The sequence below is a fragment of the uncultured Shewanella sp. genome, assembly GCF_947497935.1.
Lineage (GTDB): Bacteria > Pseudomonadota > Gammaproteobacteria > Enterobacterales > Shewanellaceae > Shewanella.
The window spans coordinates 57672-98259 of the sequence record NZ_CANMIO010000016.1 but is presented as its reverse complement, the minus strand read 5'-3'; the positions used below and the strand labels follow the sequence as shown (position 1 = coordinate 98259).

35 protein-coding genes and 1 tRNA gene are annotated in these 40588 nt (G+C 45.2%); 23 read left to right on the top strand and 13 right to left on the bottom strand.

The window, feature by feature from the left end; genetic code table 11:
- Nucleotides 1-53: 53 nt before the first annotated feature.
- Both purD and purH read right to left on the bottom strand, forming a co-directional pair.
- Nucleotides 54-1355, bottom strand: a complete 1302-nt coding sequence (gene purD, locus Q1A86_RS16505; protein WP_299808826.1) for a phosphoribosylamine--glycine ligase — start codon at nt 1353-1355, stop codon at nt 54-56.
- Between the two features lie 281 nt (nt 1356-1636).
- Nucleotides 1637-3226 carry a bifunctional phosphoribosylaminoimidazolecarboxamide formyltransferase/IMP cyclohydrolase gene (gene purH, locus Q1A86_RS16500; RefSeq protein WP_299808823.1) on the bottom strand — a complete coding sequence of 530 codons (1590 nt, stop codon included), beginning with the start codon at nt 3224-3226 and terminating at the stop codon, nt 1637-1639.
- Nucleotides 3227-3590: 364 nt separating this feature from the next.
- Between purH and zntR the strand changes: the two genes are divergently transcribed.
- The 10 genes from zntR (at nt 3591) to selB (ending at nt 16628) form a co-directional block, all read left to right on the top strand.
- Nucleotides 3591-4112: a Zn(2+)-responsive transcriptional regulator gene (zntR, locus tag Q1A86_RS16495; protein ID WP_299808820.1), complete on the top strand. Its 522-nt coding sequence runs from the start codon at nt 3591-3593 to the stop codon at nt 4110-4112.
- 20 nt (nt 4113-4132) lie between these two features.
- Nucleotides 4133-5482, top strand: coding sequence for an SO_0444 family Cu/Zn efflux transporter (locus tag Q1A86_RS16490; protein WP_299808817.1), 1350 nt, complete (start codon nt 4133-4135; stop codon nt 5480-5482).
- A gap of 163 nt (nt 5483-5645) precedes the next feature.
- Complete coding sequence (locus tag Q1A86_RS16485) at nt 5646-6302, top strand: thiol:disulfide interchange protein DsbA/DsbL (protein WP_299808814.1); 657 nt, start codon at nt 5646-5648, stop codon at nt 6300-6302.
- 27 nt (nt 6303-6329) lie between these two features.
- The gene (locus tag Q1A86_RS16480; RefSeq protein WP_299808812.1) at nt 6330-6710 is read left to right on the top strand and encodes a thiol-disulfide oxidoreductase DCC family protein; all 381 of its coding nucleotides are present in this window, start codon (nt 6330-6332) and stop codon (nt 6708-6710) included.
- An 838-nt stretch (nt 6711-7548) separates the two neighbouring features.
- The gene (fdnG, locus tag Q1A86_RS16475; protein WP_299808809.1) at nt 7549-10569 is read left to right on the top strand and encodes a formate dehydrogenase-N subunit alpha; all 3021 of its coding nucleotides are present in this window, start codon (nt 7549-7551) and stop codon (nt 10567-10569) included.
- A gap of 2 nt (nt 10570-10571) precedes the next feature.
- Nucleotides 10572-11474 (top strand): formate dehydrogenase subunit beta, encoded by a 903-nt coding sequence (gene fdxH, locus Q1A86_RS16470; protein ID WP_248471418.1) that lies wholly within the window; start codon nt 10572-10574, stop codon nt 11472-11474.
- Between the two features lie 5 nt (nt 11475-11479).
- Complete coding sequence (locus Q1A86_RS16465) at nt 11480-12124, top strand: formate dehydrogenase subunit gamma (RefSeq protein ID WP_299808794.1); 645 nt, start codon at nt 11480-11482, stop codon at nt 12122-12124.
- Between the two features lie 2 nt (nt 12125-12126).
- Nucleotides 12127-13116, top strand: a complete 990-nt coding sequence (gene fdhE / locus Q1A86_RS16460) for a formate dehydrogenase accessory protein FdhE (protein ID WP_299808791.1) — start codon at nt 12127-12129, stop codon at nt 13114-13116.
- Between the two features lie 126 nt (nt 13117-13242).
- Complete coding sequence (selA, locus tag Q1A86_RS16455) at nt 13243-14712, top strand: L-seryl-tRNA(Sec) selenium transferase (protein ID WP_299808788.1); 1470 nt, start codon at nt 13243-13245, stop codon at nt 14710-14712.
- Nucleotides 14709-16628 (top strand): selenocysteine-specific translation elongation factor, encoded by a 1920-nt coding sequence (selB, locus tag Q1A86_RS16450; protein WP_299808785.1) that lies wholly within the window; start codon nt 14709-14711, stop codon nt 16626-16628. The genes selA and selB overlap by 4 nt, the downstream gene beginning before the upstream one ends.
- Here selB and Q1A86_RS16445 read toward each other — a convergent pair.
- Nucleotides 16606-16700 (bottom strand) — tRNA-Sec (locus Q1A86_RS16445). The two genes, selB and Q1A86_RS16445, sit on opposite strands and share 23 nt — an antisense overlap.
- A 288-nt stretch (nt 16701-16988) precedes the next feature.
- Here Q1A86_RS16445 and fdhD point away from each other — a divergent pair.
- The 3 genes from fdhD (at nt 16989) to yedF (ending at nt 19531) form a co-directional block, all read left to right on the top strand.
- Nucleotides 16989-17852 carry a formate dehydrogenase accessory sulfurtransferase FdhD gene (fdhD, locus tag Q1A86_RS16440; RefSeq protein WP_299808782.1) on the top strand — a complete coding sequence of 288 codons (864 nt, stop codon included), beginning with the start codon at nt 16989-16991 and terminating at the stop codon, nt 17850-17852.
- Nucleotides 17853-17919: 67 nt separating this feature from the next.
- Entirely contained in the window at nt 17920-19209 is a 1290-nt protein-coding gene (gene yedE / locus Q1A86_RS16435; RefSeq protein ID WP_299808779.1) for a selenium metabolism membrane protein YedE/FdhT, read from the top strand.
- 85 nt (nt 19210-19294) lie between these two features.
- Nucleotides 19295-19531, top strand: coding sequence for a sulfurtransferase-like selenium metabolism protein YedF (yedF, locus tag Q1A86_RS16430; protein WP_012153712.1), 237 nt, complete (start codon nt 19295-19297; stop codon nt 19529-19531).
- A 378-nt stretch (nt 19532-19909) separates the two neighbouring features.
- Here yedF and Q1A86_RS16425 read toward each other — a convergent pair whose 3' ends face one another.
- Complete coding sequence (locus Q1A86_RS16425; protein ID WP_299808761.1) at nt 19910-20638, bottom strand: YebC/PmpR family DNA-binding transcriptional regulator; 729 nt, start codon at nt 20636-20638, stop codon at nt 19910-19912.
- Nucleotides 20639-20820: 182 nt separating this feature from the next.
- Nucleotides 20821-21708, bottom strand: coding sequence for a LysR family transcriptional regulator (locus Q1A86_RS16420; RefSeq protein WP_299808758.1), 888 nt, complete (start codon nt 21706-21708; stop codon nt 20821-20823).
- Nucleotides 21709-21868: 160 nt separating this feature from the next.
- On the opposite strand from Q1A86_RS16420, the gene Q1A86_RS16415 reads away from it, so the two are divergent.
- The 3 genes from Q1A86_RS16415 (at nt 21869) to Q1A86_RS16405 (ending at nt 25221) form a co-directional block, all read left to right on the top strand.
- Nucleotides 21869-22234 carry an isochorismatase gene (locus Q1A86_RS16415; RefSeq protein ID WP_299808755.1) on the top strand — a complete coding sequence of 122 codons (366 nt, stop codon included), beginning with the start codon at nt 21869-21871 and terminating at the stop codon, nt 22232-22234.
- Between the two features lie 428 nt (nt 22235-22662).
- Complete coding sequence (locus Q1A86_RS16410) at nt 22663-24498, top strand: cytochrome c3 family protein (protein ID WP_299808752.1); 1836 nt, start codon at nt 22663-22665, stop codon at nt 24496-24498.
- 264 nt (nt 24499-24762) lie between these two features.
- Nucleotides 24763-25221 (top strand): GNAT family N-acetyltransferase, encoded by a 459-nt coding sequence (locus Q1A86_RS16405; RefSeq protein ID WP_299808749.1) that lies wholly within the window; start codon nt 24763-24765, stop codon nt 25219-25221.
- Between the two features lie 88 nt (nt 25222-25309).
- Here Q1A86_RS16405 and Q1A86_RS16400 read toward each other — a convergent pair whose 3' ends face one another.
- Nucleotides 25310-25555 carry a hypothetical protein gene (locus Q1A86_RS16400; protein WP_299808746.1) on the bottom strand — a complete coding sequence of 82 codons (246 nt, stop codon included), beginning with the start codon at nt 25553-25555 and terminating at the stop codon, nt 25310-25312.
- Between the two features lie 175 nt (nt 25556-25730).
- Here Q1A86_RS16400 and Q1A86_RS16395 point away from each other — a divergent pair, with 175 nt between their 5' ends.
- Nucleotides 25731-26615 carry a radical SAM protein gene (locus tag Q1A86_RS16395; RefSeq protein WP_299808743.1) on the top strand — a complete coding sequence of 295 codons (885 nt, stop codon included), beginning with the start codon at nt 25731-25733 and terminating at the stop codon, nt 26613-26615.
- A gap of 30 nt (nt 26616-26645) precedes the next feature.
- Here the strand turns inward: Q1A86_RS16395 and Q1A86_RS16390 are convergent, their stop codons facing one another.
- The 4 genes from Q1A86_RS16390 to Q1A86_RS16375 all read right to left on the bottom strand — a co-directional run bounded on the left by Q1A86_RS16390 (nt 26646) and on the right by Q1A86_RS16375 (nt 30953).
- Nucleotides 26646-27584 carry a LysR family transcriptional regulator gene (locus Q1A86_RS16390; RefSeq protein WP_299808740.1) on the bottom strand — a complete coding sequence of 313 codons (939 nt, stop codon included), beginning with the start codon at nt 27582-27584 and terminating at the stop codon, nt 26646-26648.
- A complete protein-coding gene (locus tag Q1A86_RS16385) occupies nt 27581-28513 on the bottom strand; it encodes a LysR family transcriptional regulator (protein ID WP_299808737.1) in 933 nt (310 codons plus the stop codon). The genes Q1A86_RS16390 and Q1A86_RS16385 overlap by 4 nt, the downstream gene beginning before the upstream one ends.
- Before the next feature lie 328 nt (nt 28514-28841).
- Nucleotides 28842-29876, bottom strand: a complete 1035-nt coding sequence (locus tag Q1A86_RS16380; protein ID WP_299808734.1) for an outer membrane beta-barrel protein — start codon at nt 29874-29876, stop codon at nt 28842-28844.
- A gap of 240 nt (nt 29877-30116) precedes the next feature.
- Entirely contained in the window at nt 30117-30953 is an 837-nt protein-coding gene (locus Q1A86_RS16375; RefSeq protein WP_299808730.1) for a mechanosensitive ion channel family protein, read from the bottom strand.
- 212 nt (nt 30954-31165) lie between these two features.
- Here Q1A86_RS16375 and Q1A86_RS16370 point away from each other — a divergent pair, with 212 nt between their 5' ends.
- Nucleotides 31166-31624, top strand: coding sequence for a hypothetical protein (locus Q1A86_RS16370; protein WP_299808727.1), 459 nt, complete (start codon nt 31166-31168; stop codon nt 31622-31624).
- 81 nt (nt 31625-31705) lie between these two features.
- Here Q1A86_RS16370 and Q1A86_RS16365 read toward each other — a convergent pair whose 3' ends face one another.
- Nucleotides 31706-31921: a DUF465 domain-containing protein gene (locus tag Q1A86_RS16365; protein ID WP_299808724.1), complete on the bottom strand. Its 216-nt coding sequence runs from the start codon at nt 31919-31921 to the stop codon at nt 31706-31708.
- Nucleotides 31922-32417: 496 nt separating this feature from the next.
- Between Q1A86_RS16365 and udp the strand changes: the two genes are divergently transcribed.
- Entirely contained in the window at nt 32418-33176 is a 759-nt protein-coding gene (udp, locus tag Q1A86_RS16360) for a uridine phosphorylase (RefSeq protein WP_367277928.1), read from the top strand.
- A 62-nt stretch (nt 33177-33238) separates the two neighbouring features.
- Here udp and Q1A86_RS16355 read toward each other — a convergent pair whose 3' ends face one another.
- A complete protein-coding gene (locus Q1A86_RS16355) occupies nt 33239-33991 on the bottom strand; it encodes an ion channel protein Tsx (RefSeq protein WP_299808718.1) in 753 nt (250 codons plus the stop codon).
- Between the two features lie 400 nt (nt 33992-34391).
- On the opposite strand from Q1A86_RS16355, the gene Q1A86_RS16350 reads away from it, so the two are divergent.
- The 4 genes from Q1A86_RS16350 to Q1A86_RS16335 all read left to right on the top strand — a co-directional run bounded on the left by Q1A86_RS16350 (nt 34392) and on the right by Q1A86_RS16335 (nt 37551).
- Nucleotides 34392-34871, top strand: a complete 480-nt coding sequence (locus Q1A86_RS16350; RefSeq protein WP_299808714.1) for an NfeD family protein — start codon at nt 34392-34394, stop codon at nt 34869-34871.
- Between the two features lie 25 nt (nt 34872-34896).
- The gene (locus tag Q1A86_RS16345; RefSeq protein WP_299808711.1) at nt 34897-35826 is read left to right on the top strand and encodes a slipin family protein; all 930 of its coding nucleotides are present in this window, start codon (nt 34897-34899) and stop codon (nt 35824-35826) included.
- Nucleotides 35826-36761 (top strand): SPFH domain-containing protein, encoded by a 936-nt coding sequence (locus tag Q1A86_RS16340; RefSeq protein ID WP_299808708.1) that lies wholly within the window; start codon nt 35826-35828, stop codon nt 36759-36761. Before Q1A86_RS16345 ends, Q1A86_RS16340 begins: the two co-directional genes overlap by 1 nt.
- Nucleotides 36762-37143: 382 nt before the next feature.
- On the top strand, nt 37144-37551 hold the full coding sequence (locus Q1A86_RS16335) for an NUDIX domain-containing protein (RefSeq protein ID WP_299808705.1): 408 nt from the start codon (nt 37144-37146) through the stop codon (nt 37549-37551).
- 897 nt (nt 37552-38448) lie between these two features.
- Here Q1A86_RS16335 and Q1A86_RS16330 read toward each other — a convergent pair.
- Entirely contained in the window at nt 38449-40317 is a 1869-nt protein-coding gene (locus tag Q1A86_RS16330) for a bifunctional diguanylate cyclase/phosphodiesterase (RefSeq protein WP_299808702.1), read from the bottom strand.
- Between the last annotated feature and the right edge of the window lie 271 nt (nt 40318-40588).

Genomic DNA, 40588 nt, shown 5'->3' with positions numbered 1-40588 from the left:
CAATGTCGGTTCGGTTAAGTTATAACAGGTGTCATTCCAGTGCTTTATGCTATTTAGCCTTCGCCGTTTTCACGAGCAATCGCGCGGTACGCAATATCAGTTCTAAAGTAGACATCATCCCAATGGATAGCATCAACTAGCTTGTAAGCTGCTTGCTGTGCTTCGGTTACTGTATTACCGAGTGCGGTTGCGCATAATACGCGGCCACCATTTGTGACAACGTGACCGTCCTTCATGCTAGTACCTGCATGGAATACTTTCGCGTTGTTATCACCAAGAGTTAGACCATCAATCACATCGTGCTTGCGATATGCATCTGGGTAACCACCTGCAGCTAGCACTACGCCTACAGCTGCACGTGCATCAAATTCAGCAGTGACTTGATCGAGCTCGCCGCGAGTCGATGCTAGGCAAAGCTCAACTAAATCAGATTTGAGGCGCATCATAATTGGTTGAGTCTCTGGGTCGCCAAAGCGGCAGTTGTACTCAAGTACTTTGGCGCTGCCATCCGGTGCAATCATCAAGCCTGCGTATAAGAAACCAGTGTAAACATTACCTTCAGCTGCCATGCCATCAACAGTTGGGCGAATAACATGCTCAATAGTCCAGTCGTGAACCGCTTGGGTAACAACTGGCGCTGGAGAGTACGCGCCCATGCCGCCAGTGTTTGGACCATGATCGCCGTTATCACGGGCTTTATGATCTTGGCTAGTGGCCATAGCAAGAATGTTCTTACCGTCTACCATGACAATGAAGCTGGCTTCTTCACCTTTTAGGAACTCTTCGATAACTACGCGAGAACCCGCTTCACCAAACTTATTGCCAGCTAGCATATCTTCAATCGCAGCATCGGCTTCATTTTGATCGGCGGCGATGATCACGCCTTTACCTGCCGCTAGGCCGTCGGCCTTAATCACGATAGGGAAACCAGTCAAACCAGTTACTTGTTTAACATAAGCTTTAGCTGGCTTGATCTCGGTAAAGTTTGAGTAAGCCGCAGTTGGAATGTTGTGGCGGGCCAAGAAGTCTTTAGTAAAGGCTTTGGAAGATTCTAGCTGCGCAGCACCTTTGGTTGGACCAAAGATTGGCAGACCAGCTTCATTAAAGGCATCAACCACACCTAGTGCCAACGGCACTTCAGGGCCAACAATAGTGATAGCAACTTTTCGCTCTGTCGCAAATGCCACTAACGCTGAGATCTCTTCAACGTTAATCGCTACGTTTTCAAGCTTTGGCTCTAGTGCTGTACCAGCGTTACCTGGAGCCACATAAACAGTTTCCACTTGCGCCGATTGCGCCGCCTTCCATGCCAATGCATGTTCGCGACCGCCGCCACCTATAATCAATACTTTCATTTTTTAATCCTTAATCGCTTCTTCATCGGTCCTTGAACTGCATCCAACATACTCATGTATTGGCACTTTTTGCCAACAAGAATTTCCGTGTGTTTTCTTTGTTCAATAACCGATGACTTTGCGCTAAACGTTAAAAATCAATTTTTTGAAGCTTTAAGCAAAGGCTCTAAGGTGCAGAACCTAGAACCTAGAACCTAGAACCTAGAACCTAGAACCTAGAACCTAGAACCTAGGACCTAGGACCTAGGACCTAGGACCTAAAACCTAAAGCTTCATACAAATTAATGACGGAAGTGACGCATACCGGTAAATACCATTGCCATGCCGTGCTCGTCTGCTGCTGCGATGATCTCTTCATCGCGGATTGAGCCGCCTGGCTGGATGATACAACTGATACCAGCTTCTGCTGCTGCGTCGATACCATCACGGAATGGGAAGAATGCATCTGATGCCATTACAGAGTCTTGTACTTCTAGACCTTCGTCAGCGGCTTTAATACCAGCAACTTTAGCACTGTAAACGCGGCTCATTTGGCCAGCGCCAACGCCGATAGTCATGCTGTTCTTGGCGTAAACAATCGCGTTTGATTTAACAAACTTAGCAACTTTCCAGCAGAACATTAAGTCTTTCATCTCGCTTGCAGTAGGCTGACGCTTAGAAACAACTTTTACGTCGTCTAGACCAACCATGCCTTGGTCGCGATCTTGCAGCAATAAGCCGCCATTTACGCGCTTGTAATCTAGGCTGGTGGTCTTAGCTGCCCACTCACCACATTCAAGTAAGCGTACGTTAGCTTTAGCGGCAACAATATCGCGTGCTGCTTGGCTAACTTTAGGGGCAATGATCACTTCAACAAACTGGCGCTCAACAATTGCGCTTGCAGTTTCAGCATCTAACTCGCCGTTAAAGGCGATGATGCCACCGAAAGCTGACGTTGGGTCAGTTTGGAATGCACGGTTATAAGCTTCAAGCAGGTTTTCACCAATCGCTACACCACATGGGTTAGCGTGCTTAACAATCACACAAGCTGGCTCGTCGAACTCTTTTACGCACTCTAATGCAGAGTCAGTATCGGCGATGTTGTTGTATGAAAGTGCTTTACCTTGCAGCTGAACAGCAGTGGCAACAGAGGCTTCATCAAGATTGGTGTCAACGTAGAAAGCGGCTGTCTGATGGCTGTTTTCGCCATAGCGCAAATCTTGCTTCTTCACTAGTTGAGTGTTGTAAGTGCGTGGGAACTTAGAGTCTGCATGACATTCGTCGGTGCTATGTGCAGGCACTTTAGTGCCGAAGTAGTTAGCAATCATGCCATCGTAAGCAGCTGTGTGCTCAAACGCGGCAATCGCTAAATCAAAGCGAGTTTCAAGGGTAGTGCTACCTTCGTTCGCTTGCATCTCGGCAATTACGCGGCCGTAGTCGTTAGCGTTAACGATGATAGTGGTGTCTTTGTGGTTTTTAGCGGTAGAGCGAACCATAGTTGGGCCGCCAATATCAATGTTCTCGATAGCGTCAGCAAGGGTACAACCTTCTTGAGCTACGGTAGCCGCAAACGGGTACAAGTTAACCGCTACCAAGTCGATAGGTTTGATATTGTTTTGTTCCATTACGATTTCGTCGATACCGCGACGCGCTAAAATACCGCCATGCACTTTAGGGTGCAGGGTTTTAACGCGGCCATCCATGATCTCTGGGTGACCAGTATAATCTGATACTTCAATGACAGGCACACCATTATCAGCCAGCAGGCGTGCGGTGCCACCAGTAGAAAGTAGTTCAACACCTTGAGCATGCAGTGCTTGTGCAAACTCTAAGATTCCGGTTTTATCTGAAACGCTTAACAGCGCGCGACGAATAGGTCTGGCATTATTCATTGTAGGTACAGGGTCCAGTAGTTATTTTTAAGGATCTTTCGGAAAACAGAACAGTCTCACGCCTTATAGGCCTACACTGCTTTCCAAAAGTCCCTCAATACTCTCCCGTCACGGCGCGCGTATTTTAACGTAAATTTACACTCGGCGGTGTTTTTTTCTGCGCGATTTCACAATACGTTCAGCAGAACAAGCTTTCTTGTTTATTTAAGCGCAGAATAACTCTTGACCTTGGATACAACTCCAAGGTTTATACTCTAGCTGTTACAGTGACAAAAACCTGTTTGTTAGTTGGTTTTATCACTGGTGAATGCTTGAGCTTGAAGCTGGATTGCAAACAGAATTTTAAATTGATTTGGAGCTAGGCATGTATCGAATTGGTGAGCTTGCACAGCAATGTGAAGTTAAAGCTGACACCCTGAGGTTTTATGAAAAACATGGTTTGTTGGCGCCGTCATCGCGCACCGATTCTGGTTACCGTATTTATACGGAAGCTGACGCCGAGCGCTTGCGCTTTATTCTGCGCGCTAAGGCTGTGGGGTTCACGCTTGCTGAGATCACCGAGCTTTTGTCGATTGAATTAGATAAATCCAATTGGGCCTGCGCCGATGTAAAAGGCATGGTCGATGATAAATTGGCAAATGTCGAAGCTAAAATCGCTGAGCTAAACCACTTTCAATTGTCTTTGCAGCGTTTGTCGCAAGCCTGTTGCGGTGGGCCTGAGAGTGCCGAGCACTGCTCCATACTCGAAGCGTTAGAGTCGAATACCGACAGCATCCGCTGTGAAAATGATAAGCATAGTCATGATAAGCAGCAGTTCACCAGAACTTGCACTGATAAATCGAGTGCTGAATCGAAAGCTAAATCGAAAGCTAAATCGAAAACTTAGAATACACGTGAGAAGTCGTTATGTTATTTGAAAACTTTATTGAGTTGTTTCTAGAGTCTGCCCCATGGCTATTACTAGGCTTAGTATTAGCAGGTATGCTGAAAATGTTTGTGCCAATGGCGTGGATGCAAAAGCAATTAGGCGGTCACGGCTTTAAAACTGTGGTTAAGGCGGCGGTACTAGGTGCACCTTTACCCTTGTGTTCTTGCGGTGTTATCCCTGCAGCTGTTGGACTGCGTCGTAACGGCGCATCTAAAGCTGCAACCACTTCATTTTTAGTCTCAACGCCTGAAACTGGCGTGGATTCGGTAACGGTTTCTTATGTATTGCTTGGTCCTTTTATGGCCATTGTTAGACCGATAGCTGCGGTAACCAGTGCAATTGTGGCGGGTCTATTGGTTGGGCGAGATGACGATGACGGCAAGCCTGTTGCTAGTGGAGCTGCTGACTCAAAAGCTGCGCCTGTGGCATCTTGCTGTAGCAGTAAAAAAGTAGAGCCAAAAGTTGAGCCTAAGCCTGAAAAGTCGTGCTGCTCAAGCAAAAAAACCACAGAAGTGAGCATGAAGCCGGCTGCAGATGCGAGCGTGATGGCGATGAAAGCACCAGAAGTAGCGACAAAGCCTGCATCTTCTTGTTGTTCGAGTAAGAAAGCACCGGTTGTTGCCCCTGAGACTGCAGATAAATCATCGTGCTGCAGCAGTAAAAATACTGAGCTTTCTAGCCTTAGCCATGCAAGCGGTGAAGCCGAAAGTTGCTGCGAGTCGACCAAAGATGTGGCCACTGAATTAAAAGGCACCTCAGTGATTAGCCGGATAGGTAAAGGCCTGCACTACGCGGCGACAGATCTAGTCCGCGATACGACTGTTTGGTTGTTGATCGGTTTGTTCTTCGCAGCATTAGTGCAGACATACGTACCTGCCGACTTTATGGCTAAGTGGGGTGATGGTATTTTGGCAATGTTAGTCATGGTGCTTATCTCTATCCCTATGTATATCTGCGCCACGGCCTCTACGCCAATTGCGGCAGGTTTGCTATTAGCGGGGGTTTCACCAGGTGCAGTATTAGTGTTTATGTTGGCAGGCCCTGCAACCAACATAGCGACCTTAGGTGTGGTCACTAAAGAGCTAGGTAAGCGTGCCTTATATGGCTATTTAGGTGGTGTATTAGGTGTAGCGTTAGTTTCGGGCATCTTGGTTAACTACCTGGTGGATACCTTTGGTTTTGTGGTGATGCCACAAATTGGTGAGCAACATGAGTTGTTACCAGCGAGTATCGTTTACACCTCAGGTGTGGTGCTGGCTATCTTAATGGCTAAGGTGTTTTTAGATAAACTACCTAAAAACTGGTGGCGTCGAGACTGTTGCTCTTAAGCACTAACTTGGCATACCCGATAAAGGCACTCATCTGAGTGCCTTTTTTATTTTGAGCATGTAATACTCTATAACTAAGTCAGTCTGAATCTATAAATTGAATGTGAGTAAGGCTGTCATTCGCATTCATTTACTTTGAAAATTATGTACAAAAGGACCTGTCATGAAAAAAGCCTTCGCCTTATTTTGTTTTGCGTTAGCCATTGCTGGTTGCTCTGAACCCTCTAATTTGGATGCTAATGGTAATTACGTAAAAGGCGTACATTATCGTGAGTTAGCTAATCCCATTCCCGCAAGCAGTAACGATATCACGGTAACTGAGTTCTTTTGGTATGGCTGCCCACATTGCGAGTTATTTGAAAAGCCACTGCACCAATGGCAACAAACTTTAGCTGATGGCGTGGTGCTGGTGCAGTCCCCGGCAGTGTGGAATGAAGCAATGAAGCTGCACGCTAAGGTATTTTTTATTGTGCAGCAGATGCCGGATAAGCAAAAAGTCCATGCCGCATTGTTTGAACAAATTATTGGGTTACGGGAAATAACCGACCTTAATATACAGCAAGCTAAACTGGCAGGATTTTTAGCGGGCTACGGCCTAAGCGAGCAAGAGTTTAACGATAAGCTTAACTCTGCAGATATTGTCTCTAAGCTTAAGCAGGCGATGCAGTTGATGTCTGCGGCAGAGCTCCAAGGTACACCGACTATTTTAGTTAATGGTCGCTATATCATTTTAAACGGGTCAGCAAATTCAGCAGAACAAGTCATGGATATTGCCAGTTACTTGGTTGAGCTTGAAAGGCAAAATTTGTTAGCCATGTAGACTCACATAACATTGGTTGTAAGCGTCATGTCTAGTGAAAAAGCTATAGTGATATTCGATGGTGCTTGCAACCTGTGTGATGGCGCAGTGTGTGTTATTACAAAGCATGATCCAAATAGTGTATTTGAGCTGGTAGCGTTGCAATCTATGCAAGGACGAGCACTTCTGAGCCAATATCAATTAACGGATGTGGCAATGGACAGTGTGATCTTGATAAAGCAGGGGCGCTACTATCTACGCAGTGACGCGATAATTGAAATTGCAAAGTCACTGAGCGGCGCACCAAGCCTAGCAAAGTACGTCGCTTTCTTTCCAAGGGGGTTGCGTAACGCTACATATAATTTTATTGCCAAACATCGTTATCGTCTATTTGGTCAAAAAGCGATTTGTCAGCTGCCTAAAAAGTAATTGCCTCAAGCTATCTCATAAAAAGCTTTGCTTAAGCCTCTCCTCTTAATCGCTCTATGCGATTACACGCACTAGCCCAGATTCTTACCCCGTCTCTTATATAACACCATTTGTACTGCAAACTTAGCGTGATGACTTGTTGAAAATAACCGCAAGAGACTGCGCCAAAATGGGACAAAACCGCTCTATCGATAAATCAGAGCTAAATTGTAGTAACGGCAAATTCACCTCTTTTTAGGCGTAAAACAATAATGCCGCATGCTTTGTAGGGTTTTAGTTGTGCCATATTGTCTAAAACTAAACTTAAAGCCTAAGGAATTGGTGTTGCGTTACGCTGGCGTTAATTCCTTCCATAGCCGCTTTATCCTTTGCTGTAGGTACTTTCACGTTCTTTTTGAGTAATGGTATGCCTCGAGTTGATTCATCTATTTAACATCTTAAACTTGTTGTCTGTGAGACATAATGTCTTTTTTGTGTTGGTCATAAAGTCCAGTCTTGGTGTTTTGCTTTATTTTGGCTTTTAATTCTGATGGTTGTTGTTGTTTTTGTCTTTTTTAGCTTTTAATTCTTCCATTGCAACCCTTTCTTTGTGTTTATTCTGTAGTGGTTTTTGTGTGATATTGATCGCGTGTAATAAATTGTTCGTATATCTGACTTTGGGGATAATCCTTTCGCGTTAATGAGTCGGGTTCGGCTTTATGGGCTTCAGTATTTTACGTAAGTAGAACTGCAGAGTGTCCACCCAATGTCGCAAGGCTCAGTTAACGAAAACCAAAACTACAGCACCGAGATGAGAAAGTCGGTTCTAAGTAGAAAATACTAATTGTGTGAGGGTGATATGGACAGACGACAGTTTTTTAAACTGTGTGCCTGCGGAGCGACCACATCGGCAATATCAGCGTTGGGATTAATGCCCGGCACTGCGATGGCTGCGCCTCGTGAGTATAAGTTGATGAAAGCAAAAGAAACCCGCAATAACTGCTGTTATTGCTCAGTGGGTTGTGGCTTGTTGATGTACAGCCATGGCAGCAACGGTAAAAACGCTGAGAAAGCGATTTTCCACATTGAAGGCGACGCTGACCATCCGGTTAACCGCGGCGCATTGTGTCCTAAAGGTGCTGGTCTAGTCGACTATGTAAATAGCCCTAACCGTAACCATTTCCCTGAAGTACGTGAGCCAGGCACTAACGAGTGGAAGCGTATCAGTTGGAACGACGCATTTAGTCGTATCGCCCGTCTGATGAAAGACGACCGCGATGAAAACTTGATTGAAAAGAATAGTGATGGCACCACAGTAAACCGTTGGTTGAGTACCGGCATGATGACTTCATCTGCACAACCAAACGAAGGTGGTTTTATTACTCACAAGTTTGCTCGTTCTCTTGGCCTAGTGGCCATCGATACTATTGCGCGTAACTGACACTCCCCAACGGTAGCAAGTCTTGCTCCAACATTTGGGCGCGGTGCCATGACCAACCACTGGATCGATATTAAGAACTCAAATGTCGTGGTGATCATGGGCGGTAATGCCGCTGAAGCACATCCTGTCGGTTTCGGTTGGGTAACGGAAGCTATGGAACACAATAACGCCAAGTTGGTAGTTGTGGATCCACGCTTTAACCGCAGTGCAGCATTAGCTGACTGCTATGCACCACTTCGTAGTGGTACTGATATCGCATTCCTTCTAGGTCTATGTCGATACCTCATTGAGACTAAACAAGTTAACTACGAGTATGTCAAAGCGTATACCAACGCTAGCTACATTATTCGTGAAGATTTCGAATTCAATGAAGGCCTATTTAGTGGTTTTGATGACAAGAGTCGTACATACGACAAAGACTCTTGGTACTACGAATTAGATGAAGATGGTTATGCCAAAGTCGATGAAACGTATGAGCACCCACGTTGTGTGTGGAACTTATTAAAGCATCACGTTGACCGTTACGACTTTGAAACCGTAAGCAATATTACCGGTACGCCAGTTGAAGATTATGAAAAAGTTTGTGCGCTAATTGGTAGCACCCACGTTCATGATAAAGCGGCGACCTTCATGTATGCATTGGGCTGGACCCACCACACTAAAGGCGCACAGAACATCCGTTCTATGGCATTAGTGCAGTTGCTACTGGGTAATATCGGCGTATTGGGTGGTGGTGTTAACGCACTACGTGGTCACTCAAACGTACAGGGCGCAACCGACATGGGTCTGCTATGTCAGAACCTGCCAGGTTACTTAAAGCTACCAAATGATAACGACACAGATTTAAGCACATATTTAGAAAACTATACGCCTAAGGCGCTGCGTCCAGGCCAAACAAACTATTGGTCTAACTATCCTAAGTTCTTTATCTCACAGATGAAGAGTTTCTGGGGTGAGAACGCGACTGCGGCTAATAACTTTGGTTATGACTGGTTACCTAAGTGGGACTTACAGTACGACTTCACCAAGCACATCGACATGATGTACAAGGGCCAAGTTAACGGTTACTTCGTGCAAGGGGTTAACGCGATTAACTCTATGCCAAACCGTAACAAGACTTTAGCGGCATTATGCAAGCTGAAGTACCTAGTGGTGATGGATCCGTTAGCGACAGAAACCTCAGTATTCTGGCAAAAAGCCGGTGAGTTTAACGACGTACAACCAAGCGAAATTCAAACAGAAGTGTTCCGCTTACCAACCACGTTATTTGCTGAAGAAGAAGGCTGTATCGTTAACTCAGGTCGCTGGATGCAGTGGCACTGGAAGGGCGCGAATCCGCCGGGTGAGTCTAAGCCTGATGCCGAAATTTTATCTGGCATCTTAATGAAGCTGCGTGAGCTGTATAAAGCTGAAGGCGGTGTATTGCCTGAGCCGATTGAAGCGGTTAACTGGGCTGGCTACCACAACCCATACTTCCCACACGGCGAAGAAGTGGCAAAAGAGCTTAACGGTATCGATCTTAAAACCGGCAAACAGCTTGATAGCTTTAGCCAGTTAAAAGATGACGGTAGTACGTCATGTGGTTGCTGGATCTACTCTGGTAGTTGGACCGAAGACGGCAACATGATGGCACGTCGTGATAACTCTGATACGTCAGGTAAAGGTATCACCCCTGGTTGGGCATTCTCGTGGCCACAAAACCGCCGCGTACTGTACAACCGCGCATCGTGTGACGTTAACGGTAAGCCATGGGATCCAAAACGTGTAATCGTTGAGTGGAACCACGGTAAGTGGCACGGCATCGATGTGGGTGACTTCAATATGACGTTACCACCAAAAGAGTCGGCGCATCCGTTCATTATGCAGCCTGAAGGTGTGGGTCGTTTCTTCTCGCTAAAACTACTGGCAGAAGGTCCGTTCCCTGAGCATTACGAGCCGATGGAGTCACCAATTGGTACTAACCCATTACACCCTAATGTGATTAGTAACCCTGCGGTACGTTTGTTAGAGGGCGTGGAAGAGACATTGGGTTCACATACTGAATTCCCATATGTGTGTACCACTTACTCGCTAACCGAACACTTTAACTTCTGGACGATTCACTGTCGTTTAGCGGCGATTTCTATGCCTGAAACTTTCGTTGAACTAGACGAAATCTTAGCGGCGAAGAAAGGCATTGCTAATGGCGATTGGGTCAAGGTGAGCTCTAAGCGCGGTAGCTTGTTAACTAAGGCTTTAGTCACTAAGCGTCTGCAGCCACTGAAAGTTCACGGCCAGATGGTACACACAGTGGGCTTACCACGTCACGGTGGCCATAACGGTCTTACACGTAGAAGTTATAGCTGTAACGTACTGACCACGGAAGTGGGTGATGCGAATACCCAGGTACCTGAATTTAAGGCGTTCCTAGTGGATATCGCTAAGGCTGAGGGAGTTTAATCATGTCTGCTCAAGATATCATTTTAAGCTCTGGCACATCAGAGCTCACTCCTGCAGCGCAGGTACGACGTAAGTTAAGTAAGGTGGCTAAGTTATTCGACGCCACTAAGTGTAATGGCTGTAAAGCGTGTCAGGTTTCGTGTTCTGAATGGAACGATCTGCGTGCACCAGTGGGGAGCTTCCAAGGTTCTTACCAGAACCCAATGGACCTGTCTTCTGAGTGTTGGACGCTGATGAAGTACCAAGAAGTTGAGCGAGATAACAAGCTAAATTGGCGTTTCGCCCACAGCGCATGTATGCACTGTGACGATCCAGCTTGTTTAACCGCTTGTTCGACTAAAGGTGCCATTGTGCAGCGTGCAAACGGTGTGGTGGATTTTGATTCTGATAAGTGTACTGGTTGTGGCTACTGCGTGTCGGCTTGTCCGTTCGATGTACCAAGACTCGACCCTATCGATCAAAAGGCCTACAAGTGCACCATGTGTTCAGACCGGATCCAAGTAGGCCAAGAGCCAGCTTGTGTGAAGTCTTGTATCACAGGCGCACTGAAGTACGGCACCCGTGAAGACATGCTGTTTATTGCCGACTTACGAATTAAAGAACTGCGTAAGCGTGGCTATGTTAATGCCGGCCTATACAACCCAGAAGGTGTGGGTGGTACAGGCATGATCATGATTTTGCATGACATCAATAAGCCGCAAGACTATGGCTTACCAGCGGATCCGAAAACGAGTGTGCCAGTTAAGTTATGGCAAGACGTGGTTAAACCATTGGGTGCGGCGGGCATCATGGCAACAGTTGCTGTTGCGTGTTTGCACCGCATTACAGTGGGTCGTAACCTTGTTGAAGAGGACGAGCCAGCAGCGTTCGACCACACTCACTCAGATAAGTCAGATAAGGAGTAACGCTCATGCATAAGCAGAATATGATTTTGCGCCATAAGTTGTTCGACCGCATCTGTCACTGGTTTGTGGTTGCAGCAGGTTTGGTGACATTCCTAACCGGCTTTGCTTTCTTCTTCCCATCATTTCAATGGTTGGGATCGATTGCAGGTACGCCACAGATGGCGCGCTTTGTTCACCCAATTGCCGGCTTGCTGATGTGCCTGCCGTTAATGGTGATGTTGGTGCGCTATTACCACCATAACAAGTGGGAAAAGAACGACCTGACATGGATGTTAGCTATCAAGGACGTGATGTTCGAAAACGAGGACAAGATCCCTGCTATCGGCCATTACAACCCAGGTCAAAAAGTGCTGTTCCGTACCTTCGTGGTGACCTCAATCGCGTTGACGATTACCGGCATCATGATGTGGCAGCCTTACTTTGCCCCTTACTTTGAAGCAATTGCTATTCAGTGGGCGATTTTGATCCACGCAATCTGCGCCGTGATCATGTTGATCTTCGTGATTGTGCACTTTTGGATGGCAACGTGGGTAGAAGGATCGGTTGCTGGCATGTTGTACGGCTATGTGTCGCGGGCTTGGTGCAAGAAGCATCACCCTAACATGTTAAACGATCCTGAATTAAAGACTAATAAGCAGGAAAAACACTAATTATGAGCACAGCAATACTCGACGCTGAAAAGATCCCTGGTCAGTCATTGGACATTAAAACCGTGATCGCAGCTGACCCAAAAGCCGTTTATCAATTTCGCGCTAAGCGACTTGCAGAGCTCGCTGAAGAGTCTGAATTAACTGAGTACTTTGGCTTACTTGAGCAATTAGTGGGCGCCCAAGAAAAGGTAGCGGCACTTTATGGTGAGGCGGCAAAGAGCTGCTTTGGCCCTCTGCCAAAGTTAGATCTAAGCCAAAGTCAGCCGATGGCGCAGCAGCATTTTGAGTGGGGCAATTATTGGCAGTCGGTATTGCTGGAGCTGATTAGTGAGCTTATGCCTAAAGTCAGTACTGACTTGCATGTGGTACTAAAGGAACTGGCTAAAGTTAAGGCCGATGTACTGCAAGGTTATGCCCAGTCGATGCTTGGCGGCCGCTTTGCCGAAGTGCCAGCGCAGTACAGCCTGTTTATCTGGGCGGCGCTGTCAGTGTACTGGTCACATTGGGCGGTGAATGTTGCCCAAACCTTGGCAGATGAGGCTGAGGCGCATAAACGCTTATGCCCAGTGTGTGGTAGCCACCCAGTAGGTAGCGTTATCAAAGAAGAGCCGCGTGTTGGTCTGCGATACCTGCATTGCAGCTTGTGTGAAACCGAGTGGCATGAAGTGCGCGCCGAGTGCACATCATGCGGCGAAAGCAAGGGCGTGTTCTTGTGGGCTGAAACCGAAACTAATGCCGCTATTCGGGTAGAAAGCTGCGACACCTGTCAGGGTTATACCAAGATGTTCTTTACCGACATCAACCCAAGACTGGAAGTGGCAGCCGACGACTTGGCGACCTTAGTGATGGACAGCCATTTGGTTGAGCAAGGATACAGCGCAACCACGGTGAATCCGCTGCTGCTTGCTCATGAGCAAGAAGTAGAGCCTCAGCTAAGTAAAGAGCCTCAGCTAAGTAAAGAGCCTCAGCCTAAAGTCGGTGATATCCACTAGCCAGCTGTAATCAACAGGCAGTAAGCAACTTTTAAGTTTATTCGTAAGCAAGAGCCGCATTTCGCTGCGGCTCTTTTATTAAATCTAAATCGATTCAAAATCATTCAAATAATTAGACGAAGACCTATGACTCAAGCTATCAACTCCACTCAAGCCCTATACCGTTGTTTACCTGCAATGGACAGCTTGCTGCTGATACCTCAAGTGATAGGTTTTATCGACCAGCAGGGAAAGCCCTGGATTAAATCCTTATTGGCGCAAATGCTTGACGATGCACGTCAGCAAATCACCAGTAGCCAAAGCTTGCCAAGCTGGTGTTTAGATTCAGCTAATATTAGCGCAGAGTTAGCCTGTCGGATTGATAAAGCCCAGCGTCAAAGCATGAGCCCAGTCATTAACCTTACCGGCACCATATTGCACACCAACCTCGGGCGCTCGCAGATGTGTGAAGCGGCGATTGATGCGGTCACCCAAGTGATGCGCAGCCCAGTGCCACTAGAGTTTGATATGGGCCAAGGCAAGCGTGGTCACCGTGACAGCGCAGTATCGGCGCTTATTCATGAGCTAACGGACGCAGACAGTTGCTGCATCGTTAATAACAACGCAGCAGCGGTTTTATTGATGCTGGCCGCGACCGCCGCCGGTAAAGAGGTGATAGTGTCTCGCGGTGAGCTGGTGGAGATTGGCGGCGCGTTTCGTATCCCGGATATTATGGCGCAGGCGGGTTGCAAGCTGGTGGAAGTGGGTTGTACTAATCGCACTCACCTTAAAGATTACGCCGCAGCGATTACTGAAAACACCGCCGCAATTATGAAGGTGCACACCAGTAATTATCATATTAGTGGTTTTACAAAAGTCACCGAAGAAGCGGAGCTTGCGGCTTTATGTAAAGAGAAAGGTATCGCACTGATCTCCGACCTTGGTAGTGGTGCACTGACGGATCTGTCACGCTTTGGTTTATCAAAAGAGCCAATGCCGCAGCAGATGCTAAAAGACGGCGTTAATCTGGTGAGTTTTTCTGGTGACAAGCTCCTCGGCGGACCGCAAGCAGGTTTAGTGGTTGGTGATGCGGAGCTGATTGCTAAGCTGCAAGCGCACCCACTAAAGCGCGCACTGCGCTGCGATAAAATGACTTTGGCTGCGCTTGAAGCGACCTTAATGCAGTACCGCAATCCTCAGGCGCTAGATACGCAGTTACCTATCTTTAGAAAACTATCTCGTCCGTTGGTTGAACTAGAGCAGCTTGCACAAAAGCTTCAGCAGCAATTAGCCGATAGCGGCAACACCAGTTTGTTTGATGTGACGATTCAAGCTTGCCAAACCCAAGTGGGTAGCGGCTCACAGCCTGATGTGCTGCTTGATTCTGTCGCGCTGTGTTTTGCTGTTAATACTAACGCTAGCAAACAGAAACACTCGCCAAATGTGTTGCAGCTGGATAAGCATTTTAAAGCCGCCAGCTTGCCAATTATTGGCCGGATTACCGCTAATCAGTTGTGGTTAGACTTGCGCGGCGCTGACAGTGACAGCCAGCTTATCGAGGTGCTGACAACAAGCCTACTCAACTTTGAGGTGAAAACCGTGGAGGCCGCATCATGATTATTGTGACTGCAGGTCATGTTGACCACGGCAAAACCAGCCTCATTCAAGCACTAACAGGCACCGATGCCGACCGTTTACCGGAAGAGAAGCAGCGTGGCATGACCATCGAGCTGGGCTACGCCTTTATGGATTTATCTGATGGCGAGCGCTTAGCCTTTGTCGATGTGCCGGGCCACAGCAAGTTTATCAATACCATGCTAGCAGGAGTGAGCTGCGCCAAACATGCGCTCTTGATAATCAGTTGTGATGACGGCGTGATGCCGCAAACCCATGAGCATTTAGCCATTCTGCAGCTACTTAATCTTGAGCACTTAATCGTGGTGTTAACCAAGCAAGATAAAGTCGACAGCGAACGCGCCGAGATGGTCAAGCTTGAGGTGAGTGAGTTATTGGCAAAGTATCAAAGACAAAGTGATATTTACTTAGTGTCTGCGCAAACAGGCTTCGGTATCGATGAGCTAAGTCTGGCGATTACTCAGCTCGCCGAGGCGCAAATGGCAAGTCTTAAGCAGACTCGCGAGCAAGCCAGCTTTCGTATGGCAATCGACCGAGCCTTTAGCGTCAAAGGCGCGGGTCTTGTGGTAACCGGAACTGTGATTAGCGGTCAAGTGAGCCAAGGGCAAAACCTGTATCTATCGGGCCAGCGTAAAGCGGTGAAAGTCAGAACCCTGCACAGCCAAGGCCGAGTGAGTGATCGCGCTCATCATTGTCAGCGCGTGGCGCTGAATATTACTGGAGTCGATCAACACCGCGGTGCAGCACGAGGTGACTGGCTAACAGCTTTGGAACCAGTGGCTGAGCCTGTCATTGCTGAGCCAAAAGTCATTTGTGGCGTATTTGAATCTTGTCTGCCGTTTAAGCATTGGCAAAGTGTGCAAGTGCATCTTGGTAATCGCCACACTACGGCGCGTTTAGGCTTACTGCAAAATCTAGCAGACGGTAGCGCCTTGGTTGAGCTGCAATGTGAGCAGTCATTGGGCTCTGTCGAGCAAGATAGGATCGTCGTGCGCGACAGCGCCGCTAAAACCACTTTAGGCGCGCTGCGAGTATTAGACATTAACCCGCCAACGCGAGCTAAGCGCAGCATTGAGCGCTTAGCTTACTTAGAAAACCTTAAACAGTGCGGCTCGCTAACGGCCAGTTTACAGGTGCAAATAAACCATCATTGCGTGCAGAAGTCCGCTTTTATGTGGGCCAATCAGTTAACGGAGCAAGCTTGCTGTTTGGTTGGCGAGCAGGTGATTAGCCTCGATGGTTATCTGTTATCAAGCGGATTACAACAGCAGATAGAAGCTCAGTTACTGACGTTAATTGCCGATTATCATCAGCAGTCGCCTGAGCTATTAGGTTTGAGCATTAATCGCCTGCAGCGCATGACTCATAACCAATACCCACTGCCAGTGCTGTTGAAACTAACTGATGGACTTAGAGAGCAAAAACAGCTGCAAAGTACCCGCGGCTTACTGCATTTGCCACGGCATAACTTGGCGTTGTCGGATGCTGAGAAGCAGCTGTGGTCGCAGATAAAGCAGCAGATGCTTAGCGCTAACGGCCCGTTATGGTCATCAGACTTAGCTCAAGCGCTCAACCTTGAGTTGACGGTAGTGCGCGGCCTGTGCCGTAAGCTCATTCAGCTAGGGTATCTATCGGCGATTATTAAAGACCGCTTTATGCTCACCGAAAGCCTGTATTTCTACGCTGATGTGATCCGCAATCAAATCAAGGTTAGTGGTGAGATCAAGACTGCTGATTTCAATTCAATCATTAAGCTTGGCCGCAAAGCCAGTATTCAGTTGTTGGAGTTTTATGACCGCAGCGGGCTGACTTGGCGCAAGAAGAAAGATAATTCGAGAGTGATAAGAGATGGCAGCATATTTATCGCAAGTGATTTGGCGGAAGAACATAGGAGTTGAACCTACCCGGGACTGCTGGCAGCCCCACCTGGATTTGAAATCCAGACGTTTCACCGGAAACGACGTTCTTCCGTATCACTTGCGGCGAATAATAGGTAATTGTATTTGGCTAAACAATAGTGGCTAGCGACAAACTTTATTAACTGTGAGTGCCAATACTATTTATCGGTAATAGCCGTGAAGAGTGGGACATTATTTACCAAATAGTTAAAACATGGCTCAGCCAGAATCAGTGTTTTTATAAATGATATTAATCGACTTATATGTTTTCCAAATGTGAGTCCTATTTACATCTATCCATTTGGCAATATTTAACGCGCTTAGTGGGATCATATTTAATATAAGAAATGGAACAGCTTTATGACGGAACTTGTATGTGGCTTAAACAATATTACTGAGCACGCTTCTGTGACGTGTTTTCGTAATGATAGAGAGCAGTCATTAATAGAAACCGTGGCGAAAGAGGTGAGAGTCGCACTGATTTATAATGGTATTTCTCATGTGGTGATGATGGCTTGCCCAACCGCATTAAAAGAGTTTGCCATTGGTTTTAGCTTGTCAGAATCCATTATTGAAAGCGTACACGATATTCGTTCGGTTGAGATTGAAACCATCGCCTCCGGGGTGCTGGTGCATATCGAGGTTTCACAGCGCTGTTTTATGCAGCTCAAGCAACATCGCCGTAGTCTTGCTGGCCGCACAGGCTGTGGCCTTTGTGGTATCGAGCAGATAGAGCAAACCGTTAAGCCAATTGTAAAGGTCACAGACACTGCAAGATTCGATCTAAATAGTTTGAAGTTGGCCTTATCTAACCTACACAAGCATCAAAATGCATTTAATTTGACCGGAGCCACACATGCTGCTGCCATGTTGTCGGCAGAAGGTGATATTATGTGCTGCTTCGAAGATGTGGGGCGTCATGTCGCACTCGATAAGTTAATTGGTCATATCAGTATCGATAAGCAGACTCGTCATTCGGCCTTGTTATTAACCAGTCGAGCCAGTTTTGAAATGGTGCAAAAAGCAGCTATTTCAAATATTAGTATTATATTTGCAATTTCTTCAGCAACTTCGTTAGCGATTGATATCGCAAACAGATCGAATATTACCTTGGTTGGGTTTTGCCGTGAAAATCGGGTGACAATATATACCCATCCTGAAAGGTTGTATTTATGTAATGAAACACTCACTAATGTTGAAAATAATAACTTGGCAGTGATCTAGTTAAGTTTTTAATTTTACCTATTAGGGGGTGCTTTAAGTGTTTCATGTGAGTTGGTAAGTTTTAAATATGTGGTTAACCTTTAAAAATCAGTTTTTTATTAAATTCTGGTCGCCTTTTGCTGCCGTTATTGCGGCGGGAATATTGTCGACTTACTTCTTTGGTCTTACAGGCTCGCTTTGGGCGGTAACCGGCGAGTTTACCCGCTGGGGTGGCCATGTATTGCAATGGTTTGGTGCAGAGCCGGAGTCATGGCAGTACTTTAAAATCATCGGCCTTAATGGCACACCGCTGGATCGTGTTGGTGGCGTGATGATTATCGGTATGTTTGGCGGCTGTATGGCAGCGGTGCTGTGGGCAAACAACCTAAAGCTGCGTATGCCAAGCTCGAAAAAGCGTATTGCACAGGCACTGATTGGCGGCATGATTGCCGGCTTTGGTGCGCGTCTTGCCATGGGCTGTAATTTGGCGGCTTTCTTTACTGGTATTCCACAGTTTACCTTGCATGCGTGGATCTTTGCTTTCGCTGCCGCTGCAGGTACTTATATCGGCGCTAAGATCACCTTGTTACCGTTTTTCCGCTCAACTGCCACGCTAAAAGCAGGCGGCCTGAAGAAAATTGCCAAGGCAAATCCAACTCAAGTACAAAACCGTTTTCGCTTAGGTTGGCTAGTGTTTGCGGCCATGATTGGCTTGTCGCTGTATGTGATGCAAAGCTCGACTAAGCTTGGCATTGCCATGTTTATGGGCATGATGTTTGGTCTATTGATTGAGCGTGCGCAGATCTGCTTTACCTCAGCATTTCGAGATATGTGGATCACCGGCCGTACTCACATGGCTAAGGCGATTATCTTAGGTATGGCAGTCAGCGTTATCGGCATTTATAGCTATGTGCAGCTGGGCATGACGCCTAAAACCTTATGGGCAGGCCCTAATGCGGTGATTGGCGGCTTACTGTTTGGTATCGGTATCGTTATCGCTGGCGGCTGTGAAACGGGTTGGATGTACCGCGCATTAGAGGGCCAAGTGCACTTTTGGTGGGTTGGTATAGGTAACATTATTGGCGCAACCATATTGGCTTATTACTGGGACGCGATTGCCGAGCCTATGGCGACCAGTTGGGACAAGGTAAACTTACTGGATGTATTTGGGCCGCTTGGTGGCTTAGGTGTGACTTATCTATTGCTGGGCTTATCTTTTGTGCTGATTCTAATGTGGGAACAGCGATTCTTTAACAAGCAGAAAAGCCAGCAACAAGCGGTGACTGCAAAGCTTGCAGCGCTAGCGGCTAATAAAGAGCTAGCGACTAATAAAGAGTTAGCCGCTAATAAAGAATTAGCGACTAGCACAGAAGCTTAAAGAACCCGTTTCAAAATTAAACAATGATTTATGTTTTATATTCGGCTCAATTAACCTGAGCCGATTTTTTGCTGAGGAGCAATTTATGCCAGCATCTATCGTACCCGATTACAATTTAGAGATTTACGGTGAGCCTTGTCCATACCCAGCGGTTGCCACGCTTGAAGCGATGCAGTCACTAAAAGCGGGTGAAGTATTGGAAGTGATTACCGATTGCTCGCAGTCGATTAATAACATTCCTAATGATGCTAAGAACCATGGCTATGAAGTTCTCGATATCAGCCAGCAGGGTGTAATGCTGCGTTACTTGCTTAAGAAATAGCTTAAGAAATAACTTAAGGAATAGCTTAAGAAATAACTTAAGGAATAACTTAAGGAATAACTTAAGGAATAACTTAAGGAATAACTTAAGGAATACCTTAAGGAATAACTTAAGGAATAACTTAAGGAATAGCAGAAGAAGTAAGTTAAAAGCTAAACCCAAATGATGCCGCTATCATCAAGAGCGGCACGGCTATGAAGTATTAGACATTAGCCAGCAAGGGGTAATGCTGCGTTACTTGCTTAAGAAATAGCTTAAGAAATAGCTTAAGAAGTAGTTGAAGAAGTAAGCTCATAAATGAGCAATAAAAAAGGCACTCAATGAGTGCCTTTTTTCTGAGCCGCGATTAGCGAGTCAGTAGCGAATATAGAGTTTAATTTACTCTGGAAGCTCGGCGTTGTGGTAAACGTTCTGTACGTCATCACAATCTTCAAGTGCCGCAAGGAACTTCTCGAACTGCTCAATCTCTTCAGCGTCAGTCAAAGCTGTCATTGTCTGTGGTAAGAAAGTGATTTCTTCCATAACGTAGTCAGTGTCTTCTGGTAGCTCAGCTGCTAATGCTGTTTTCACTTTGAAGAACTCAGTGTGTGGAGCGTAAACGCTGATCATGCCATCTTCTAGTTCAACGTCAGATACATCAACGTCAGCCATCATTAGCATTTCTAGAATTGCATCTTCGTCATCGCCAGCGAATACGAATACTGCTTGGTGATCGAACATGTGGCCAACAGTACCTGGGCCGCCTAGCTTAGCATCGTTTTTAACGAATGCTTGACGAACTTCAGTGAAAGTACGCTTAACGTTGTCAGTTAGACAGTCGGCAATAACCATGCAGCCGCCAGGACCAAAACCTTCATAACGCGCAGTTTCGTAGTCTTCACCACCACCGCCTTTGGCTTTTTCAATTGCACGTTCAATAACGTGTGCTGGTACTTGGTCTTTCTTGGCTTTGGCAATCATGGTGCGCAGCGCAAGGTTGCCATCTGGATCGAAGCCACCGTTCTTGGCGCAAACGTACAACTCTTTCCCGTAACGAGAATAAAGTCTAGTTTTTTGCCCAGCAGTTTTCGCCATGGATTCTTTTTTGTTTTGGTATGCTCTACCCATCTTGATCTTTCTCACTAAGCTTAAAAAATTGCCAGCAATGTTAGCAGCTTTATCGAAACAAATCAGGTGCAGGCCTTTAAAAATGCTAATCGCAGCGATTAATTTTGTTTTATATCTGCAGCTAACGCCCTAAACCATAGCGAGTTAGGCTTTTTGTCAGCCATTTGCCTAACCGTTAGCGTCTACTGCTGAAAGGATTCCACTAGCGCATCGATGGTTTTTTTGATTAACAGCGGCGGCGTGCGGCCAAAATCATGCAAGGCATACACACTGTTTACTGGGCATTGATGAGTGGCGATGAGTTCAACGAGTGAGGGCTGCTGCTTAAATATAGAATCAGGTAGTAAGGCTACGCCTAAGCCTGCTTTTGCCAATGACAGCACTGCAGATGAAGTATCGGCAAAGCGATTAGCACTAAAACTTAGGGTGAGGGCAGCCCCAGCTGTATTGGCTTTAGCTTGTAGTTGGTGCTCGATATTTTGCCCCTGCCAAGAGTTAGCTATGTAATCTAATTCTTGCCATTGCTGGCTGGCTATTTGTTGTTGATGCCGCGCAATAAAAGTGGGGCTGGCACAGAGTACATCGCGAAACTCGCCGACTTTCCGCTGGATTAAACTGCTCGAGGTTAATTTGCCGACTCGCACTGCGAGATCGATATCTTGTCCAAGCAGATCGATACGGCGATCTTGCACCTGAATGCTTGGCCTAATCATTGGGTTGCCTTGGCATAGCTTGGCTATGGTCGGCGCAATAAAGTCGTCAACTAAAGCATGGGGTGAGCTGATTGTTATTGGCCCTGCGAGCTTGTCGGCGCTTTCTCTAGCTTGCTGCCAAGCTAGATTAGATATACTGGATAATTCACCGCAGCGCTGGTAAAAGTCTTTACCTGCGGGAGTCAGTTGTTGCCTGCGAGTGGTTCTATGCAATAGCTGCACACCCACCGCTAGCTCTAGTGATTTTAAATGATGGCTGACTACAGATTTAGACAGGCTGAGTTTATCAGCTGCAGCGCTTATCGAGCCGTTATCGACGATTTGTTTAAATATGGCCATATGCCGTAGGTGATCCATATTTCTTTCCTCTTATCTTATTAGCTTCTCTGAATCAGTCTAAGCGATTTTCTATTGTTCTATTTAATCGGACTGTGATCACTCTTTTCGCTAGGTTATCAAGGCTAATAATCACTGTAAACTGGTGACATAAATTGATAGTTAAATACAGGTACACACTATGTCACAGCAATTACTCGATGCCGTAAAGCTAGCCAGCGCCACTTGGATGCAAGGCTTTAATACTCAAAATGCAGCACAGTGCGCTGCACAATATGCTGCAGATGCGCCAATGTTAGCGCGCCCTTTTGGTGAGTTTGTGGGGACTGAAGCGATTCAAGCTTTTTGGCAAAACTTGATCGATCAAGGCTATGCGGATGTTGAATACACAAGCCCTGAGTTTAAAGTGCTAGATGAAAAGTCAGTGTTATTAACCACGGCCTGGAAAATGAATAAAGCCCACGGCGTAGTTCATAAAGAGATTTGGGTACTACAAGCTGATGGTACAGCCAAGCTTGTGGATGATGAGTTTGAGGTTTTAGGCTAAAATTAAACCAATCGTTATAGTAAGTGCAAAATATTGAATTTGTGTAAGTTTAAGCTGTTTCTTGGCTTGAATTTACACGATATTAATTGCCACTTTATCTATTGTGGGTTTAATGGTTTTTACCGTATGCGACTCGCTTAATTTTTTATTAATTTGTCATGTCAGCTTTCTGCTAAATAATCCTAGTTATTTTGTTTTTACTGATTTTAGTCATTGTTTTAAAAGTGATTTTTGGTATCTGTTTTTTAATGAGGATATTAATTGAATATTAAGGTTTTTATGCATTGTGTATGTTTGTTTATTTATGTGAACCATACCTCTTAAAAAGTATGCTGTTGAGTAATTAATCACAAAATTAAGCTGTTACTACTTATAAGGTATTTGCGGGGGAGTAAAGGTCACGACTTAATAAAAATTATGGAGTGATGATGAGAAAATTTAATAAATGCAGTGTGGCGTTAATCGTCGCCACCGCTTTCGGTCTAGCAGCCTGTAGCGATGGTAAAGATGGCAGTGATGGTGAAGATGGCACCAGCCCACTACCGCCAGTAGTCGAGGCAACTGAAATCACTAATGTTGAAATGCTCAGTCATACCTTGGAAGAGGGCGCGGTGCGTTTCGAATTTGAAGTGACTAACGAAGAAGGCTTGTTAGTTAGCGGCCTTGAAAAAGTGAATGCTGAAGTCGCGGCACTGACTGATAAAGGTATTGCCCGTAGCCGTCCAGATTTTGAAGGGACAATTGCAGGTGGTAGTGCCTCTGAGGCAACAGATGGCGCTAACCTCACCATGACCGAAGATGGCCGCTATGAATTTCTAGCGCCTATGCCTGCAATTAATGCGGGCACCGAAGGTATCATTAGGCTTGCAGTGGGGGGCGGCGAGAAAATTGCCAAGTCAAATTATATCCTGGTTGATAAGTCGGAAGGCTTGCATACGACGTCTACGGCAACCTGTCACGGTTGTCATGTCGATTACGCTGCATCTAATCTAAAGCATCCTAGCTATACCGCAATTAACACTGACGGTGAAACTGATCTCGTTGCAGGTTGTATGGTGTGCCACGGTAATGTTGTGCGTGATGAAGGTGGTTATGCCCGAAACTCAATGCAAAAGATTGGTCATATCAATCATCAGAAGTTTGAGAAAGATTTCGAGCCTGCTAACTGTTATACCTGTCACGCTGAGCCAATCACTAAAGTGAACAGCATGAGTACCTGTACTGACTGTCACGACGCTGCTGGTGTAGGCACAACGGCTGTAACTATGACATACAGTGGCTTTAGCGAGTCGGATGATGTGCGTCTATTCCATAAGAAAGTTGCTGAAAAAGCCACGGTACGCGATGAACATTCATCAACTGTATCTGCGCCTTATATGAGTACGGCTGCGGGTTACTGTACTGACATTGCGCTATTTAAAGGCGAAGAGCAGCTAAACCTTGAAACCTTATTAGCAGACGGCACGCTTTCTTACCTTGGCGCATACCTGCATGGTTACGACAATGGTTCGATTGTTGGCCGCGCAGCAAGAACCAGCACCACAACCTATGATGCGAATGGTACTGCTTCTGTTTGTTTCGCTAGCTTAGATGCGACATTCCCTGAGTTAATGGCAAGCTCACGCATTACCTTTAACTTTGGCGCAGATGCGGGTTATGACGGGGTAACGCTCCATGGTTATTCAGACATGATGTCGGGTGAACTGTATGAGCGTCGCCATAGTGTCACACTTGATAGCTGCAGCACTTGTCATAACAACGAAACCAACTACCACAAGAATGGTAGCTATAGTGATGGTGGTTTAGGTTGTGTGGCGTGTCATAACAATGGCCAAGACCGTAACTCTAAGGGCTCAGCACCAGGTTTTGGTCCTATGGTTCACAGTATGCACTGGGGCGTGGGTAGCTCAGCTGTAACTGGCGAGCCAAACTCTGCCACTAAGCTTAATGCTGAAAACTGTGTGGCTTGTCATGCCGAAGGTATCGACTTAAATGCCGTGCCTAATCAGTACATGTTATCGAAAGCCTTTAATGGTGGGCAATCAGGCGTAGCGTCAAGCCCGGTAACCGCTAACTGTTTTGCGTGTCATGACAGTGATCAGGCGCTGAACCACATGAAGTCAAATGGTGGTGAGATCAATACGCCTGTTGATAACACCGGCGACTGGTATAGCCAAGGCACCTCTGAGTCTTGCGCTACTTGTCATGCTGAAGGTCGTTCATACGGTATTGAAAAGTATCACGTGTTTGACCGTAAAGAATAAAAAGTAACGGCTAGCTTCTCCCTGCAAATAGCTAGCCCATCACTTTTTTAGGGCTCTTTTATAGAGCCCTTTTTTAATAGCTTAGCCAACATACCCTATCAACAAGCTGCTATCAGTAAACTTTCATTCACTAGAGGTTCCTTAGATTGAGCTCGGGATTTGAGGTATTCATTAGTCATGGATATTTCAGTTTTTTGTTTCTGCTTTTATTAAACTTAAATGCTAGACTGCGGCTCTATTAAGTTGTTTTTGGAGAGCTTGCTAATGCTTTGGAAATCGTTGTCTTTTTCTGAGCTTTCATTGAATGAGCTATATGACCTACTCAAGCTCAGGGTCGATGTTTTTGTTGTTGAGCAAAACTGTCCTTATCCGGAGCTCGATGATAAAGACCGCCAGAGCCAAACTCAGCACCTTCTTGGACTCAATGAACAAGGTGTGCTCCAGGCTTATGCTAGGGTACTGGCACCCGGAGTCAGTTACCCTGATGCGAGTATTGGCCGAGTGATTGTTGCAGAAGGAGCTCGAGGCGCTGGGGTGGCACATACCTTGATGCAAAAAGCGATAGCCATATCGACCAAGAAGTGGCCAGAACATAATATTCAGTTAGGCGGTCAAGAGCACCTAAAAGGCTTCTATCAGCAACTGGGTTTTGAGCCTGTATCTGAGATGTACCTCGAAGATGGGATCCCGCATGTGGATATGCTGCTAACTTTGGAAAAGTAGTGCTAGAAAAGATCGATTGAAAATAAAAAAGCGCACCGAAGTGCGCTTTTTTAATGTCTTATACTGATTGGTACTAAATCTCGTTAGCCTAAGCTCGCAGTTTGACGTCAGGCTTATAGTCCACATCCCCGTTGCGACTGATCACAGCAAGTGTCTTATTCTGCATAATAAATGCGAGGGGCCCGCTAAACAGATGGCGCACGAACAGTAATCGAAAGCCAAATTTATGCAGATCATATAGAGCAATTTTTTGCTCGGCGCTCATTGCATCCCAATGAGCATCGTGATTGAGTGGGGTCTTGCGCTTCTCTTTAGATTTTAATGCAATGAGCATGCTTTTCTCTCTATAGGTAGCGGTCAGTATCAGTAAGAAATAAGTATACAACGGCTCACTAATATAACTAGTTTTTCATCAAAAAATGATTAAGCAGATCAATAAATGTTTATTTTGAGTGAGAAAAATGTTCAACTTTTTTTAGTGCGTCCTACGAATGTATTAAGAGGTGGTTGTGCTCAACTATATTGAACCTGTATTTCGTCCTCCATCAGAGTGGAAATCTCTGATCCTTCAAGTGACCAATGGCTGTAGCTGGAACCAATGCAGCTTTTGTGACATGTATACCGAGCCGCAGAAGCGTTTTCGGGCTCAAAAGGCCGATAAGATAGAACAAGAGCTTATCGCGATCGCGAACTCTCAAGCTTACATCAGCCGTGTGTTTTTGGCCGATGGTGACGCCATGACACTCCCCTTTGCGCGCTTAGAAGTCATCTGCTTATTGATTAAAAAGTATTTGCCCAATGTGACGCGGATCAGCAGTTACTGTCTGCCACGTAATATCAATAATAAGACCCCTGAGCAATTGCAGCGCCTAAGGGAGCTTGGTCTAAGTCTGCTGTATATCGGTTGTGAAAGTGGCGATGATGAGGTGCTTGAGCGGATTAAGAAAGGTGAGACCTTTGACTCCTCTTTGGCGGCGCTGCAAAAAATAAAAGCGGCTGGGATTAAAGCTTCTGTGATGATTTTAAATGGTTTAGGCGGGGTTAAGTTATCAAAACAACACGCCGAAAACTCTGCCAAGTTGATGAATGCGGCACAGCCCGAGTACCTGTCGACTCTAGTCGTTACTTTGCCTCTAGGCACTGCGCGGATGGATGCGGCTTTTGATGGTCACTTTCAGCTGCCTGATCAGGCTCAACTTTTCGAAGAGATGCATATTCTATTAAGCAAGCTAGCACTTGAGAAAACTGTCTTTCGCTCGGATCATGCGTCTAATTACTTAGTGCTAAAAGGTGTGCTAGGTAAAGATAAGCAAGCATTAGTGGCGCAAGTAGAGGCCGCAATGAATACACCGGAGCACATTCAATTACGACAAGAGTGGCAAAGAGGGCTTTGATTGCAGGAAATAGCTTGTATATCGCAATCGCTAGCCAATGTAACCTTGCTGTTTTAGTGCGTTAGCCACACTTAGGCATTGGTTTTTAAACCATTGGACTAATGGATCTTTGTGAACTCTTGCATGCCAATACAGGGTGCTGTCTAACTGAGGCAGCTCATTCAATACGGTTCCCTTGAATTGCCCCTTCCACTTGTCTGAAGTCAGCACTCTTTGTGGTAAAAAACCAACATGTTTCGCGGCTAATAACCCTTGTAATAATACCTGAAACGAACCACTGGCAAAGGTGATTTTTCGTTGCAATTGATTTTGTAACGCTAGTTGGTTTACCTCGGTTTCGACTAGGTTAGAGGCTGAGTATTCGGCGGTATCATAAGCAAAAATTTGTTCTAGCGATGGTTGTTTGATTTTAGCTAGTGGGTGGTTAAGGCTATAGGCGGCACAATAATTATCAGTAGTGATATGGCGTCCATAAATATTAGCAGGAGGGGTATCTGTACCTGCTGCGGCAATATCAATTTCACCAGATTCTAGTAAGGAAAACACATCCCTAGGTTTTTGCACAAACTCCAGCTCAACGTTGGGGGCTGATGTGAGTATTTTATTTAGTATCATAGGGATCATGGTTTGGGTGAGATCGTCCATAAATGCAATGCGGATCACCCCGTGACTTTCCATTGGGTCGAAAGGGCTCTGGGAGATCAATTGGTCACTAAGCTGTAACCATTCAGTGAGTGGATTATAGAGACGTAATGCTTTGCTCGTCGCTTTAATGCCTTGTCCCTGCTTTATAAATAGTGGGTCATCAAAAATCGCACGGAGTTTTTTTAAGTTCTGACTCATCGCTGGTTGAGAAATATCCAACCTTTCTGCACTCTTAGAAACGCTTTGCTCCTCAATTAGAATAGCCAAACTGAGTAGCAAGTTAAGGTCGCATTGTTGGATCATTTTTAAGTCTGTTGGATTCATAAGCCAGTTTCTAAAGGTAGATGTTTATGACATAGCGCTATGATCTGACGTCTAAACCATTGTTGTAGTTCAGGAGCCCTTTGGTGGCGATCCCAGCAGACTTTCAGCTCAAGATTGATAAGCGAGCCTAACCATTGATAATTTTTAGCCTCATCATCAGGTAAAATTCCCATGGCAAAATGGGGTAACAAGGTGACGGTATTATTTGTTTGTAGCGCATAAAGCAGCGCACTTAACGAGTTGGACGTTAAAGCATAAGCCGCATCAAGCACATTTAAGTCTTCTAGCGCTTCGATGGAGTGTAATTGGTTATGTTCCTGAAATTGATAGCGTAATAGCTTAATTGCTCCTTTATCTGCGTAAAGGTTTTGCTGATTAGTCGTTCTGTGGGTGACCATTTGCCAAGGCGCTCGACCTATCGCTTCGCTAACAATCGGAGTCGGAACATTATCATAGAAGCCGATAACCATATCCGCTTGGCCGCGCCTGAGTAGCTGAAAACCATTGGCTTTTTGTGAGATATATTCTATCTCAATGCCAGGAGCCTTTTCGCTCATGAGTTCAATGAGTGGTGTGATAAGCAGCTGAGCGATGACATCGTTCATAATAAAGCGGATGCGCCCTTGAGCCGTTTTCGGGCTGAAGTGTTCTGCTTCTAAAATTCGCGCGGTTTTATCGAGCAATGGAGCCAATTCCAGCGCAATAGCTTGGGCTTTGTTGGTCAGTGTCATGCCGTTATTGCTTTTAAGCAGCAGGGGATCGGCAAACATTAGTCGTAAACGCTTTAGCATTTGGCTCATTGCAGATTGAGATAGACCTAGTTGCTTTGCGGCATTAGAAACATGCGCCTCATTGAGCAACACGGCTAAAGCGAGTAATAGATTTAAATCGCAATTTTTTAGGCGTTCAAGATTGAGCTGGGTCAGCATGATATTACCTAGTCCCTATTTAACAAATTGACTATAAACGATAAAGTTCTACTTGAATAGGCCATGTTGGTGTGAATGGGTATGGAGCTAATGAAGCCGTCCTTGGCTCATGTCTATCCCTGTGTTTGCGCTTAGATTAAGTGCAACGAGTCCCTGTATATTTCCTTGGTAAGCATTCACGTTAACTGTCCTATTTAACGTGAACCCTACATCCTTAAACCTTATGCCAAGGGGCCTGACATGGTTTATGGGATCCTAGCGTATCATTTCGCCATCCTAGCGCTGTCGGGTCCCTATTGGTGATACTAAATTGAATATCCGTTGATATCTAAGATGCAGAAGCCAATACTTTCTCTTGGCTTGTTAGTGTCACTATTACACGGCGCTCTAGAGCACGATCTTTACGTAAATTAGCGTGAGCATCTTGTTCGCCAACGGCTTGAGTATCAATCTTCTTCACCTCTACACCATGAGAAACTAGGTAGGCTTCTACATGCTGTACACGCTGTTCAGATAGTTTAAGGTTGTATTGACTATCACCTTGGTTATCAGATTGACCATTAAGTAAGATCACATCCTGTTCTTTGCTTTTTGAAAGCTGGATAACCTGATCTAGCTTAGCTTTAGCTGTGCTAGATAGCTCAGAAGAGTCGAAACCAAATAGTACGGCTACGCTGCTCTTTTCGGTATGAATTTCATACTTAGGCTCTGGACGAGGCATAGGTTTAGTCTGCTTTTCAATCACAGCTGGTAATACAACCGCTGTGGTTGTCGCAGGCTTCACACCAAAGCGGTAAGTTAGCTGTAAACCGACTGTTTGAGCATCCATGTTTGCTGTGTTCCATGCTGTTTCATCTATACCAGCAAAGCGGCGGTACTTAGCTGAAATGGCTAGAGAATCAGTGATGTTGTAACCCACGCCGGCACCAAAGTACGCAGCTGTATCCATAGCACTAACATATTTATTCGCATTCATTTGATGCTCTAGGTGATATTGATAAGCACCTGCTTCACCGGTTAAGAACCATTTTTCTGATAATGGCAAAGTACCTACAACACCAAGGGTAAAACCGTCGACATCAATAGATTGGCTGCCATCTAGGCCGCCCCACATGTGAGTGTCATCGTCGGTACCAAGATCTTGCCAGCCTGCTTCGAAGGCTAAGTATTTGTTGAGCTGATAACCCACTAGAGCATTCCACGCTAAATCACTGCCGTCACCTAGGTGGCTAGCGGCGTCAACTGACTCATAGTTGCTTTGACCTGCACCGGCACCTATGTACCAAGTGTTATCGATATCGGCTGCATTTGCGTAACCAAATGTACTCATTAATGCTAGTGCAATTAGTGTCTTGTTCATCATGCTATCTCCGTTAAGTTTTAATCTGTATTCGATTTCAATGGAGGCATTTTGCAGCAACTGTTGCATCAGAGCGATAGAGTATACTGAATAATGATTATTCGTTTTCCTTATCAATCTGGCGTAAAAAGAATCTAAAAGCCGCTAAAATGGCACTATGCGGGCTTTTCTTATAAGTAGTTTGGATGATTGGAAATGCCAATACTTAACGGCTCATGGTGACCCGTTAAGCATTGGTTAGATTTAAGACTCTTGAATATGGATTTGTTTAACTGGACAAGGGATCTCAATATTAGCCTGTTTTAGTGCTTTCAAGAGTGCGCCATTGGTTTGGTATTTGTCTTGATAATAACTGTCAGTAGCAACCCAATAACGAATGCCCACCTCGATGCCTATGCTATTAAAGTCATTGATTCCCACCTGAGCTTTATCACCTTGATATACCCTTGGGCTGTCGGCTAAAACTTTAGCAAGCAGCGCCACGACTTGATCTGGATTAGATTGATAGCTGATATTGAATTTGGTTTCGACCAGCTTATTGGCGAAAGAGTTATGTAAGATCTCACCCACAATATGCTTGTTGGGAATGTTGATCTCTTCTCCTTCTTCATTGGTTAGTACCGTCATGCCTAAGTGAATATCCTTTACTAGGCCGCCAACACCTTTAACCTCAATAGTGTTGCCCACAATGAAAGGGCGAGTCACTATGATGGTAATCCCTGCTGCATAGTTGGATAGCATACCTTGTAATGCTAAACCTGCACCGAGAGAGGCGGCACCTATCGCCGCAACCATAGGGGTGACGCTTATCCCTAGCTTACCTAAGGCGATTACCCCAACCATAAGAATGACTAAGATGCGGACAAAGTTGCTGGTAAAGTTGCTGAGGGTGATGTCAATCTGGTGTTTTTCAAAAATTCGAGTGACAAGATTAGCGGCTTTGGCTGCGAGCCATAGGCCAATCAAGAAGATGATGATGGCGCCTAGAATACTAAAGCTATATTGCACCAAAAATTCGGTGATGGCGGTGTAAGCGTTTTGCAGTTGCGCGATTTCTTGGTCTAGGCCTTGCTCATTCATGGATCTATCCTCTATGACAACCTTTATCAATTAGCTTACTGAAAATAAACAGTTTTGTAACTCAGTTTTTGCGCAGTTGTGAGCCGTTATGAGTACATTTTTGACACTGAGTAACTTAGCGTGAAGAGGATCAAGATTTGTTGCTAAGTTTACTGTTGCTCTTTAGAGAATAGGTTACTCTTTCTGCTAATTCTAATTTGCCGAGTCCCGTTATGAGAGCACTTATCTTCGTTTTATCTAGTCTGTTAGCCACGTCTGTGTGGGCGAATACCTATCAAGTTGGCGATCAAATCGTTGAGATCAAGTTGCAAGATCAACATGAAGCACAATACCAAGTTGATAGCACTACAACTCGGGTTTTATTTAGCAGTAGCATGGATGGTGGAACCATTATTCAAGAGACTTTAGAAGCCGAGCCTGAGTTGGTTAAAGATTCAACTCTAATTTATGTGGCTGATATTAGTGGTATGCCGTCGTTGATCGCCCGTTTTGTTGCCTTACCTCAGTTTAAAAAGTTTCCATATAGAGTGGCACTCGACAGCGAGGGTGAACAGACTAAGCCGTTACCTGCTCAAAAAGATCAGGCGACACTAATTGAGCTGAATAATAATCAGATCACTAAGATAGCATTTTATGAGACAACAGAAGCCCTACAGGCTGGGTTGAAGTAGTAGAATTGAAGGCTTGAGTATTTGACATAAAAAGGGCGCTTAGCGCCCTTTTTTCTTTTTTGATGCAGATATCGAACAGTATTAGGCTGTATGCCCCTTTAAAATATCGTAGATCTCTTCTTTTAAATGTAGCTTTTTAAGCTTGAGTTCGTGCACTTTCGAGGTGTAATCACTAGCGCTGCTCTTTTCCAGATTTTTTATCTCCTCATCAAGTTGGTTATGCTTGTTAAACGTCTTCTGAAAGTGTGTGTCAGATGTCTTTAGTTGGCTGATAAGTTCTCGGTATTCTGGAAACATGCAGGCGTCCTTCTTGCTGGTTTTTTTTCGCGGTTTTTCGTTTGGTTCGATTCTAAATTAGCGCGATTATTGGTCGCTAAATGTGATGCCGATCAAATTGTGAACGATTAGAGGTGTAAGATTTCATCGGGGGATTTTTCAGCAGTAATCTATTACTAAAAAGCTATAAATGATTTGACGACACAGCTCGAAATTTGAAGAGTATAGCCTGTAGCAATATTTAGCTAAGCTATTGCTAATGTTTGTGTTATTTCATGTAAGTGACAGGCTCAACCCTTGATTCTATCTTGCATTGATAGCTTTTTAACTGGCTGGCGCTATGCCCAGTAGCTGCTATATTCTAGCTCAGAGTTCTGATTGATTTAGTAACTAGATTACGACAAATCATTTACTCTTGGCGGAAAAAGTGTGATCTGTTTAACCTTTTTGAGGGCGTGACTAGGTTAAAGTCGTTTTAATTCGATTTATAAATTCAAAAATGAAAGGGGTTTTCACGATGTCTGATGTATTTCATTTAGGCTTAACCAAAGAGATGTTAGATGGTGCCAGCTTAGCGATTGTGCCTGGCGATCCTGAGCGTGTTAAACGTATCGCCGAGTTGATGGAGAATGCGACATTTTTAGCGAGTCATCGTGAATATACCAGTTATTTAGCATACATAGACGGCAAACCTGTGGTCGTATGCTCAACGGGGATTGGTGGTCCATCGACCTCTATTGCTGTTGAAGAGCTAGCGCAGCTTGGTGTGCGTACCTTCTTACGCGTGGGCACAACAGGCGCGATTCAACCACATGTTAATGTGGGTGATGTGATTGTGACTCAAGCTTCTGTTCGTTTAGACGGTGCTAGCTTACATTTTGCGCCGATGGAGTTCCCTGCAGTAGCAAACTTCGATTGTACTACGGCTATGGTTGCTGCCAGTCGTGAAGCGGGTCTTGAGCCTCATATTGGTATTACAGCATCGTCAGATACTTTCTACCCAGGTCAAGAACGTTACGATACGGTATCTGGCCGTGTGACACGTCAGTTCAAGGGGTCTATGCAAGAGTGGCAAGATCTTGGTGTGCTGAACTATGAGATGGAGTCTTCGACGCTATTTACTATGTGTGCATCACAGGGTTGGCGTGCGGCATGTGTTGCAGGGGTTATTGTTAACCGTACTCAGCAAGAGATCCCTGATGAAGCGACAATGAAGAAAACCGAAGTCAGTGCGGTTTCAATTGTGGTTGCTGCAGCTAAAAAGTTACTTGCATAAGCTAACTTACGCTCAATAAAAAAGGCGCTAACAGCGCCTTTTTTATTGTCTGAAAACAAGTACTAGAAGTGATATTTGGCGATCACTGAATAGGTGTTTTGCTTGATACCATCAACGCCGTATTTGTTTTTCCAGTAATCGTACTCGATACCGACAAATAGCTTGTTTTTCTTATGCTCACCTAGCACTATCGCACCTAAGTCATACTTAAGCTGTGGATTGAAGTGGAAGTTAGTCTCGTAAGCGGCTTCATCGGCTGCGAAAACCCAATCAATGAAACCATCAAAAACGATATTCGAGTTACCAACAGGGAAATCCATTCTAAATGATGGAGTTAACTGCCAACCGTCACTGATGTTGTCACTGCTTAGCGCGTGTCTGCGGTAGGTGTTTAGCTGGAAGTAACTAAAGTAAGGGACTTTGATGTCCATGCCGACACCGTACAAGAAGGCTTTCACTGGACCTTCACCTTCTTCAAGTGTTAGCGCTAGCGATAGATCGGTAACGGGGCCAAAACCAACGGTTTTGCCTAAGATCTTACCGGCACTTAAACGAGTTGAGATCTCGCCGTAAGTGGTGTTATTTTTGCCGCCGTTTGAGCCATTAAAATAAGTCAGATCTTGGAAGGCGAACCAGTCACCGTACTTCCAATCACCAGCAGTTTCAAAGGTCACAGTCGTTTGTGATTCTGACGGGGCAAGATCGTAGTTGTCACCGTAAAGTGCCGTTACGCTAGCGTCCCACCAGTTAACCATGTTGTCAGCCATCGCCGCCGGGCTGACGAGCAAAGCTAAACAGAGTAATTTTTTGTTCATCGTAAAACCTTTTATTGTTATCAGATCTCGGGTACAGCAAATTGAACTTATACCATGAGTTAGTTAAGGTGACTTTTGCTGGCGGGGAATATAGGCGGAAAGTGAACAATGTTCAAAGGGTTTGTTGAGCTTTTTTGAATTTGGCGTTGAGCATGCTTTATAACCTATTGATTATTTGTTTTTTACTGGCGGATTAATACTTAGTGATTGTCTTTAAAAGAGAACTTTCTAGCAAGCGATTACAGTGTGTCGGCTCAATGTCATGCTATGAGCTTGCTTGCCTAGAGGAGTTTGCTTGGCTGTGTTACAGTTTCTATAGAGAGTTTTATGACATAATATGTCGCGCAAAGTGTGTGCAACTGATATAGTCTTTTGAGGCTCTTTCATTTCAGGGGGAAATATGGAGTTTTCAAATCCCATTCTAATTTGGGCGGTTATTGGTATCGTTTTGATGCTAGCTGAAATCATTTTACCGGGCGGTATTGTGATTTTATTAGGCGCCGCTTGTCTTGTTGTTGCGAGTGCCTTGGCTATCGGTTTAGTTGAAGGTATAGCGCAAAGCTTAACGCTCTGGTTTATCGCCTCTATGGTGTTACTGCTGCTTTTTCGCCAAGTTACTCAAAAGTTAGTTGGTGGTGATGCTCATGTCGGCAATGCCGATGAAGAACTCGATATTTATGATCAGCCAGCCATCGTTAAACAAACTATAGGTCCGGCTCAGCAGATGGGACGGATTGAATTTCAAGGCTGTGAATGGTCCGCATTGGGGGATGGTAGCGAGATTGCTGCTGGCTCCAAAGTTAGGATTATCTGCAGAGATAATATTGCGTTAGTGGTTGAGCCTATAAAGGCTGAAGACGAGCACTCCGTAGAAAAGTAATCAGTAAAGCCAGGAAGGAATCTCTATGTTCGCATTTACACTCTTTGTTCTATTTGTGTTTTTTATCCTCTATAAATTATTGCTAATTGTCCCTATGCGTGAGGTCAATGTGATTGAGCGCTTAGGTAAGTTTCGCACTGTGCTAAAGCCAGGGTTTCATTTTCTGATCCCGTTTTTTGACCGAGTGGCCTATAAGCATGAAATTCGTGAGCAAGTACTCGATGTGCCACCCCAAAGCTGTATCTCAAAAGATAACACTCAGCTAGAGGTTGATGGTTTAGTTTACCTTAAGGTGATGGACGGTAAGCTTGCCAGCTACGGCATTGAGGATTACCGCCGCGCGGCGGTAAACCTAGCGCAAACCACCATGCGTTCAGAGATAGGTAAATTAAGCTTAAGTCAGACATTTTCGGAGCGAGACAGCTTGAATGAGTCGATTGTTCGAGAGATCGATAAGGCATCGGATCCTTGGGGGATCAAGGTGCTACGTTACGAGATTAAGAACATCACCCCATCACGCAAAGTGATCCACACCCTAGAGAAACAGATGGAAGCGGAGCGCAGTAAGCGCGCCGAAATCACCTTAGCGAATGCGGAGAAAGCGGCGATGATCAACCTGTCAGAAGGTGAGCGTCAAGAAGCGATTAACTTATCGGAAGGTGAGAAACAGCGTCGCATTAACGAGGCGAAGGGTACCGCGCAAGAGATTGCTATTATCGCCCGAGCTAAGGCTGAAGGCATGGAGCTTGTTTCTGCTGCGCTGGCAAAAGATGGCGGTCATGAAGCGATGAATATGCAGCTTAAAGAGCAATTTATTGCCCAAGTCGGCAAGATATTGGATGAGGCCGATGTGTCTGTGGTACCAGCTGAACTGGCCAAAATTGAAGGATTCTTTGAAGGCATGGAGCAGGTCACTCACGCTGTGTCTGCTAACTCAGTGAAAGGAGCGCGCTAATGATTGCTGGAATTAATACAGATTTAATTGTAATGGCTATCTGGGGCCTCATCTTCGCGATCTTTGTGATTAAGCTATTTCAGTCGATTCGCCTAGTGCCGACAAAGTCTGCCTATATCGTTGAACGCTTAGGTAAATACCATTCAACTTTAGACGCGGGCTTTCATGCCCTAGTGCCTTTTGTCGATAAGGTGGCGTATATCCATGATCTAAAAGAGGAGACCATTGATGTGCCACCGCAGGAGTGTTTCTCTTGTGATGAAGTCAATGTCGAAGTCGATGGCGTTATCTACATTTCAGTCATAGATCCTGTGAAGGCGAGTTACGGTGTGACTGACTACCGTTATGCGGCAATTCAGCTGGCGCAAACGACCACTCGTAGTGTAATTGGTACTCTTGATTTGGACCGTACCTTTGAAGAGCGTGATGTGATTAGCGCCAAAGTGGTCGAAGTGCTAGACCAAGCGGGCGCCATGTGGGGCATTCGTGTTCACCGTTATGAGATTAAGAATATCACCCCGCCTGAAACGGTTAAAAATGCCATGGAGATGCAGGTCAATGCAGAGCGTGAGCGTCGTGCATTACTGGCAAAGAGTGAAGGTGATAAGCAGAGTAAGATTAATCGATCTGAAGGTATAAAAGCAGAAACCATTAACCATTCAGAAGGTGAAATGCAGCGCCGTATTAACGAGGCAGAGGGTAAAGGGGAAGAGATTTTAACCATTGCGCGAGCCACGGCTGAGTCAATTGAGCGTATGGCAATTGTGATTGCGGCGCCCGGTGGTAAGAACGTGGTGCGTATGCAACTCGGTGCGCAGTACCTTAAGCAGCTTGAGGGGGTCAGTAATGGTCAGAGTAAGGTTATCTTACCTGGCAATATGATGGACTTCGAACACTGGATGAACAGCATAGGTTTAGAAGAAGACAAAGATTAGACCACTCTATCTGTAGGAAAAAATATCTATGCTAGATCCTATAATGGGGTCTAGCATTTTTATTTGGCTGCTATCGATTCTTCATTGGGTTTAGATAAGGCGAGGTTCTATGGCATTCAATGATAAGTTTAGGCTTATACCAATCAGTATAAGAATTTGATCTACTCAGAGCGATTTTTGGCAAACTAATTCAAGGCGAATAGCTGCAATAATGGTTATTCCCTTACAAAGCTAATCAACGCAGAAGTAGGCAGCCAAAAACGCTCCAGAATGGTTAGTTTTAGCGATTCTGATTCTGTGTTAACGAGCTTGAACGTAGAACAACTATGCCCTTTACTCGTTGCCTTGCCTCAAAACAGCTAAACTCTCGCTGAGTGACTAAATGTTTATACTGATTGGTATTAGTAGCCATGCAGTAATCATTAAGCAAGATACAGCTGAGCCATGCGTCTTATTACTCAAAGCTAACTATGGTGAATATAGTTGGGGTTTGCCTGGTGGGGCACTAGAACCTGGTGAGACAATTCGTCAAGCATTGCTACGTGAATGCCAAGAAGAGCTAGGGGTTCTGGTGCAGGTTAAATGTCTTACCGGTGTTTACTATCACCAAGCGTATGACTCGCAGGCCTTTATCTTCTTATGTGAACTCGATGACTCTCACAACATATGCCTTAGTGAAGAGCATAGCGAATATCAATACACGCCACTTTCAAGATTATCTAAGGTACAAAAGCAGAGGGTGGAGGATTGCCTTAGTTATGACGGCGTAGTGGTTAGTCGCAAGTTCTGACAGGGTTCATGGCACATGCTGTCATTAACGTCCCTAAGGCCGTTTTATTGCTCAGTAAATAGAACTGCGAATATCAAAACTTACTCTCGTCACTTTCAAGATTCTCTAAGGTGCAAAAGCTGCGGGTGGAGGATTGCCTTAGTTATGACGGCGTAGTGGTTAGTCGCAAGTTCTGACAGGGGTCATGGCACATGCTGTCATTAACGTCCCTAAGGTCGTTTTATTGCTCAGTAAATAGAACTGCGAATATCACAACTTACTCTCGTCACTTTCAAGATTCTCTAAGGTACAAAAGCTGCGGGTGGAGGATTGCCTTAGTTATGACGGCGTAGTGGTTAGTCGCAAGTTCTGACAGGGTTCATGGCACACGCTGTCATTAACGTCCCTAAGGTCGTTTTATTGCTCAGTAAATAGAACTACGAATATCAATATTTACTCTCGATACTCTCAACATTATTTAAGGTACAAAAGCTGCGGGTGGAGGATTGCCTTAGTTATGACGGCATAGTGGTTAGTCGCAAGTTCTGACAGGATTTATGGCACATGCTGTCATTAACGTCCCTAAGGTCGTTTTATTGCTCAGTAAATAGAACTGCGAATATCAAAACTTACTCTCGTCACTTTCAAGATTATCTAAGGTACAAAAGCAGAGGGTGGAGGATTGCCTTAGTTATGACGGCGTAGTGGTTAGCCGTAAGTTCTGACAGGCGTTAAGGCGCTTGCTGTCATTAACGTCCCTAAGGTGTTTTATTGCTCAATAAATAGAACTGCGAATATCAAAACTTACTCTCGTCACTTTCAAGATGATCTAAGGTACAAAAGCAGAGGGTGGAGGATTGCCTTAGTTATGACGGCATAGTGGTTAGTCGCAAGTTTTGACGGTACTTTCTATTACATCTACATAGCCGTCAAAGGGATGGGGTGCTCTTGAGTGGATAGGTTCTCGTGGAGCTCATTGTAGTGCGCGCCTATTTTCAGTAACTCCGTTAGAGGTACAGCCTTACTGATTAGAAAGCCTTGAGCATAATCACACATCATAAAGCTAAGTTCATCTAATTGCTCTTGAGTTTCTACCCCTTCGGCAATGACTCTGATCCCTAAAGCATGAGCCATCTCGATAGTGGCGATGATTAGCTCGTTACTCTTACTGTCCTTGTTCATATCGTTAATGAAGCTGCGATCAATTTTGAGGATCTGAAATGGGTATGTTCTGAGATAACTTAGTGAAGAATAACCTGTACCAAAATCATCCATGGAGATGCAGAAACCAGCATTACTTAGTTGCTTAAGGGCATCTAAAGTATAGGCGTGGCCACTCAGTAGTACACCTTCGGTTATTTCAAGCTCTAGCGCGTCGGTGGTCATGCCGAATTTTTTGACTTGGTCTGTGATGATTTGGACTAGATTAGGGTTTCTAAATTGCCTTGGTGAAAGGTTAATGGCGACTCTAAACTTGTCATTAAATTGCTTTTGCCAAGTGTGAGCTGCCTCTAGGGCACATTTAAGAATAAATTCTCCCATCGACTCAATTACTCCCGTCTGCTCGGCAATGGGAATGAACTCGGCAGGTGATACGTTTCCTAGGATTGGATTATTCCAGCGTAGTAGGGCTTCGGCGCCCATGATACTGCCATCTCGGATATCGAGTTGAATTTGAAAATGAGCTTGTAGCTCTCCCCGCTCTAAGGCTCCATGGATCTGCTCTTCAATTGCAAGGCGACGTGATACCTCTTTATTCATCGCATGAGTGAAGTAGGAGTAAGTATTTCGGCCAATACTTTTGGTGTGATACATGGCTGAATCGGCATTTCGTAATAGCTCGGATGGTGTTTCACCGTCATTGGGGTAGATGGCGATACCAATACTGGCAGTTAGTACTAGCTGGCGATTATCTATATAGAAAGGCTTTCTAAATCCGCCAATTAAATTCTCTGCTAGAGGTTGGGCGTCGCAGGCACACGATAGATCATCGAGCAATATAATGAATTCATCCCCTCCTAGGCGGCCTACTGTATCTTCGGCTCTAGTGGCATTAAGTAAACGCTTTGATGCGCTGATAAGTAGTTGGTCACCCGCTTCATGGCCTAAGGAGTCGTTAATCTTCTTAAAGTCATCTAAATCGAGAAAGATAACTGCAATCTTCTGGCCGCTTCTCTTACTGGCTTCGACTAACTGCTCGAGCCGTTTTAGTGCTGAAAACCGGTTAGGCAGATCGGTTAAGGTATCGTAATGAGCCTGATGGCGAATAAGTGCTTCCGCTTCCCGGCGCTCACTATTGTCATAAAAAGAGATCACCGCACCCTGTCTGCTGTTCTCTAGCGCAAGAGGTTGTGATTTGTAATCGACAGGGAAGCTGCTGCCGTCGGCTCGCCAAAAAATATCCTCTTTAACCTCTCCATTACCGAGTGGAAGCTGCATTTCAGTAGAAGCTCTATTTTGATAGATCAGCTCGTGCATATTGAAATTCAGTAGTTGTGCAGGGCTAGAGTACCCGAGTAATTGAGCACATATTGGGTTGGCAAAGATGCACTTTCCTTTATCGTCGATGGCATAAATAGCAACCGCGGCCGACTCTAAAACAGCCTTAAGAAGTGGATTATTTTTTTGCATCTCTTCTAGGGCTTGCTCTTGGTCAGTTTTGAACGCTTGGTGTTTACTGCGTTGCTCTCGCTTTGTTTTTAATTGTGTTAATGAGTGCAACTTAGCGGCATTAAATTGAGGGTTAGGGAATTGTTCAATATCAGCCGAACTCTCATTATTTGGCACAGGTATCTTGGATAGTTTGGGATAAAAATGCAGCCAAAAAACGCCTAGGAGGGCGATATTGGTCGAAAAGAGTAAGGGAATAATTATCAGTACTTCAGTGCTTTGTGATGGAGAGCTAAAGACCCAAAGCATGCCTAATGTAACGGTTAAAATTGTCATTAGAAGGCAAAGATGCCATGGCTTTATCGTAAAATTTTTTCTGATTTGCATACATCACACCCACAGTTTGACAATGAAGCTTTATCTCTATCGTTTAAATTAACTCGGACTA

What these genes read in the sequence shown, in the direction of transcription:
- Q1A86_RS16425 (WP_299808761.1), bottom strand. Translation starts at nt 20,638, where the DNA reads ATGGGTAGAGCATACCAAAACAAAAAAGAATCCATGGCGAAAACTGCT.
- Q1A86_RS16480 (WP_299808812.1), top strand. Translation starts at nt 6,330, where the DNA reads ATGTCTAGTGAAAAAGCTATAGTGATATTCGATGGTGCTTGCAACCTG.
- Q1A86_RS16410 (WP_299808752.1), top strand. Translation starts at nt 22,663, where the DNA reads ATGAGAAAATTTAATAAATGCAGTGTGGCGTTAATCGTCGCCACCGCT.
- Q1A86_RS16335 (WP_299808705.1), top strand. Translation starts at nt 37,144, where the DNA reads ATGTTTATACTGATTGGTATTAGTAGCCATGCAGTAATCATTAAGCAA.
- purH (WP_299808823.1), bottom strand. Translation starts at nt 3,226, where the DNA reads ATGAATAATGCCAGACCTATTCGTCGCGCGCTGTTAAGCGTTTCAGAT.
- Q1A86_RS16340 (WP_299808708.1), top strand. Translation starts at nt 35,826, where the DNA reads ATGATTGCTGGAATTAATACAGATTTAATTGTAATGGCTATCTGGGGC.
- Q1A86_RS16380 (WP_299808734.1), bottom strand. Translation starts at nt 29,876, where the DNA reads ATGATGAACAAGACACTAATTGCACTAGCATTAATGAGTACATTTGGT.
- Q1A86_RS16490 (WP_299808817.1), top strand. Translation starts at nt 4,133, where the DNA reads ATGTTATTTGAAAACTTTATTGAGTTGTTTCTAGAGTCTGCCCCATGG.
- selB (WP_299808785.1), top strand. Translation starts at nt 14,709, where the DNA reads ATGATTATTGTGACTGCAGGTCATGTTGACCACGGCAAAACCAGCCTC.
- fdhD (WP_299808782.1), top strand. Translation starts at nt 16,989, where the DNA reads ATGACGGAACTTGTATGTGGCTTAAACAATATTACTGAGCACGCTTCT.
- Q1A86_RS16415 (WP_299808755.1), top strand. Translation starts at nt 21,869, where the DNA reads ATGTCACAGCAATTACTCGATGCCGTAAAGCTAGCCAGCGCCACTTGG.
- Q1A86_RS16350 (WP_299808714.1), top strand. Translation starts at nt 34,392, where the DNA reads ATGGAGTTTTCAAATCCCATTCTAATTTGGGCGGTTATTGGTATCGTT.
- Q1A86_RS16365 (WP_299808724.1), bottom strand. Translation starts at nt 31,921, where the DNA reads ATGTTTCCAGAATACCGAGAACTTATCAGCCAACTAAAGACATCTGAC.
- zntR (WP_299808820.1), top strand. Translation starts at nt 3,591, where the DNA reads ATGTATCGAATTGGTGAGCTTGCACAGCAATGTGAAGTTAAAGCTGAC.
- Q1A86_RS16375 (WP_299808730.1), bottom strand. Translation starts at nt 30,953, where the DNA reads ATGAATGAGCAAGGCCTAGACCAAGAAATCGCGCAACTGCAAAACGCT.
- selA (WP_299808788.1), top strand. Translation starts at nt 13,243, where the DNA reads ATGACTCAAGCTATCAACTCCACTCAAGCCCTATACCGTTGTTTACCT.
- Q1A86_RS16390 (WP_299808740.1), bottom strand. Translation starts at nt 27,584, where the DNA reads ATGAATCCAACAGACTTAAAAATGATCCAACAATGCGACCTTAACTTG.
- Q1A86_RS16465 (WP_299808794.1), top strand. Translation starts at nt 11,480, where the DNA reads ATGCATAAGCAGAATATGATTTTGCGCCATAAGTTGTTCGACCGCATC.
- fdxH (WP_248471418.1), top strand. Translation starts at nt 10,572, where the DNA reads ATGTCTGCTCAAGATATCATTTTAAGCTCTGGCACATCAGAGCTCACT.
- Q1A86_RS16355 (WP_299808718.1), bottom strand. Translation starts at nt 33,991, where the DNA reads ATGAACAAAAAATTACTCTGTTTAGCTTTGCTCGTCAGCCCGGCGGCG.
- Q1A86_RS16345 (WP_299808711.1), top strand. Translation starts at nt 34,897, where the DNA reads ATGTTCGCATTTACACTCTTTGTTCTATTTGTGTTTTTTATCCTCTAT.
- Q1A86_RS16405 (WP_299808749.1), top strand. Translation starts at nt 24,763, where the DNA reads ATGCTTTGGAAATCGTTGTCTTTTTCTGAGCTTTCATTGAATGAGCTA.
- yedE (WP_299808779.1), top strand. Translation starts at nt 17,920, where the DNA reads ATGTGGTTAACCTTTAAAAATCAGTTTTTTATTAAATTCTGGTCGCCT.
- yedF (WP_012153712.1), top strand. Translation starts at nt 19,295, where the DNA reads ATGCCAGCATCTATCGTACCCGATTACAATTTAGAGATTTACGGTGAG.
- Q1A86_RS16485 (WP_299808814.1), top strand. Translation starts at nt 5,646, where the DNA reads ATGAAAAAAGCCTTCGCCTTATTTTGTTTTGCGTTAGCCATTGCTGGT.
- udp (WP_367277928.1), top strand. Translation starts at nt 32,418, where the DNA reads ATGTCTGATGTATTTCATTTAGGCTTAACCAAAGAGATGTTAGATGGT.
- Q1A86_RS16420 (WP_299808758.1), bottom strand. Translation starts at nt 21,708, where the DNA reads ATGGATCACCTACGGCATATGGCCATATTTAAACAAATCGTCGATAAC.
- Q1A86_RS16370 (WP_299808727.1), top strand. Translation starts at nt 31,166, where the DNA reads ATGAGAGCACTTATCTTCGTTTTATCTAGTCTGTTAGCCACGTCTGTG.
- Q1A86_RS16385 (WP_299808737.1), bottom strand. Translation starts at nt 28,513, where the DNA reads ATGCTGACCCAGCTCAATCTTGAACGCCTAAAAAATTGCGATTTAAAT.
- purD (WP_299808826.1), bottom strand. Translation starts at nt 1,355, where the DNA reads ATGAAAGTATTGATTATAGGTGGCGGCGGTCGCGAACATGCATTGGCA.
- Q1A86_RS16400 (WP_299808746.1), bottom strand. Translation starts at nt 25,555, where the DNA reads ATGCTCATTGCATTAAAATCTAAAGAGAAGCGCAAGACCCCACTCAAT.
- fdhE (WP_299808791.1), top strand. Translation starts at nt 12,127, where the DNA reads ATGAGCACAGCAATACTCGACGCTGAAAAGATCCCTGGTCAGTCATTG.